Source organism: Pseudoxanthomonas sp. J35 (assembly GCF_000513995.1).
In the GTDB taxonomy this organism is placed as follows: domain Bacteria; phylum Pseudomonadota; class Gammaproteobacteria; order Xanthomonadales; family Xanthomonadaceae; genus Pseudoxanthomonas.
Window position 1 is genome coordinate 55,434 of record NZ_KI911337.1, and the last position, 55,941, is coordinate 111,374.

Annotated in this window: 48 protein-coding genes and 1 pseudogene (2 of these 49 running past the window's edge); 28 read left to right on the top strand and 21 right to left on the bottom strand. The window is 71.9% G+C overall.

What is annotated here, in order from left to right:
• The 3 genes from aceA to PSEJ35_RS0114515 form a co-directional block, all read left to right on the top strand.
• Positions 1–871, top strand: the 3' portion of a protein-coding gene (gene aceA / locus PSEJ35_RS0114505; RefSeq protein WP_028918408.1) for an isocitrate lyase. Its footprint begins 422 nt before the window's first position; 871 of the gene's 1,293 nt are visible here — the last part of the coding sequence; its start codon lies beyond the left edge, outside the window; it ends in the stop codon at positions 869–871.
• A 358-nt stretch (positions 872–1,229) separates the two neighbouring features.
• Positions 1,230–2,270: a GGDEF domain-containing protein gene (locus tag PSEJ35_RS0114510; protein WP_028918409.1), complete on the top strand. Its 1,041-nt coding sequence runs from the start codon at positions 1,230–1,232 to the stop codon at positions 2,268–2,270.
• A 12-nt stretch (positions 2,271–2,282) separates the two neighbouring features.
• The gene (locus PSEJ35_RS0114515; protein ID WP_028918410.1) at positions 2,283–4,898 is read left to right on the top strand and encodes a putative peptide modification system cyclase; all 2,616 of its coding nucleotides are present in this window, start codon (positions 2,283–2,285) and stop codon (positions 4,896–4,898) included.
• Here the strand turns inward: PSEJ35_RS0114515 and PSEJ35_RS0114520 are convergent.
• Complete coding sequence (locus PSEJ35_RS0114520; RefSeq protein ID WP_028918411.1) at positions 4,853–5,191, bottom strand: NHLP-related RiPP peptide; 339 nt, start codon at positions 5,189–5,191, stop codon at positions 4,853–4,855. The genes PSEJ35_RS0114515 and PSEJ35_RS0114520 overlap by 46 nt on opposite strands.
• A 174-nt stretch (positions 5,192–5,365) precedes the next feature.
• Between PSEJ35_RS0114520 and PSEJ35_RS0114525 the strand changes: the two genes are divergently transcribed.
• Positions 5,366–6,529, top strand: coding sequence for a putative peptide maturation dehydrogenase (locus PSEJ35_RS0114525; protein WP_028918412.1), 1,164 nt, complete (start codon positions 5,366–5,368; stop codon positions 6,527–6,529).
• Positions 6,530–6,602: 73 nt separating this feature from the next.
• On the opposite strand, the gene PSEJ35_RS0114530 is transcribed toward PSEJ35_RS0114525, so the two are convergent.
• From PSEJ35_RS0114530 to PSEJ35_RS0114540, 3 genes are all read right to left on the bottom strand, one after another.
• Positions 6,603–8,681 (bottom strand): S9 family peptidase, encoded by a 2,079-nt coding sequence (locus PSEJ35_RS0114530; RefSeq protein ID WP_028918413.1) that lies wholly within the window; start codon positions 8,679–8,681, stop codon positions 6,603–6,605.
• 139 nt (positions 8,682–8,820) lie between these two features.
• Positions 8,821–10,341, bottom strand: coding sequence for a YifB family Mg chelatase-like AAA ATPase (locus PSEJ35_RS0114535; RefSeq protein WP_028918414.1), 1,521 nt, complete (start codon positions 10,339–10,341; stop codon positions 8,821–8,823).
• 7 nt (positions 10,342–10,348) lie between these two features.
• On the bottom strand, positions 10,349–10,627 hold the full coding sequence (locus tag PSEJ35_RS0114540; protein WP_024868901.1) for an accessory factor UbiK family protein: 279 nt from the start codon (positions 10,625–10,627) through the stop codon (positions 10,349–10,351).
• Between the two features lie 191 nt (positions 10,628–10,818).
• On the opposite strand from PSEJ35_RS0114540, the gene PSEJ35_RS0114545 reads away from it, so the two are divergent.
• Positions 10,819–11,157 carry a P-II family nitrogen regulator gene (locus PSEJ35_RS0114545; RefSeq protein ID WP_037083487.1) on the top strand — a complete coding sequence of 113 codons (339 nt, stop codon included), beginning with the start codon at positions 10,819–10,821 and terminating at the stop codon, positions 11,155–11,157.
• A gap of 56 nt (positions 11,158–11,213) precedes the next feature.
• Here PSEJ35_RS0114545 and PSEJ35_RS0114550 read toward each other — a convergent pair whose 3' ends face one another.
• Positions 11,214–11,864, bottom strand: a complete 651-nt coding sequence (locus PSEJ35_RS0114550; protein WP_028918416.1) for a phosphotransferase — start codon at positions 11,862–11,864, stop codon at positions 11,214–11,216.
• A gap of 203 nt (positions 11,865–12,067) precedes the next feature.
• Entirely contained in the window at positions 12,068–12,922 is an 855-nt protein-coding gene (gene speE / locus PSEJ35_RS0114555) for a polyamine aminopropyltransferase (protein ID WP_028918417.1), read from the bottom strand.
• A 149-nt stretch (positions 12,923–13,071) separates the two neighbouring features.
• Between speE and speA the strand changes: the two genes are divergently transcribed.
• Complete coding sequence (gene speA, locus PSEJ35_RS0114560; RefSeq protein WP_028918418.1) at positions 13,072–14,964, top strand: arginine decarboxylase; 1,893 nt, start codon at positions 13,072–13,074, stop codon at positions 14,962–14,964.
• Between the two features lie 69 nt (positions 14,965–15,033).
• Positions 15,034–15,801: a MarC family NAAT transporter gene (locus PSEJ35_RS16420; RefSeq protein WP_304412589.1), complete on the top strand. Its 768-nt coding sequence runs from the start codon at positions 15,034–15,036 to the stop codon at positions 15,799–15,801.
• Here the strand turns inward: PSEJ35_RS16420 and PSEJ35_RS0114570 are convergent.
• The 4 genes from PSEJ35_RS0114570 to radC all read right to left on the bottom strand — a co-directional run bounded on the left by PSEJ35_RS0114570 (position 15,752) and on the right by radC (position 20,094).
• On the bottom strand, positions 15,752–16,501 hold the full coding sequence (locus PSEJ35_RS0114570) for an SDR family NAD(P)-dependent oxidoreductase (protein WP_028918419.1): 750 nt from the start codon (positions 16,499–16,501) through the stop codon (positions 15,752–15,754). The two genes, PSEJ35_RS16420 and PSEJ35_RS0114570, sit on opposite strands and share 50 nt — an antisense overlap.
• Before the next feature lie 217 nt (positions 16,502–16,718).
• Complete coding sequence (locus tag PSEJ35_RS0114575; RefSeq protein ID WP_028918420.1) at positions 16,719–17,477, bottom strand: SPOR domain-containing protein; 759 nt, start codon at positions 17,475–17,477, stop codon at positions 16,719–16,721.
• Positions 17,478–17,507: 30 nt separating this feature from the next.
• Complete coding sequence (argS, locus tag PSEJ35_RS0114580; RefSeq protein ID WP_028918421.1) at positions 17,508–19,196, bottom strand: arginine--tRNA ligase; 1,689 nt, start codon at positions 19,194–19,196, stop codon at positions 17,508–17,510.
• Between the two features lie 223 nt (positions 19,197–19,419).
• Entirely contained in the window at positions 19,420–20,094 is a 675-nt protein-coding gene (radC, locus tag PSEJ35_RS0114585) for a DNA repair protein RadC (protein ID WP_028918422.1), read from the bottom strand.
• Between the two features lie 96 nt (positions 20,095–20,190).
• Here radC and coaBC point away from each other — a divergent pair, with 96 nt between their 5' ends.
• From coaBC to PSEJ35_RS0114600, 3 genes are read left to right on the top strand one after another with little or no spacing between them, the layout of a single operon-like run.
• Positions 20,191–21,441 carry a bifunctional phosphopantothenoylcysteine decarboxylase/phosphopantothenate--cysteine ligase CoaBC gene (coaBC, locus tag PSEJ35_RS0114590; RefSeq protein WP_028918423.1) on the top strand — a complete coding sequence of 417 codons (1,251 nt, stop codon included), beginning with the start codon at positions 20,191–20,193 and terminating at the stop codon, positions 21,439–21,441.
• Positions 21,438–21,902 carry a dUTP diphosphatase gene (gene dut, locus PSEJ35_RS0114595; RefSeq protein WP_028918424.1) on the top strand — a complete coding sequence of 155 codons (465 nt, stop codon included), beginning with the start codon at positions 21,438–21,440 and terminating at the stop codon, positions 21,900–21,902. The genes coaBC and dut overlap by 4 nt, the downstream gene beginning before the upstream one ends.
• Positions 21,903–21,929: 27 nt before the next feature.
• Positions 21,930–24,251, top strand: a complete 2,322-nt coding sequence (locus tag PSEJ35_RS0114600) for a phosphomannomutase/phosphoglucomutase (protein ID WP_156924827.1) — start codon at positions 21,930–21,932, stop codon at positions 24,249–24,251.
• A 165-nt stretch (positions 24,252–24,416) separates the two neighbouring features.
• Here the strand turns inward: PSEJ35_RS0114600 and PSEJ35_RS16425 are convergent, their stop codons facing one another.
• Positions 24,417–25,118: a hypothetical protein gene (locus tag PSEJ35_RS16425; protein ID WP_156924828.1), complete on the bottom strand. Its 702-nt coding sequence runs from the start codon at positions 25,116–25,118 to the stop codon at positions 24,417–24,419.
• 22 nt (positions 25,119–25,140) lie between these two features.
• Entirely contained in the window at positions 25,141–25,800 is a 660-nt protein-coding gene (pyrE, locus tag PSEJ35_RS0114610) for an orotate phosphoribosyltransferase (protein WP_028918426.1), read from the bottom strand.
• A gap of 120 nt (positions 25,801–25,920) precedes the next feature.
• Between pyrE and PSEJ35_RS0114615 the strand changes: the two genes are divergently transcribed.
• The 3 genes from PSEJ35_RS0114615 (at position 25,921) to PSEJ35_RS0114625 (ending at position 28,360) form a co-directional block, all read left to right on the top strand.
• Positions 25,921–26,733 (top strand): exodeoxyribonuclease III, encoded by an 813-nt coding sequence (locus tag PSEJ35_RS0114615; RefSeq protein ID WP_028918427.1) that lies wholly within the window; start codon positions 25,921–25,923, stop codon positions 26,731–26,733.
• Entirely contained in the window at positions 26,730–28,052 is a 1,323-nt protein-coding gene (locus PSEJ35_RS0114620; protein ID WP_028918428.1) for an MFS transporter, read from the top strand. The genes PSEJ35_RS0114615 and PSEJ35_RS0114620 overlap by 4 nt, the downstream gene beginning before the upstream one ends.
• Before the next feature lie 80 nt (positions 28,053–28,132).
• Entirely contained in the window at positions 28,133–28,360 is a 228-nt protein-coding gene (locus PSEJ35_RS0114625; protein ID WP_028918429.1) for a hypothetical protein, read from the top strand.
• A 24-nt stretch (positions 28,361–28,384) separates the two neighbouring features.
• Here the strand turns inward: PSEJ35_RS0114625 and PSEJ35_RS16430 are convergent, their stop codons facing one another.
• Positions 28,385–28,966, bottom strand: coding sequence for a hypothetical protein (locus tag PSEJ35_RS16430; RefSeq protein ID WP_232207684.1), 582 nt, complete (start codon positions 28,964–28,966; stop codon positions 28,385–28,387).
• 373 nt (positions 28,967–29,339) lie between these two features.
• On the opposite strand from PSEJ35_RS16430, the gene PSEJ35_RS0114635 reads away from it, so the two are divergent.
• Positions 29,340–29,843: an O-acetyl-ADP-ribose deacetylase gene (locus PSEJ35_RS0114635; protein WP_232207689.1), complete on the top strand. Its 504-nt coding sequence runs from the start codon at positions 29,340–29,342 to the stop codon at positions 29,841–29,843.
• Positions 29,844–29,867: 24 nt separating this feature from the next.
• Here the strand turns inward: PSEJ35_RS0114635 and PSEJ35_RS17730 are convergent, their stop codons facing one another.
• Both PSEJ35_RS17730 and PSEJ35_RS17735 read right to left on the bottom strand, forming a co-directional pair.
• Positions 29,868–30,944 carry an isoaspartyl peptidase/L-asparaginase gene (locus tag PSEJ35_RS17730; protein ID WP_232207690.1) on the bottom strand — a complete coding sequence of 359 codons (1,077 nt, stop codon included), beginning with the start codon at positions 30,942–30,944 and terminating at the stop codon, positions 29,868–29,870.
• A gap of 99 nt (positions 30,945–31,043) precedes the next feature.
• Positions 31,044–31,793 (bottom strand): annotated as a pseudogene (locus tag PSEJ35_RS17735) (cyanophycinase); the annotation flags it as partial.
• Between the two features lie 103 nt (positions 31,794–31,896).
• On the opposite strand from PSEJ35_RS17735, the gene PSEJ35_RS16435 reads away from it, so the two are divergent.
• The 3 genes from PSEJ35_RS16435 to PSEJ35_RS0114655 all read left to right on the top strand — a co-directional run bounded on the left by PSEJ35_RS16435 (position 31,897) and on the right by PSEJ35_RS0114655 (position 36,677).
• Entirely contained in the window at positions 31,897–32,493 is a 597-nt protein-coding gene (locus PSEJ35_RS16435) for a sigma-70 family RNA polymerase sigma factor (RefSeq protein ID WP_051412712.1), read from the top strand.
• Positions 32,471–33,571 (top strand): FecR domain-containing protein, encoded by a 1,101-nt coding sequence (locus tag PSEJ35_RS0114650; RefSeq protein WP_028918432.1) that lies wholly within the window; start codon positions 32,471–32,473, stop codon positions 33,569–33,571. Before PSEJ35_RS16435 ends, PSEJ35_RS0114650 begins: the two co-directional genes overlap by 23 nt.
• 82 nt (positions 33,572–33,653) lie before the next feature.
• On the top strand, positions 33,654–36,677 hold the full coding sequence (locus PSEJ35_RS0114655) for a TonB-dependent receptor (protein ID WP_028918433.1): 3,024 nt from the start codon (positions 33,654–33,656) through the stop codon (positions 36,675–36,677).
• Between the two features lie 108 nt (positions 36,678–36,785).
• On the opposite strand, the gene PSEJ35_RS0114660 is transcribed toward PSEJ35_RS0114655, so the two are convergent.
• Together PSEJ35_RS0114660 and PSEJ35_RS0114665 are read right to left on the bottom strand one after the other, a co-directional pair.
• Entirely contained in the window at positions 36,786–37,898 is a 1,113-nt protein-coding gene (locus PSEJ35_RS0114660) for an anhydro-N-acetylmuramic acid kinase (RefSeq protein ID WP_028918434.1), read from the bottom strand.
• 159 nt (positions 37,899–38,057) lie between these two features.
• Positions 38,058–39,473 (bottom strand): peptidoglycan DD-metalloendopeptidase family protein, encoded by a 1,416-nt coding sequence (locus PSEJ35_RS0114665; protein ID WP_028918435.1) that lies wholly within the window; start codon positions 39,471–39,473, stop codon positions 38,058–38,060.
• Between the two features lie 169 nt (positions 39,474–39,642).
• Between PSEJ35_RS0114665 and tyrS the strand changes: the two genes are divergently transcribed.
• Complete coding sequence (gene tyrS / locus PSEJ35_RS0114670; RefSeq protein WP_028918436.1) at positions 39,643–40,860, top strand: tyrosine--tRNA ligase; 1,218 nt, start codon at positions 39,643–39,645, stop codon at positions 40,858–40,860.
• Positions 40,861–41,592: 732 nt separating this feature from the next.
• Here tyrS and PSEJ35_RS16755 read toward each other — a convergent pair.
• The 3 genes from PSEJ35_RS16755 to PSEJ35_RS0114690 form a co-directional block, all read right to left on the bottom strand.
• Positions 41,593–42,744, bottom strand: a complete 1,152-nt coding sequence (locus PSEJ35_RS16755; protein ID WP_051412713.1) for a GGDEF domain-containing protein — start codon at positions 42,742–42,744, stop codon at positions 41,593–41,595.
• A 222-nt stretch (positions 42,745–42,966) separates the two neighbouring features.
• Positions 42,967–46,191, bottom strand: coding sequence for a bifunctional proline dehydrogenase/L-glutamate gamma-semialdehyde dehydrogenase PutA (gene putA, locus PSEJ35_RS0114685; protein WP_028918437.1), 3,225 nt, complete (start codon positions 46,189–46,191; stop codon positions 42,967–42,969).
• Positions 46,192–46,363: 172 nt separating this feature from the next.
• The gene (locus PSEJ35_RS0114690; protein WP_024870340.1) at positions 46,364–47,077 is read right to left on the bottom strand and encodes an AraC family transcriptional regulator; all 714 of its coding nucleotides are present in this window, start codon (positions 47,075–47,077) and stop codon (positions 46,364–46,366) included.
• 233 nt (positions 47,078–47,310) lie between these two features.
• On the opposite strand from PSEJ35_RS0114690, the gene PSEJ35_RS16450 reads away from it, so the two are divergent.
• The 6 genes from PSEJ35_RS16450 to PSEJ35_RS0114720 all read left to right on the top strand — a co-directional run bounded on the left by PSEJ35_RS16450 (position 47,311) and on the right by PSEJ35_RS0114720 (position 52,065).
• The gene (locus PSEJ35_RS16450; RefSeq protein ID WP_051412724.1) at positions 47,311–47,808 is read left to right on the top strand and encodes a DUF2244 domain-containing protein; all 498 of its coding nucleotides are present in this window, start codon (positions 47,311–47,313) and stop codon (positions 47,806–47,808) included.
• Positions 47,805–48,722, top strand: a complete 918-nt coding sequence (gene coxB / locus PSEJ35_RS0114700; protein WP_028918438.1) for a cytochrome c oxidase subunit II — start codon at positions 47,805–47,807, stop codon at positions 48,720–48,722. Before PSEJ35_RS16450 ends, coxB begins: the two co-directional genes overlap by 4 nt.
• A gap of 62 nt (positions 48,723–48,784) precedes the next feature.
• Entirely contained in the window at positions 48,785–50,398 is a 1,614-nt protein-coding gene (gene ctaD / locus PSEJ35_RS0114705; RefSeq protein WP_028918439.1) for a cytochrome c oxidase subunit I, read from the top strand.
• Between the two features lie 53 nt (positions 50,399–50,451).
• Complete coding sequence (locus PSEJ35_RS17790; RefSeq protein WP_255326755.1) at positions 50,452–50,586, top strand: hypothetical protein; 135 nt, start codon at positions 50,452–50,454, stop codon at positions 50,584–50,586.
• Complete coding sequence (locus tag PSEJ35_RS0114715) at positions 50,583–51,176, top strand: cytochrome c oxidase assembly protein (RefSeq protein WP_028918440.1); 594 nt, start codon at positions 50,583–50,585, stop codon at positions 51,174–51,176. Before PSEJ35_RS17790 ends, PSEJ35_RS0114715 begins: the two co-directional genes overlap by 4 nt.
• 19 nt (positions 51,177–51,195) lie before the next feature.
• Entirely contained in the window at positions 51,196–52,065 is an 870-nt protein-coding gene (locus PSEJ35_RS0114720; protein ID WP_028918441.1) for a cytochrome c oxidase subunit 3, read from the top strand.
• Between the two features lie 175 nt (positions 52,066–52,240).
• Here PSEJ35_RS0114720 and PSEJ35_RS0114725 read toward each other — a convergent pair whose 3' ends face one another.
• Positions 52,241–52,459, bottom strand: a complete 219-nt coding sequence (locus PSEJ35_RS0114725; protein ID WP_028918442.1) for a twin transmembrane helix small protein — start codon at positions 52,457–52,459, stop codon at positions 52,241–52,243.
• A 63-nt stretch (positions 52,460–52,522) separates the two neighbouring features.
• Between PSEJ35_RS0114725 and PSEJ35_RS16455 the strand changes: the two genes are divergently transcribed.
• The 4 genes in view from PSEJ35_RS16455 to cyoE are tightly spaced (at most 13 nt apart) and all read left to right on the top strand, a layout consistent with a single transcriptional unit that may run on beyond the window.
• Complete coding sequence (locus PSEJ35_RS16455) at positions 52,523–53,290, top strand: SURF1 family protein (RefSeq protein ID WP_037083496.1); 768 nt, start codon at positions 52,523–52,525, stop codon at positions 53,288–53,290.
• On the top strand, positions 53,287–53,859 hold the full coding sequence (locus PSEJ35_RS0114735) for a hypothetical protein (protein WP_037083498.1): 573 nt from the start codon (positions 53,287–53,289) through the stop codon (positions 53,857–53,859). Before PSEJ35_RS16455 ends, PSEJ35_RS0114735 begins: the two co-directional genes overlap by 4 nt.
• 13 nt (positions 53,860–53,872) lie before the next feature.
• Positions 53,873–55,063, top strand: a complete 1,191-nt coding sequence (locus PSEJ35_RS0114740) for a COX15/CtaA family protein (protein ID WP_028918444.1) — start codon at positions 53,873–53,875, stop codon at positions 55,061–55,063.
• Positions 55,060–55,941 carry the 5' portion of a heme o synthase gene (gene cyoE, locus PSEJ35_RS0114745; RefSeq protein ID WP_028918445.1) on the top strand. The gene runs 24 nt beyond the window's last position, so the window shows 882 of its 906 coding nt (coding positions 1–882); its start codon is at positions 55,060–55,062; the stop codon falls past the right edge of the window. The genes PSEJ35_RS0114740 and cyoE overlap by 4 nt, the downstream gene beginning before the upstream one ends.

A 55,941-nucleotide genomic window follows, 5' to 3' on the forward strand; every position in this document is an offset into this window, starting at 1 on the left:
CTTCCTGCAGCCGATCGTGGCCGACGCCGAGGCCGGCTTCGGCGGCGTGCTCAACGCCTTCGAGCTGATGAAGGCGATGATCGAGGCCGGCGCCGCCGGCGTGCACTTCGAGGACCAGCTGGCCTCGGTGAAGAAGTGCGGCCACATGGGCGGCAAGGTACTGGTGCCGACCCGCGAGGCGGTCGAGAAGCTCAACGCCGCGCGCCTGGCCGCCGACGTGATGGGCGTGCCGACTCTGCTGGTCGCCCGCACCGACGCCGAGGCCGCCGACCTGCTGACTTCGGACATCGACGAGAACGACCGGCCGTTCTGCACCGGCGAGCGCACCGTCGAGGGCTTCTACCGCGTCAGGAACGGCCTGGAGCAGTCGATCGCCCGCGGCCTGGCCTACGCTCCGTACGCCGACCTGGTCTGGTGCGAGACCGGCAAGCCGGACCTGGAGTTCGCCCGCAAGTTCGCCGAGGCGATCCACGCCAAGTATCCGGGCAAGATGCTGGCCTACAACTGCTCGCCGAGCTTCAACTGGAAGAAGAACCTGGACGACGCGACCATCGCGAAGTTCCAGAAGGAAATCGCCAGCTACGGCTACAAGTTCCAGTTCATCACCCTGGCCGGTTTCCACGCCCTGAACTACTCCATGTTCAACCTGGCCTACGGCTACGCCCGCAACCAGATGAGCGCCTTCGTGGAGCTGCAGGAGGCCGAGTTCGCCGCCGCCGACAAGGGCTTCACCGCGGTCAAGCACCAGCGCGAGGTCGGTACCGGCTACTTCGACGCGGTGACCCAGACCATCCAGCAGGGCCAGTCCTCGACCACCGCGCTGAAGGGCTCGACCGAGGAAGAGCAGTTCCAGGACAAGGCCGCGGCCTGACCCGGTCCAAGGGGGCGGCCGGTCCTTGGGGGAGGACCGGTCGCCCCTGCGGTTGCGCCGGGAGAGGGGGGCGCAACCGCATCTGTGCACGGCTGCGGCCCTGCCGCGGCCGCTTTTCTGCCGGTTTCCGTCTTATGCAGGGTGAGGCCGGCACTGCCGGCGCCTTGGCAGGGCACCCATGCAGCGTTTCCAGAATCCCCGCACGCGCGTGCCGGAGAGGCGCCGCGGCGCGCCGCAGGCCGCGATCCTGGCCCATCCCCGGGCCGGGTGGGCCGCCGCCGCGGCCGCCCTGACCCCCGCCCGCCGCGATGCTATGCTCGCCGCTCACCTGGGGGGGGCCGGGTCAGGGAGCCGCGAGATGTCCAGCGAGGGCGTGGCGCGCAAAGTCCGCCAGACAGTGGAGCAGGAAGCGCCCGGTGGCGGCAACGCCACCCTGTCGGCGTGCGAGGCCGGACTGTTCGCGGCGGTCGGCCGCGAACGGGCCATGCGTGCCGGGGAGCGCCTGTTCCGCCGCGGCGACCCCGGCGAACTCATGTATGTCATCGCCAGCGGCCGGGTCGAACTGGACTTCGGCAACGACCTGGCGACCAAGCAGCTGGGTCCGCAGGAATTCTTCGGCGAACTGGGCCTGCTGATCGGCGAGCACACCCGCAGCGCCGACGCGGCCTGCATCCAGGACGGGCGCCTGTACGAACTGGGCCAGGGCGAGTTCCAGCAGCTGGTCGACCGCGATCCGGCGCTGGTCGCGCAGTTCCTGCGCCGTTCCATCACCCGCGTGGTGCTCAACGAGCAGGGCCTGATCCGCCAGCTGCGGCGCCGCAACCAGGACCTGGAAACGGCCCTGGACAACCTCTACGCCACTACCCACCAGCTCAACCAGACCGAGGAGCTGATCCGCACCGACGAGCTCACCGGCCTGTACAACCGCCGCGGCCTGACCCTGCACATGCAGGAATGCCGCCGGCTGGGCATGGACAAGCCGATGGGCCTGGTGCTGGTGGACTGCGACCGCTTCAAGCAGGTCAACGACGACCACGGCCACCTGGTCGGCGACCGCGTGCTGCAGAACGTGGCCGGCATCCTGCGCTCGGTCGCCGGCGCCGAGGACGTGCCGTGCCGGCTCGGCGGCGACGAGTTCTGCCTGCTGGTCTCGGCGCAGGGCCGCGACGAGGTCATGCGCTACGCCGAATTCATCGTTTCCACCACGCGCAGCCTGCTGAAACTGCAGCAGACGGTGCCGACGATCTGCCCGGTCAGCGTTGGCGCCTGCCTGGTCGAGCCGGAGCGCGACTGGAACGACTGGTACGCGCGCGCCGATGCCGCCCTCTACGAGGCCAAGCGCCTGGGCGGCAACCGCGCTTTCTGGATGGACGAAACCCCACCGCCCGCGATGGCATGAGGGCGGACGCCGATGGATGGCCAGCCGCACCATCACGACACCGATTCCCCGCAGCTGCGGACCCTGCTGCTGACCGACCTGTGCGAATCCACGCAGCTGGTCGAGCGGCTGGGTGATTCGGCGGCCGCGGCGCTGTTCCGCGACCACGACCAGCTGGTGCTGGAACTGCAGCACCGCTGGCGCGGCCGCCTGATCGACCGCTCCGACGGCATGCTGCTGCTGTTCGAGCGCCCGCTGGACGGGCTCGGCTTCGCCCTGGACTACCGCCGCGGCCTGGACGCGCTGGGCCAGGCGCACCGCGTCGGCCCGCTGCTGGCGCGTTCCGGCCTGCACGTCGGCGAGCTGCTGGTGTGGCGCAACAGCGAGGAAGCGGTCAGCGCCGGGGCCAAGCCGGTGGAAGTGGAAGGCCTGGCCAAGCCGTTCGCCGCGCGGCTGATGCAGCTGGCGCGGCCGGGGCAGATCCTGCTGTCGTCGGTGGCCGAACCGCTGGTGCGCCGCGCCGCGCGCGAACTGGGCGAACGCGGCGCCACGCTGCAGTGGCGCACGCACGGGCGCTGGCATTTCAAGGGCGTGCCCGGCGTGCAGGAAGTGCACGAGGTTGGCGAGCCGGGGCTGGCGCCGCTGCGCATGCCGCGCGGCGACTCCAAGGCGCGCCGCGACCTGCCGGCATGGCGACGGCCGATGGCGCTGGTCGCCGAGGTGGTGCTGGTGGCCGGCGTGGCGGTCGCCATCTGGGCGGTGACCCGCCCGCAGCCGGCGATCGCCTTCGCCGAACGCGACTGGGTGGTGGTCGGCGACCTGCGCAACCTCACCGGCCAGACCGTGCTGGACGATTCGCTGCAGCAGGCGTTCCGGATCAGCCTGGAGCAGTCGCGCTACGTCAACGTGCTCAGCGACCTGAAGGTCCGCGATACCCTGGCGCGGATGCAGCGCGACCCGGCGGCGACCAGGGTGGATCGCGCCATCGGCTCGGAAGTCGCCCAGCGCGACGGCGCGCGTCTGCTGATCCTGCCGACGGTGGCGGAAGTGGGCGGGCGCGTGCGCTTCAGCGCCGAGATCGTCGATCCGCGCACCCAGCGCACCCTGGCGGCCGAATCGGCCGACGGCCGCGGCCTGGAATCGGCGCTGCGCTCGATCGACCAGGTCACCGCCTCGCTGCGCAACGCGATGGGCGAGAGCCTGGCCTCGATCCAGCGCGATTCGGCGCCGCTGCCGGACGTGAGCACGTCCAACATCGACGCGCTGCGCGCCTACGCGCTTGGCCAGCAGGCCTTCGGCAACTCGGAGTACGAGAAGGCCGCCGGCTTCTACGCCCGCGCGGTCGAATTGGATCCGGATTTCGCCCTGGCCTACGTCGGCCTGCTGCGCGCGGCCAATGCCCAGGTGAAACGCGACGAAGCCCTCGCAAGCCTGCGCGAGGCGATGGCGCACAAGAACCGCCTGCCGCCGCGCGAGCAGCTGTACCTGGATGCCTGGAACGCGCAGCTGACCGCGCCGGCGGACGCGCTCGACAAGTGGCGGCAGATGAGCGAGCTGTACCCGGACTTCTTCCCGGCCTACGCCAACGTCGGCTACGGCCTGCTGTCGGCGCGGCGCTACGCCGACGCGATGGACTACGCGATGCGCGCCACCGACCCGCAGAGCGAATTCGCGGCGCTGTCGATGGCGCTGGTCGGGCAGCTGCACCTGGGCCTGGAGAACCCGGGCAAGGCCGCCGAGGCCTTCGCCGCCGCGCAGGAAGGCGGGGTCAGGAACGCGCCGGTCGGCCGCGCGATCGCGCTGGCGGCGCGGCGCGAGTTCGACCGCGCGCACGAGGCGTGGAACCGGCAGCCGACCCAGGACGTGGCCTATTTCGACCACGCCAGCATCCTGCTCGACCAGGGCGACTGGGACGGCGCGATCGAGGAGATGCGCCGGCAGCTGGCGGCCACCGAGCCCGGCAGCGTACGCAACCAGATCGGCCAGCTGATGCTGGCCAGCGTGCAGGTGCTGGGCGGCCGCCCGCATGCCCGCGACGCGCTACGCCAGGCCGTGGAACCGCTGCTGGCGCGCACCGGGGACGAGGCCGCCCCGCTACCTGACGTGCTGGACTCCGCCTACGCGGTGCTGGTCGGCGCGCTGCTGGCGCAGCGCATCGGCGACACCCGCCTGTCCGGCGAAGTGCTGCGCCGGCTCAAGGGCCAGCCCCATACCAGCGGCGACCTGCCGCCGGCGAAGCTGTACCTCGCCGTGCAGGCCGGGCAACGGCTGGCCGAAGGCGACGCCGCGCAGGCGATCGCGCTGCTGGAACCGGCGCTGGACGGCGCCGAACCGGTGCAGGCGCACCGCATCCTGCTGGAGGCGTACCGCGCCCGCGGCGACACCGCGCGCAGCCTGCGCGAATCGCGCTGGCTCGCCGCGCACCGCGGCCGCAGCTACGTGGAACCCGGCTGCGGGCGCTGCCAGCAGGCCTTGAACGTATTCGATACCGTCGTCAGCCACCTCGAAAGCGCCGAGCTGCTCGCGTCCTCCGCCAGGGCGAAGGACGCGGCCGCGGAACTGGAGCGGTTCGACAGTGCGTGGCCGGCCGAGCGCCTGCCCGATTACTTGAGGCGGCGCAGGGAAGCGGTGCTGGCCGCATTCAACTGATTCGGGGTCATGCCCACGCCCGAACCGAGCATCGCCTCCAGCGACGAGCGCGCGCTGGCGATGGCCGCCTTCGGCGCGATCCGCTCCACGCGCAGGCACACGGCCAGCTGCTCCAGCGCGGCTTCACCGGCGGCGTCGCCCTTGGCGACCTTGTAGCCGGACGCCACCAGCGCGGCCTTCGGATCCTTCTTGAACAGGCGCCGGAACTCGTTGTCCGTGCCCAGCTTGTCCAGGAACTTGCGCGCCACCTTCGGATCCAGCGGCACGCGGCTGCCAGCCTTCTTCGTTGCCATGATGGTTTCCCCAGGAACGTCCCGGAATGGGCCGCTCCCGCAATCTAGCGGCCGCGCCGGCCGCCCACAAGGGCGGCCGCGTTGCGGCGGCGGAGCCGATCGCGCAGGCTGTCGGCGGGGTGTCCGCGGCGCGAACGTGATGCCGGACGGGTAACGGAGAACGGGGAGGCGCGGATGCGCGTGCGGCGGTGCCGGGTGCTCTACATCGAGCCCCGCGAGGACGTGGAGTTCGACCTGGCGGATGTGCTGCGCGGTGGCGACGGCCTGGCCAGCCGCATGCGCTGGCTGGCGCTGGCGCCGCACCTCGCACGGGAAGTGGAACTCGACGCGCGCGAACGCGAACTGCTCGGCCGGTTGAGCGCGGAGCGCTGGGTGGACCGCGCCACGCTCGACGGGGACGCGCGCAAGGCGCTGCCACGGCTGCTGCGCGAAGGGCTGGTACTGGGCAGCGGCAAGCGGCATGCGGCGATGCGCCAACGCGAGGAAGCGCTGCGCGAGGTGCACTGGGATCCGCTGGCGGCCACCATGCACGCCTTCACCCGCTGGGAGGACGCCGACGCGGTGCGGTCGATGGAGGACACCGGCACGGTGACCATCGAGGAGGTACGCGAACTGTTCGGCGCGCCGCCGCCGGCAGTGCCGGTGCCGGAAGACGATGCGTTGCTGCAGCTGCCGCGCGCGGCGCGCGGCGACTTCGACGCGCTGCTCTCGCGCCGCGTCACCTGCCGCAACTTCGACACCGCCCGCCCGCTGCCACGGACGCTGTTCGCGCAGGTCCTCGAGCGCGTGTTCGCCGCGCACGGGAAGATGGAAGTCACCGCCGACACGGTGTTCCTGAAGAAGAACTGCCCCTCCGGCGGCGGCCTGCATCCGGTGGAGGCCTATCTGCTGGTGCAGAACGTCGAGGGCGTGGTGCCGGGCCTGTACCACTACCATCCGGTGCGGCATGCATTGCGCCCGTTGCCGTCGCCGGGCCGGCCGCTGGCCGACCTGGCGCTGGAGGCGGTGGCGCGCCAGCACTGGTTCGCCAACGCGCACGCGATGGCGATCCTCGCCCCGCGCTACGACCGCCACTTCTGGAAGTACCGCCGCCATCCCAAGGGGCTGCGCGTGGTCACGCTGGAGGCGGGGCATCTTTCGCAGCTGCTGTACCTGGCGGCGACCGACGCGGGCCTGGCGGCGTACATCACCGCGGCGATCAACGAACAGCCACTGGAACGCGCGCTGGGCCTGGATCCGCTGCGCGAAGGCGTGCTGGCGGTGTGCGGCTTCGGCTGGCGCGCCGCGACGATGGAGACGATGGAGCTGGATCCGGGCGCGGCGGTCTGGCAGCCGTGACGGGCACGCGCCGCGCGGGAAAAAGAAACGGGCGCCGTTACCGGCGCCCGCCCCCCAACCAACCGCGGTTGCCTTACTTCTGTACGTTCGGCGTGTGGCCCTGCAGCGCCTCGGCCAGCCCGTCCACGCCCTCGGCGCCCACCGGGGCGGTGGCGCTGGACCCGGCCAGGTCCTCGCCGATCGGCTGCGCGCGGCCGCCCAGGCACCTGGCCAGGAAGTTCTCCGCGATCGCGTTGAAGGCCTTGTTGTTTTCCGGACGGGCGAAGCCGTGGCCCTCGTCGGGGAACAGCACGTAGGTGACCGGGATGTTCTTCGCCTGCATCGCCGCGACGATCTGGTCGCTCTCGGCCTGCTTCACCCGAGGGTCGTTGGCGCCCTGGCCGATCAGCAGCGGCTTCCTGATCTGGTCGGCGCGGGTCAGCGGCGAGCGTTCCTCCAGCCACTTGCGGCCTTCCTCGGTGCGCGGGTCGCCCATGCGCCGCGCCAGCTGCTCGAAGAAGCTGGCCCAGTACGGCGGCACCGTCGACAGCAGGGTGGCGAGGTTGGACGGCCCGACGATGTCCACGCCGCAGGCGAAGGTGTCCGGGGTGAAGGTCAGGCCGACCAGCGTGGCGTAGCCGCCGTAGCTGCCGCCCATGATCGCGACCTTGTCCGGGGTGGTGATGCGCTGCTCCACCGCCCAGTTCACCGCGTCGACCAGGTCGTCGTGCATCTTGCCGGCCCACTCGCCGTCGCCGGCGTTGGTGAACTCCTTGCCGAAGCCGGTGGAGCCGCGGTAGTTGACCGAAAGCACCGCGTAGCCGCGGTTGGCCAGCCACTGGTTCCAGCTGCTGTAGCCGTAGCCGTCGCGCGCCCACGGTCCACCATGCACCAGCAGCACCAGCGGCACCGGCGTGTCGGCCTTGCCGTCGCCGTCGGGATCCGCCTGCGCCGGCAGGGTCAGGTAGCTGGGCAGGGTCAGGCCGTCGCGCGACTTCAGCTCCAGTGGCCACTGCGGCACCAGCGGCTTGCCGTCCAGCGCCGGGCGCGCGGAGAACAGCCTGGTCAGCCTGCCTTCGGCGCCGGGCGTGCGGTCGTAGCGGTAGTACACCACCGGCGATTCGGCGGCCGAGTAGGTGACGATCCAGGTGCGGTCGTCGAGCGTGCGCGCGTTGACGCCGACCTCGCCCGGGCCGATGCCTTCGAGCACCTTGAGGTCGGCCGCCAGCGCGTCGCCGACAGGCTTCCACTCGTTGCGCAGGTAGTCCACCGACACCGCCTGCAGCTCGCCGGTGCGCGGATCGGCCAGGCCGCCGCCGATGTCGGCGCGCGCGTCCTCGGCCAGCAGCCTGCGTTCGCCGCTGGCGCTATCGATCGCGTACACCGCGGCGGTATTGCGGTTCCGCGAATCGGCCAGGTACAGCGTCTTTCCATCGTGGGTCAGGCCCAGCACGCTGGTGGTCAGCACGTCCTCGAACGGTACGTCGTCGGCCTGCTCCCAGCCGTCGCCGGCGCGGCGCAGGATGTCGAGGCCGCCGTCGGGGCGCGAGCGCTGGGCGAAACGCAGGTTGTACTCGCCGTCGGCGATGTAGCCGGCGATCTGCCGGGTGTTCTTCTCCACCAGGGTGCGGTCGCCGCTGGCCAGGTCGACCCGGTACAGGTCGTGCCACTTGGCGTCGCGGTCGTTCATGCCGACCAGGATGCTGTCCGGCTGCGTCGGGCTGACGCCGACGACCTGCGCGGTGGTCTTCGCGAACGGAGTGAGGTCGCGCGCCTGGCCGGTGGCGAGGTCCACCGCGTAGAGGTGGAAGTCCTCGTCGCCGCCGGTGTCGCGCAGGTACAGCAGCGTGTCCGGGCGGTACGACCAGAAGTAGTTGCGGATCCCGCGGGCCTTGTCGTCGGTGACCGCGCGCGCGGCGGAGGGATCGTTCGCCGGCGCGACCCAGACGTTCATCACGCCGTCGACCGGCGCGACCCAGCTGAGGTACTTGCCGTCCGGGCTGATCTGCACCGCCGCGCGCTCGGGATTGCCGAACAGCGCATCGCGCGGGATCAGCTCGACTTCCTTCGGTGTTTCGGGCGTGGCGGCGGCGGTGCCTTCCTCCTGTTTGCCGGTACAGGCGGCCAGGGCGAGGGCGAGGCTGGAGACGGCGAACAGGGCGGTGCGGCGCATGCGGTGACTCCCCGGTGATGCCGGCGGCATCGGAGCGGACACGCTAGCGCGGAAGCGGCGTGGGCGAGGTTGCCTGCGCGTTAAACCATGACCATGACCGATGGGGGATAACCCCCGGTCGCGCCAGGCACTGCCCGGCTCAGGCCTGGCCGGGCAGCGGCGCCAGCGGCGTGCGGTAGCCCAGCGCCTCGGCCAGGTGCGCGGCGCCGATGCCGTCGCTGGCGTCCAGGTCGGCGATGGTCCGCGCCACCCGCAGCACCCGGTGCAGGCTGCGCGCGGTCAGCTGCAGGCGTTCGGCGGCCTGGTCGAGCAGTTGCTGCCCGGCGTCGTCGAGGCGACAGGCCGTGGCCACTCCGGCGGCATCGAGATGGGCGTTGGGCACACCGCCGCGGGCCTGCTGGCGGTCGCGCGCCGCTTCCACCCGTGCCCGCACCGCGGCGCTGGACTCGCCGGGCGGGGCGTCGGCGCGCAGCAGTGCCGGCGGCAGCCGCGCCATCGCCAGGTGCAGGTCGATACGGTCCAGCAGCGGTCCGGACAGCCGCCCCCGGTAGCGGCGGACCATGTCCGGGGTGCAGCGGCAGCGCGAGGACGGGTCGCCGGCCCAGCCGCAGGGGCAGGGGTTCATCGCCGCCACCAGCTGGAAGCGCGCCGGGAACTCGGCGCTGCGCGCGGCGCGGGAGATGGTGACGCGGCCGGATTCCAGCGGCTCGCGCAGCACTTCCAGCGCGGCCCGGCTCCATTCCGGCAGTTCGTCGAGGAACAGCACGCCGTTGTGCGCCAGCGAGATCTCGCCCGGCCGCGGCGGGCTGCCGCCGCCGGCCAGGGCTACCGCGCTGGCGCCGTGGTGCGGCGCGCGGAACGGCCGCTGCCGCCACCGCGCCGGGTCCAGGCCGCGGCCGCTGATCGAGTGCACCGCGGCCGTCTCCAGCGCCTCGGCCTCGCTGGCCTCGGGCAGCAGGCCGGGCAGGCGCGACGCCAGCAGGGTCTTGCCGCAGCCCGGGGGCCCGCTCATCAGCAGGTGGTGTGCGCCGGCGGCGGCGATCTCCAGCGCCCGCCGGGCCTGGGCCTGGCCGCGGACATCGGCCAGGTCGGGGACCGGCAGGGTCGCGAGCGGGCCGGCCCCGGCCTCGGCCGCGCGCGGCAGGGGGGTGCGGCCATCCAGGCCGGCGCAGGTTTCCAGCAGGGTGCGGGCGACGTAGGCCTCCGCCTCGCGGGCCAGTGCCGCCTCGGCGGCGCTGCCGGCCGGCACCACCAGGCGGCGGCCGTCGCGGGCGGCGGCCAGCACGGCCGGCAGCACGCCGTCGATCGGACGCAGTTCGCCGGTCAGGCCCAGCTCGCCGAGGAATTCGCAGCCGGCCAGGCGGTTGCGGTCGATCTGGCCGCTGGCGGCGAGGATACCCAGCGCGATCGGCAGGTCGAAGCGGCCGCCGTCCTTGGGCAGGTCGGCGGGGGCCAGGTTGATGGTGATGCGCCGCTGCGGGTATTCGAACTGGGCGCAGAGGATGGCCGCGCGCACGCGGTCGCGCGATTCGCGCACCGCCGCGGCGGGCAGGCCGACGATCTGGGTGCTGGGCAGGCCGCCGGAGAGGTGGACCTCCACCTGGACCGGCGGCGCGAGGACCCCGGCGCGGGCACGGCTGTGCACCAGCGCCAGGCCCATGGGCGGCTCAGCGGCTGCCGTCGGCCGGGTTGCCGGAGGACGGGGCCAGGCGCGCCTCCAGTTCGGCGACCTGGCGCTCCAGCGCCTCGAGCTTCTCGCGGGTGCGCAGCAGCACCGCGCGCTGCACGTCGAACTCCTCGCGGGTGACCAGGTCCAGGCGGGCCAGGCCGGACTGCAGCGCGGCGCGGAAGCTGGCCTGCAACTCCTCGCCGGACTGGCGCAGGCCCGGGGGGACCAGGTCGGTGAGGCGGCGCGCGAGGTCGTCGATGTGCTCGAGGTTGATCATGGGGTTCCTCCGGCGGGGATGCCAGTGTGCGCCGGCGGCGCGGCGGTGGGGATCGGGAAGCGGCGCCGGCCAGCGTCGGAAAACTCCGAAAACCGGGCCGCGGGGGCAGGGCATTGGAAACCGCCGCGCCCGGGCGTGGCAAGCAGGCGTCGCGCTATCCTGTCCTGCCCACCTGCAAGCGGAGTCGCCTGATGAAGATGGTCATGGCCGTGATCAAGCCGTTCAAGCTCGACGACGTGCGCGAGGCGCTGTCGGGGCTGGGCGTGGCCGGTATCACCGTCACCGAGGTGAAGGGTTTCGGCCGCCAGAAGGGCCACACCGAGCTGTACCGCGGCGCCGAGTACGTGGTCGATTTCCTGCCCAAGGTGAAGGTCGAGGTCGCGGTCACCGACGACCAGGTCGAGGCGGTGGTGGAAGCCATCGTGCGCGCGGCCGGCACCGGCAAGATCGGCGACGGCAAGGTCTTCGTCTACGACCTGGGCCAGGTGGTCCGGATCCGTACCGGCGAACTGGACGCCGACGCCCTGTAAGGCGAAGGCCGCCCTGCGGCGGCCTCCAGCATCATCGGGCGGATACCGCTGCGGGCTCAGTGCCCGCGCAGGCCGCGGTAGAAGCGCTTCCAGCCCTCGCGCACGGCGGTCACCCAGCGCGGCTTGGCCAGCACCGACGACACGAAATCGCCCGGCTGGCGCCCGGTCAGGCGCTGCTCGATGCGGAACGCGTTGGCGATGTCGCTGCGGCGCAACTCGCGCAGCACCGGGGCGTTGCGCAGCCAGCGCGGCGTGCGCAGCGCCGAGGCGAAGTCCAGCAGGACGACGCGGTCGCCATTGACCATCACGTTGGCCGGGTGCAGGTCGTTGTGGGTGTAGCCGCTGGCATGCAGCTGCGCCACCGCGCCGCGCAGCCGGCGGAACACCTCGTCGTCGACCTGGTTGGCGCTGCCCAGCGGCTCGCCGGGCACGAACTCCATGGTCAGGGCCAGGCCGCCGGCGATGCCCAGCAGCATCGGCGCATGGGCCCAGCCGCGCAGGCGGCGCAGGATCCGCGCCTCCCGGCGGACCAGCAGGCGCGCCAGCGGCGCCAGCGGGGTGCGCCGGTAGCGACTGTAGTCCTTCACCACGGCGGGCATGTCGTCGAGCCGGGTCACGTAGACGTCCGGCTCGAGCAGGCGCTCGCCGCGCTTGAGCAGTTGGGCGCGGGGAAGGAGCGTGGGCAGGGCGAGGGGGAAGGTGGTCATGGAAATGGCGGCCCGTCGCGTCCGGGGGAAGACACGGGGTCGGCTGGGGTGGTCTGGCAAGCCTGGGGTGGCGGCACGGCCGCATAAACGGCGTGCCGCTCATTACTGCGTTGCGGTGCCGCAACACTGGCTTAATTACGCGGTTTTCGGCCGTTTCCGGCCTGTGCCGGACCTCATGGTGAGGTCCGGCGGTCGGCGTCCGTTCAGGCTTCGCCGAGGGCTTCGGCCACGAACGGGGGGGCGACCAGCACGCCCTGGTGCAGGTGCGCGCTGTAGTAGCGGGTCGGGAAACCCTTGGCGGCCGCGTCGGCCTGGCGGAAATCGAAGCCCTGGCCCTTGCGCGCCAGGGTCACGCTCCACCAGCCGGTCGGGTAGCACGGCTGCGGGAACGGCAGGGTCTTGAAGGTGCTGAAACCGGCCTTGCCCATCTCGGCACGCATGGCCTTGATCAGCTCCAGCTGGGCCAGCGGCGACTCGCTCTGCTGGACCAGGATGCCGTCGTCCTTCAGGGCGCGGAAGCAGCTGGCGTAGAAGTCCTTGTTGAACAGGCCTTCGGCCGGGCCGACCGGGTCGGTGGAGTCCACGATCACCACGTCCACGCTGCCGGCCGGGCAGTTGGCCATGTAGGCCACGCCGTCGTCGAACAGCAGCTCGGCGCGCGGGTCGCCGTTGGATTCGCACAGCTCCGGGAAGTACTTCTCGGCCATGCGGGTGACCTGCTCGTCGATGTCGCACTGGGTGGCGCTTTCCACGCCCCGGTGCTTGAGCACCTCGCGCAGGGTGCCGCAGTCGCCGCCGCCGATGATCACCACGCGCTTCGGAGCGGCGTGGGTGAACAGCACCGGGTGGGCGATCATCTCGTGGTACAGGAAGTTGTCGCGGCTGGTGAGCATCACCGCGCCGTCGATCAGCATCAGGTTGCCCCAGTCGGTGGTTTTGTAGATCTCGATCTTCTGGAACGGCGACTGGACCTCGTCGAGCTTGGCCTCGATCCGGTAGCCGATGGCCGATCCGGTCGGCTCGAAATGCTCGATGTACCAGTTGTCCTGGGTGCTCATGGCGTCCTCGTGGGGGATCGTGGGCGGCGCGGCGGGCGGCCTGGCGGGCCGGCGCGGGGTTGCCCGGCGGCGGGGCCGCGCATTGTAACGGAGCATTCTGAACAGCAGGGTTAGAATGCGCGTCCTTTTCCGCCCCGAGCCGCATGCCGATGAGCGACTGGTCCGTCGACCACGCCCGCAAGACCTGGTCCATCCCGCACTGGTCGGGTGGCTATTTCGACGTGGCCGACGGGGCCATGCAGGTGCTGCCGCGCGGCGAAGGCGGCCCGGCGCTGCCGCTGCCGGCGCTGGTGGAGGCGGCCCGCGCCCGCGGCATGCAGCTGCCGCTGCTGCTGCGCTTCCCGGACATCCTCGGCGACCGCCTGGCGCGGCTGCAGGACGCCTTCGCCCAGGCCATGGCCGAGGCCGACTATGCCGGCGGCTACACCGCCGTATACCCGATCAAGGTCAACCAGCACCGCGGCGTGGCCGGCACCCTGGCCTCGCACCAGGGCGAAGGCTTCGGCCTGGAGGCCGGCAGCAAGCCGGAGCTGATGGCGGTGCTGGCGCTGTCGCGCCCGGGCGGCCTGATCGTGTGCAACGGCTACAAGGACCGCGAGTACATCCGCCTGGCCCTGATCGGACGCAAGCTCGGCCTGGAGACCTTCATCGTCATCGAGAAGCCCTCCGAGCTGGCCCTGGTGATGGAGGAGGCGCGCGCGCTGGAGGTGCGCCCGGGGCTGGGCGTGCGCATGCGCCTGGCCAGCCTGGGCGCCGGCAAGTGGCAGAACAGCGGCGGCGACAAGGCCAAGTTCGGCCTGTCGCCACGCCAGGTGCTGGACCTGTGGAAGTCGCTGCGCGACACCGGCATGGCCGACTGCCTGCAGCTGCTGCACTTCCACATGGGTTCGCAGATCTCCAACGTGCGCGACATCGCCAACGGCATGCGCGAGGCGGTGCGCTACTTCACCGAGCTGTCGCGGCTGGGCGCGACGATCCGCTACATGGACGTCGGCGGCGGCCTGGGCATCGACTACGAAGGCACCCGTTCGCGCAGCTACTGCTCGATCAACTACGGGCTGGGCCAGTACGCGGCCAACATCGTGCAGCCGCTGGCCGAGGCCTGCAGCGAGCACGGGCTGGCGCAGCCGCGCATCGTCACCGAGTGCGGCCGCGCGATGACCGCGCACCACGCGGTGCTGGTGGCCAACACCACCGAGGTGGAGAAGGCGCCGGAGGGCCGCGTGCCGGACGCCCACGATGACGAGCCGGCGGCGATCCGCCACCTGCGCGAGCTGCACGCCGACCTGGACCGGCGCCCGCCGCTGGAGCTGTTCCACGAGGCCCAGCACTTCCACGCCGAAGGCGTGGCCGCCTACGCGCTGGGCCAGATCGACCTGCCGCAGCGCGCGCGCGTGGACGACCTGTTCTACGCCGTGGCCCACGGCGTGCGCGCGCGCCTGGACGGCGCCGAGCGCAGCCACCGCGCCGCGCTGGACGAGCTCAACGACCGCCTGGTCGACAAGTACTTCGTCAACTTCAGCGTGTTCGAGTCGATCCCCGACGCCTGGGCGATCGACCAGGTGTTCCCGATCGTGCCGATCGAGCGCCTGGACGAGGAGCCGACCCGCCGCGGCGTGATCGCCGACATGACCTGCGATTCCGACGGCACGGTGAAGACCTACGTCGAGAACGGCGGCCTGGACACCTCGCTGCCGCTGCACCCGGTGCGCCACGGCGAGAGCTACCGGCTGGCGTTCTTCCTGGTCGGTGCCTACCAGGAGATCCTCGGCGACATCCACAACCTGTTCGGCGACACCGACGCGGTCGAGGTGCGGCTGACCGCCGACGGCGGCTACGAGCTGACCCAGCAGCGCCGCGGCGACACCACCGACGTGATGCTCGACTACGTCGGCTACCGCCTCGACGACCTGCGCGCGGCCTACGCGCAGCGCGTGCACGACGCGCGCCTGCCGCAGGACGAGTCGCTGGCGATCGCCGCCGCGCTGGAAGCCGGCCTGACCGGCTACACCTACCTGTCCGACGACGCGCCGCTGGCCTGACCGCGGCGCGGCGTGCAGGCGCCGCGCGATCGGGTGAAGATGCGGCCGTCCCATGAGCGGGGGTGGCCGATGCTGGACCTGCTGAAGGCCGTCGCGACCGGGCTGGCCACGATCCTGCCGCTGGCCAACCCGCTGACCACGGTGGCCCTGATGATGGGGCTGTCGCGCGGCATGGACGAGGCCGAGCGCAACCGCCAGGCGCTACGCGCCTCGCTCTACGTGTTCGTGATCATGGCCGTCGCCTACTACGGCGGCCAGCTGGTGATGAACGTGTTCGGCATCTCGATCACCGGCCTGCGCATCGCCGGCGGGCTGATCGTCTCGTTCATCGGCTTCCGCATGCTGTTCCCGGAGCAGCGGCTGGACGAGAGCCCGGAGGTGGAGCGGCGCAGCGAGGAACTGCGCCAGCACCGTACCGAGGACATCGCCTTCATCCCGCTGGCGATGCCCAGCACCGCCGGGCCGGGCACGATCGCGCTGATCATCAGCATCGCCGCTTCGGTGCGCGACGAGCGCCCCTACGCAGAGTGGGTGATGCTGGCCGCACCGCCGCTGGTGATCGCCCTGGCCAGCCTGATCCTGCTGCTGTGCCTGCGCAGCGCCACGCGGATCATGCGCGTGCTCGGCAACAGCGGCGTGGAGGCGTTCTCCCCGGCTGATGGGCTTCCTGCTGGTCTGCATCGGCGTGCAGTTCGTGGTCAACGGCATCTACGAGATCGCCGCCGAACTGCAGGCGCGGCTGGCGTGAGCCGCAACGGGGCGGCACGCGCCGCCCCGCGGTGGCGGCTCAGCCGCGGAACACCTGGAAGCCGGCGAAGCTCTGCGTCACCGGCATGATCTCCAGCCGGTTGATGTTGAGGTGCGGCGGCAGGGTGGCGACGTAGAGGATCTGCTCGGCGATGTCCTCGGCGGTCATCGGCTGGGCGCCCTTGTACAACGCATCCGAGGCGGCCTGGTTGCCGTGGGTGCGGACCAGGGTGAACTCGGTCTCGGCCATGCCCGGCTCGATCGCGGTCACGCGCACGCCGGTGCCGTGCAGGTCCGAGCGCAGGTTCAGCGAGAACTGGCTGACGAAGGCCTTGGTGCCGCCATACACGTTGCCGCCCGGATACGGATACACGCCGGCCACCGAGCTGACGTTGATGATCGCGCCCTTGCGTTCGACCAGCTGCGGCAGCAGCCGGTGGGTGAGGGTGACCAGCGCGGTGACGTTGGTGTCGATCATCGTGCGCCAGTCCTCGAGGCTGGCCTGCTGCGCCGGGGCGGTGCCCAGCGCCAGGCCGGCGTTGTTGACCAGCACGTCGATCCCGGCGAACTCCGCCGGCAGCGCCGACAGTGCCGCATCCATCGCCGCCGCGTCGCGCAGGTCGAAGCAGGCCGGATGCACGTTCGCCGCGCCCAGTCCATCCACCAGCGCCTGCAGGCGGCTTTCGCGGCGGCCGGTGGCCACCACCTTCCAGCCGGCAGCGACGAAACGGCGGGCGGCAGCCAGTCCGAAGCCGGAGGTGGCGCCGGTGATGAAGGCGGTCTTGGACATCATGGATTCCTCGTGGATGAAGCCTGCCGATTTTCGCACCATCACGGCACGAGGGCCCAACAGCTGCGTGCCAGGTCCCGCCCGCCGATGTGCTGTCACACGGGGTGGCCCCCTTGAGTCAAGGGGGGCGCGCCGGCCGGCGCAGGGGTTGTGGGTGTAACGCCACGGGGCCCAAGGTTTGCAAGGCAAACCTTGGGTAACTCCGCCGCCGGCGGAGTTACTGCGCGCGGATCGCCATCGCCGGCAGCCCGCTGTCGGCGAGCTTCTGCTTGGCCTCGGCCAGTTCGCTGGCGGTGGCGTACGGCCCCATGCGCACGCGGTAGACGGTACGGCCGTTGGCCTGGCCGGTCTCCACGCGCGCGCCCAGGCCGATCATCGCGATGCGGGCCTTCACTTCCTCCGCGTCGCCGGAGCTGCCGAAGGCGCCGGCCTGCAGGATGTAGCGTGCGCCGTCGGCCTTGGCCGGCGCCGCGGCCGCGGCGACGGTGTTGGTCGCGGGCGTGGCCCCCGCGGCAGGCGCGGTGGCCGCAGCGGCGGCCTCCGGCGCCGGGGTGGCCACCGGCGGCGCGGGCGTGCGGCCTTCCAGCGCGTCGCGCGCGCGGCGCGCCTCGGCCTGCTGGCGGCGCGCCTCTTCCTCGCGCGCGCTGGCGGCCAGCTCGGCGTCGGACATGCGCACCTCGTTGCCGGGCAGCACGGTGTAGAAGTCGTACTGCGGCGCGGTCTCGACGGGCGCCGGTTCCGGCAGCGCGGGCGTGTCGGCGATCGCGTCCGGATCGGCGATCGGCGCCGGCTGCGCGTCGGGATTGGCCTTCGGACCGAACCGGGCGAAGCCGTCGCCGTCCTTCTTCAGCAGGCCCGGCACGGCCAGCACCACCACCGCGCCGATCGCCAGGCCGACCACCAGCCAGACCCAGGCCGGACGGCCGCCATTGCCGCCGTTGCGCTTCGCCTGGCTCCTGCCACGTCTTGCCGCCATTACATCGTTCTCCGCTTGCTGCCCGACCGCTTACATCCGCTCCGGCGCGCTGACGCCGAGGAGGCCGAGGCCGTTCGCCAGGCCCTGCCGCACGGCCAGCGCCAGCGCCAGGCGCGCGTCGCGCAGGTCGGCGTCCTCCACCAGCACGGGGGTGTTCGCGTACCAGGTGTGGAAAGCATAGGCCAGTTCGCGCAGGTACTGGGCGACCAGGTGCGGTTCCAGCGACTGGCCCGCTGCCTCGACCACTTCCGGATAGCGCGACAGCTCGATCATCAGCGCCAGCGAGCCTTCGTCGTCCAGCTTCGCCAGCTGCGCCAGGGCGTTGGCCTGGTCCCAGGCGTAGCCCTTCTCGGCGGCCTGACGCAGCAGCGCGCACACGCGGGCGTGGGCGTACTGCACGTAGAACACCGGGTTGTCGTTGCTCTGCTGGCGCGCCAGGTCGATGTCGAACACCAGCTGCGAATCGGGCTTGCGCGCGATCAGGAACCAGCGGGTCGCGTCGCGCCCGGCTTCCTCGATCAGGTCGCGCAGGGTCAGGTAGGAGCCGGCGCGCTTGGACAGCTTCACTTCCTCGCCGCCACGCATCACCGTGACCATCTGGTGCAGCACGTATTCCGGCCAGCCCTTGGGGATGCCCACGTCCAGCGCCTGCAGGCCGGCGCGCACGCGCGCCAGCGAACCGTGGTGGTCGGCGCCCAGCTCGGTGATCGCGCGCTCGTAGCCGCGCTGCCACTTGCTCAGGTGGTAGGCCACGTCCGGCACGAAGTACGTGTAGGTGCCGTCGGACTTGCGCATCACCCGGTCCTTGTCGTCGCCGAACTCGGTGGTGCGCAGCCACAGCGCGCCGCCTTCCTCGTACGTATGGCCCTTCGCGGTCAGCTCGCGCACGGTCTCCTCGACCTTGCCGTCGCGATACAGCGAGCTCTCCAGGAAGTAGATGTCGAAGTCGACGCCGAACGCGGCCAGGTCCTGGTTCTGCTCGTTGCGCAGGTAGGCCACGGCGAAGCGGCGGATCGCCTCGATGTCCTCCACGTCGCCGCTGCCGGTGACCGCGTGGCCCTCGATCTCCACGGTGTCGCCGCGCAGGTAGGCGTCGGCCACGTCCTGGATGTAGTCGCCGTTGTAGGCCTCCGCCGGCCAGTCGGCGTCGCCGGGCCTGGACCCGCGCAGGCGCGCCTGCACCGAGCGGGCCAGGTTCTCGATCTGCACGCCGGCGTCGTTGTAGTAGAACTCGCGCTTGACCTTCCAGCCGTTGGCGTCGAGCACGCGGGCGATGCAGTCGCCGATCGCCGCGGCGCGGCCGTGGCCGACGTGCAGCGGGCCGGTCGGGTTGGCCGAGACGTACTCCACGCCGGCGGTGCGGCCCTGGCCGGAGGTGTTGCGGCCGTACTCGGCGCCGTGGCGCAGGGCGGCGGCGACCTCGCGCTGCCAGGCGCCGGGGCTGAGGTGGAAGTTGATGAAGCCCGGCCCGGCGATCTCGACCCGGGCGACGTCGTCGCTGGCCGGCAGCGCGGCGACCAGCGCCTGCGCCAGCGCGCGCGGACTGGTGCGCGCGGCCTTGGCCAGCAGCATCGCCGCGTTGGTGGCGAAGTCGCCGTGCTCGCGGGTCTTGGGCCGCTCGATGACGAAGTCGGGGGTGGGCGCGTCGGCGGGCAGGGTGCCGGCAGCGCGCAGCGCTTCGATGCCCTGGGAAACCAGGGCGCTGAGAAGGATCTTCACTCGGGGGACGGTTTCATGCGGTCTGGCCGGGCATTTTACCCGCTCTGCCGGACCGGGGCGGGCGGCGGGGCGGGGCGGGGCGCCGTAGAGTCGGGCTTGCCCGACTCCCCCGCCTGGTGTCCCCGGGCGGATGAGGAGCAGCGGGGCAAGCCCCGCTCTACGACGGTGCCGGCCGCCGCGGCGGGGGAGGCGGCCCGGAGACCGCCCCCGCCGCGGCGCCGGCTCAGACCAGTCCCCGCGCGGCCATCGACACCGGCTCGCCATCGCCGACCACGAAGTGGTCCAGCAGCCGGATCTCCACCAGGCCCAGCGCCTGCTTCAGCCGCGCGGTCACCGCACGGTCGGCCGCCGACGGGTCGCTGCAGCCGGAGGGGTGGTTGTGGCCGACGATCACCGCCGCGGCATTGTGCGCCAGCGCCCGCCGCACGACCTCGCGCGGATGCACCTCGGCGCCGTCGATGGTGCCGTGGAACAGCTCCTCGAAGGCCAGCGCCCGGTGCCGGGTGTCCAGGAACAGCACCGCGAACACCTCGTGCGGGCGGCTGCGCAGGCGCCGGGCGAAGTAGCGGCCGGCGGCGGCCGGGTCGGTCAGCGCCTCGCCGCGCTCCAGTGCCGCCGCCAGGTGGCGGTTGCCCAGCTCCAGCGCCGCCGCCAGCTGGCAGGCCCGGGCCGGACCCAGCCCGGGCAGCCGCGCCAGCCCGGCCGGCGGCCGGTCCAGCAGGGCGCGCAGCGGCCCGTGGCTGGCCAGCAGCTCGCGGGCGGTCTGCACCGCGTCGCGGCCGTGCAGGCCGGAGCCGAGGAAGATGGCGAGCAGTTCGGCGTCCGACAGCCCGGCCGGGCCGCGGGCCAGCAGCCTTTCCCGGGGGCGTTCGTCGCTGGGCCAGTCGCGGATGCGCATGCGGCCACTGTGCCGTCCGGCGGCGACGCGCGGGATCGGCCGCTGCCGGCGCTTGGAGTAAGCTGGACACCCTGTTCAGCGTAGGAAAACGCCCGCGTGAGTGTCACCGCCAACCGCCCGCTTGCCGGGCAGCGGATCCTGCTGTGCGTCGGGGGCGGGATTGCCGCCTACAAGGCGCTGGAGCTCGTGCGTCGCCTGCGCGATGCCGGCGCGGACGTGCAGGTGGCGATGACCGCCGGCGCGCAGCAGTTCGTCACCCCGCTCAGCTTCCAGGCCCTGTCCGGCTATCCGGCGCGCACCACGCTGTGGGACAGCGCCGCCGAGCAGGCGATGGGCCACCTGGAACTGGCGCACTGGGCCGACCGCGTGGTCGTCGCCCCGGCCACCGCCGACCTGCTCGCGCGCCTGGCCCACGGCATGGCCGACGACCTGGTCACCACCCTGTGCCTGGCCACCGAGGCGCCGCTGGCGGTCGCCCCGGCGATGAACCACCGCATGTGGAAGCACCCGGCCACCGTCGCCAACGTCGGGCTGCTGCGCTCGCGCGGCGTGCAGGTGATCGGCCCGGACGACGGCCCGCTGGCCGAAGGCGAATCCGGACCGGGCCGCCTGCGCGAGCCGGACGCCATCGTCGCCGAGCTGGCCGGCGTCGCCCCGCCCGCGGCGACCCCGGCCGCGCCGGGCGCGTTGCAGGGCCTGCGTGTGGTGGTCACCGCCGGCCCGACCTACGAGGACCTCGACCCGGTCCGCTACCTGGGTAACCGCAGCAGCGGCAAGATGGGCTTCGCCGTCGCCGCCAGCGCCGCGCGCGCCGGCGCCGAGGTGGTGCTGGTCGCCGGGCCGGTGCAGCTGGACACGCCGCCGGGCGTGCAGCGGGTCGACGTGCGCTCGGCCGCGCAGATGCGCGACGCGGTCGACGCGGCGCTGCCGGCGGACGTCTACATCGGCGCCGCCGCGGTGGCCGACTACACCCCGCGCGCGTTCTCGCCGAAAAAGATCAAGAAGACCGGCACCGGCGAAACCCTCGCCCTGGACCTGGTGCGCACGCCGGACATCCTTGCCGAGGTCGCCAGCCGGGAGGACGCCGGGCTGAAGCTGGTGGTGGGGTTCGCCGCCGAAACCCACAACGTGGCCGACTACGCGCGGCAGAAGCTGGAGGCCAAGCGCCTGGACCTGATCGTCGCCAACCGCGTCGGCGTGCCCGGCACCGGTTTCGAGAGCGACGACAACGCCATGACCGCGTACTGGCCCGGCGGCGAGCGCGATTTCCCGCCGGCGCCGAAGCTGCGCCTGGCCGATGGCCTGGTCGAGCTGGTCGCCGAGCGGCTGCGGGCGGACGCGCGATGAGCCGGGTCCACGAACTGGAAGTGCGCGTGCTCGACCCGCGTTTCGGCGCGGAGTGGCCGCTGCCCGAGTACGCGACCGCCGCCAGCGCCGGCATGGACCTGCGCGCGGCGATCGCAGGCGAGCTGGTGCTGCAGCCGGGCGACGCCGAGCTCGTCCCCAGCGGCCTGTCGATCCACGTCGCCGACCCGGGGCTGTGCGCGCTGGTGCTGCCGCGTTCGGGCCTGGGCCACCGCCACGGCATCGTGCTGGGCAACGGCACCGGCCTGATCGACGCCGATTACCAGGGGCCGCTGCTGATCAGCGTGTGGAACCGAGGCCGCGAGGCGTTCCGGATCCGCCCGGGCGACCGCATCGCCCAGCTGGTCCTGGCACCGATCGTGCGGGCAAAACTGAAGGTGGTCGAAAGCTTCGCCGGCTCCGCGCGCGGCGAAGGGGGGTTCGGCCACACCGGAGTACGTTGACAGGGGGAACTGGAGACGATGGGCCAGATGGATACAGGACGGGGAGCGCAGGTGAAGCGCAGTGGACCGCTGCTGGCGGTGCTGCTGGTGCTGATCGCCGCGTGGGTCGGCTGGAGCGGGGTGCAGCAGTGGCGCGGCGACGTCCGTGCCGGGCAGCTGGGCGCGGCGCGCGACCAGATGGTCTCGGCGGCGACAACCGCCATCGCCGCGCAGACCCGCGAACTGGCCATGCGGCTGGCCCGGGAAGACGTGCAGGCCGCGCTGGCCAGCAGCGACACCGCCGCCGCCGGCACCGCCCTGGTCGATGGCTGGAACGGCGCCGGCCCGGCACAGTTCCTGCCGGCCAGCCTGGCCCCGGCCTACGCCGACACGGCCAGTTTCGGCTACGCGCGCCTGGGCCTGCTGGAGAAGGCGCTGGCCGACAACGCCGCCACGGCGATGATCGTGCGCGAGGAAGGCAAGCCGTGGCTGGGCGTGGCCGCGCCGGCGACCGTGTCTGGCGCGCCGGCGGTGGTCTACGTGCGCCTGCCGCTGGGCGTGGTCACCGCCGCCGTCGAACAGGCGCCGGTGCCCGATGGCGCCTACCTGGCGCTGCGCCAGGGCAACTACAACGTCGCCGAGCGCGGCGACGGCTCGCTGGCCAGCAGCGCCGACGTGCTGTCGCGCGAGGTCGGCAAGACCGGCCTGCGCGCCGCCGCCGCGCTGCCGGACGTGGAGAGCGGCCCGTTCGGGCTGGGTGCGCTGCAGTGCCTGGTCCTGGCCGGCCTGCTGCTGGTGCTGGCCGTGCTGGTGCTGCTGATGGCGCAGGGCAAGCTGCCGAAGCTGAAGGTCCGCAAGGCCGCCGAGGAGCCCGGGGACGCCGAACCGACCCTGGGCGAGGCCCTGCAGCGCGAGCAGGCCTCGGCCCCGGCTGCGCCCGCCGCGCGTGCGGCCACCCCGGCGCCGGCGGCCATCGGGGTCGAGATCGACCCGGGCATCTTCCGCGCCTACGACATCCGCGGCGTGGTCGGTCGCGACCTCACCCCGCAGGTCGCCACGCTGATCGGCCAGGCCATCGGCAACCTGATGGAAGAGAAGGGCCTGACCGACATCGTGGTCGGCCGCGATGGCCGCCTGTCCGGCCCCGAGCTGGCCGCCGGCCTGGTCGAAGGCCTGCGCCGCGCCGGGCGCAACGTCATCGACGTGGGCCGCGTGCCCACGCCGGTGGTGTATTTCGCCGCCTACCACCTGCGCGCCGGCAGCGGCGTGGCGGTAACCGGCAGCCACAACCCGCCGGACTACAACGGCTTCAAGATCGTGGTCGGTGGCGAGACCCTCTCCGGCGACGCGATCCAGGACCTGTGCGAGCGCATCCGCGAAGGCCGCCTGCTGCAGGCCGCCGCGCCCGGTTCGCTGCAGCAGCAGTCGGTGGACGAGGACTACATCCGCCGCATCGCCGACGACGTGCAGGCCGAGCGCCCGCTGAAGGTCGTGGTCGACGCCGGCAACGGCGTCGCCGGCGACATCGCCCCGCGCCTGCTCGAGGCGATCGGCGCCGAGGTGATCCCGCTGTACTGCGAGGTCGACGGCAACTTCCCCAACCACCACCCGGACCCGAGCGAGCCGCGCAACCTCGAGGACCTGGTGCAGATGGTCCAGCGCTTCGACGCCGACCTGGGCGTGGCCTTCGATGGCGACGGCGACCGCCTGGGCGTGGTGACGAAGGAAGGCCGCATCGTCTTCCCGGACCGCCTGCTGATGCTGTTCGCCGCCGACGTGCTGCAGCGCAATCCCGGCGCGCTGGTGATCTACGACGTCAAGTGCACCGGCCGCCTGCAGGACTACATCCTGCGCAACGGCGGCAGCCCGATGATGTGGAAGACCGGGCATTCGCTGATCAAGGCCAAGATGCGCGAGACCGAGGCGGAGCTGGCCGGCGAGATGAGCGGCCACTTCTTCTTCAAGGAGCGCTGGTACGGCTTCGACGATGGCCTGTACTCGGCCGCGCGCCTGCTGGAAATCCTCGCCGGCCGTTTCGAGACCCCGTCGGAGGTGCTCGACGAGCTGCCCGGCGGCGTTTCCACGCCGGAGATCAAGGTGCCGGTGGAGGGCAATCCACACGCGCTGGTGGAGCGCTTCGTCCAGGCCGCGCAGGTGGAGGAGTCGCCGTTCGCCGGCGCACGCCTGACCACCATCGACGGCCTGCGTGCCGACTGGAGCGACGGCTGGGGCCTGCTGCGCGCGTCCAACACCACGCCGGTGCTGGTGCTGCGCTTCGAGGCCGACGACGATGCCGCGCTGCGGCGGATCAAGGACCTGTACCGCGAGCAGCTGCGCGCGCTGCTGCCGGACGCGGCGCTGGATTTCTGATCCGCCTCCCTCTCCGGAAGATCACCCCGTAGAGTCGGGCCTGCCCGACTCCCCCGCCTGGTGGAGCGACGCCACGGGAAGAGCAGCGGGGCAAGCCCCGCTCTACGGGGTTGGAGGACGCCGGGGCGGGTGAATCCGGCCGGGCGCGCCGGCGCGCAGGTCCGCTTACGGCGCCGGTGGAGTCGCCGCTGCCGTGGCGGCGCCGGCGTCGCCGGCGGCCGGGGCGATGCCCTTCAGCTCGCGGTAGCGCTGCAGGGTCTGCTCGATCTCGGTGTCCAGCTCGCCGCGCTGCCGTTCGTAGCTGGCCTGCAGGGCGGTGTTGTAGCGCAGCTGGGCGTGGCGGGCGCGGATGTCGTTGGCGATCTTCTCCGGCACCGGCTTGCCGGACAGCTCGCGCTCGCCGGCGGTGCGCAGCAGGGTGACCAGGCCCTCGCGCAGGCTGGTGACGTTGTAGCGCGTGGTGGCGATGCTGTTGTCGACCAGGTTGACCCGCTCGGCGAACACGCGGCGCAGTTCGTCCTCGGTCTGGAACGAGGTGAGCATGGCCTGGTCGGTGCGGCGGCGGGTCTCGGCGGCGGCGGCCTCGGTGCGGCGCACGGCCTCCTCCTCGGCCTGGGCGGCGCGCTCGACGTCGGTGAGCGCGCGCTGCACCTCTGCGGTAGTGCGCATCATGCCGCTGCCGGAGCTGATCTCCTCGCGGGCGACGCCCAGCGCCTCCGGCGGCAGCGAATCGGCGCAGATCCGCTTGCCGTCCTGGTCCCAGCAATAGAGCTTCTTCTTGCCGGCCTTTTCCTGCGCCGCGACGGGCAAGGCCACGGCGGCCAACAGCGCGACCAGCAGCGGTCGCCATGTCTTCGTCACTGGCATCACGGCAGCCCCCTGCTGTCACTCAGCCGTTGGTTTGGCAGCCGTAGCGGGCGCGGTAGGCCTGCAGCGGTGCGCGGAATGCCGAAAGTGTGTCCTTTCCGTCGGCGAATGCAAGCAGGTCGGCCAGGCCGGCCACCGCCAGCACCGGCACGCCGGCCTCGGCGGACACCGCCTGGGCGGCCGAACGGCGGTCCTGCTCGCCGGCGATCTCCTGCCGGTCCAGGGCGACCACGATCCCGGCCGCGGTGCCGCCGGCGCCGGCGATGATGCCCAGCGCCTCGCGGATGGCCGTGCCGGCGGTGATCACGTCGTCCACCACCAGCACCTTGCGCCCGGCCAGCGGCGCGCCGATCAGGCTGCCGCCCTCGCCGTGCGCCTTGGCTTCCTTGCGGTTGAACGCCAGCGGCAGGTCGCGGCCGCGGCGGGCGTACTCGCAGGCCAGCGCCGTGGCCAGCGGAATGCCCTTGTAGGCCGGGCCGAACAGCAGGTCGAACTCCACCCCGGCGGCGTCGATCGCATCGGCATAGCACGTCGCCAGCGCCGCCAGGCTGGCGCCGCTGTCGAAGCGGCCGGCGTTGAAGAAATACGGCGACAGCCGCCCGGACTTGAGGGTGAATTCGCCGAAACGCAGCGCGTCGGCGTCCAGGGCCAGCTGCAGGAAGCGGGTGCGGTGGTCGGACATCGCGGCGGAAAGTGAGGGGGGCCAATAGGATACCGCCGCGCGCCGGCCCGGGCGGGCCATGCCGGCCTACGGGCCGCCGGGATTGGTTAGGCTAGCCGCCTGTCCGACCGGTTTTCCTGCATGCGCATCATCAGCTTCAACGCCAACGGCATCCGCTCCGCCGCGACCAAGGGTTTCTTCGACTGGCTCCAGGCCCAGGACGCCGACGTGGTGTGCCTGCAGGAGACCAAGTCGCAGGAGGACCAGCTCACCGATCCGCGCTTCCGCCCGGACGGCCACCACTGCTTCTACCGCGACGCCACCACCAGGAAGGGCTACAGCGGCGTTGCGATCTATGCGAAGCGCGAGCCGGACGAGGTGCGCACCGCGCTGGGCCGCCCGGACTTCGACGAGGAAGGCCGCTACATCGAGGCACGCTTCGGCAACCTGAGCGTGGTCTCGTTCTACATCCCGTCCGGCTCGTCGGGCGAGCTGCGCCAGGGCTACAAGTTCGAGGTGATGGAGTGGCTGCGGCCGATCCTCGACCAGTGGCTGGCCAGCGGCCGCGACTACGTGCTGTGCGGCGACTGGAACATCGTGCGCAGCCGCCTGGACATCAGGAACTGGACCTCCAACCAGAAGAACTCCGGCTGCCTGCCGCCCGAGCGCGCCTGGCTCAACGGCATGCTCTGCGACGACGGCGGCAGCGACGGCACGCCGCCGCGCGCCGGCGGCTGGGTCGATGCCTACCGCAGGCTGCATCCGCAGGGCCAGGACTACACCTGGTGGAGCAACCGCGGCGCCGCGCGCGCCAACAACGTGGGGTGGCGCATCGACTACCAGTTCGTGACCCCGGCGCTGGGCCAGCGGGCGCGGGCGTGCTCGATCTACCGCGAGCAGCGCTTCTCCGACCACGCGCCGTTCACCGTCGACTACGCGGACGCCGGCAAGTGAGCGGCGCCACGCCGGCCGCCGGGGCGGCCACGAAGGGCTACAAGGGCTGGGCCGGCATCCGCCGCGCCTTCGGCACGCCGTCGGCGCTGACCCTGGCGCTGCTGGGCTTCGGCTGCGGCCTGCCGTTCCTGCCGATCGCCTCGATGACCCTGTCCACGCGCCTGCGCGACTCCGGCCTGGACCTGGGCAGCATCGGCCTGATCAGCCTGGCCAGCTTCTTCTACCTGTTCAAGTTCGTCTGGGCGCCGCTGCTGGACCGCTACGTGTTCCGGCCGCTGGGCCTGTTCGGGCGCCGCCGCTCGTGGCTGCTGGCGGCGCAGCTGGGCATCGTCGCCGGCCTGGCCGCGCTGGCCTTCGTGCGCCCGGAACTGGGCGTGGCGCCACTGGTGGGCTGGGTGCTGTTCACCTCGTTCTGCGGCGCCACCCAGGATTCGGTGGTCGACGCCTACCGCATCGAGATCGCCCCGGCCAACGCCCAGGCGGCGCTGGCGGCGACCTACACCCTCGGCTACCGCATCGGCCTGATCCTCGGCGGCGCCGGCGCGTTGTACCTGGCCGACTTCGCCGGCTGGAGGATCGCCTACCTGGGCATGGCCGCGCTGATGCTGCTGCCGCTGCTGGCCACGCTGTCCAGCCGCGAGCCGGTGGCGCCGGAAATGACGGTGCAGCGCCGGATCGATTTCCTCGGCGCGTTCTGGCAGCCGTTCTCCAGCTTCTTCCGCAACAACGGCGTGGCCTTCGGGCTGGCCCTGCTGGTGTTCGTCGGCCTGTTCAAGTTCCCCGACCAGGTGATCGGGGTAATGGCCGGGCCGTTCTACCTGGATTCGGGCTACACCAAGGCCGACATCGCCACGGTGTCCAAGCTGTACGGGATCTGGGCCGGCATCGGCGGGGCGTTCCTGGGCGGCATGTGCGTGGCGGCGTTCGGCTTCCGCCGGATGCTGCTGGTGGCGGCGCTGGGCGTGGCCCTGTCCAACCTGGCCTTCCTGCTGATGGCGAAGCATCCATCGGAGCTGTGGGCGTTCTATGCGGCGATCACCGCCGACAACGTCGCCCAGGGTTTCGCCGGCACCACCCTGGTCGCGTTCATGTCCTCGCTGACCGACCGCGACTTCACCGCGACCCAGTTCGCGCTGATGGTGTCGCTGGCCAACCTGCCGGGCAAGTTCGCCGGCGGCGTATCCGGCTACGTGGTGGAAGCCAGTTCCTACGGCACCTTCTTCCTGCTCAGCGCCCTGACCGTGGTCCCGACCCTGCTGCTGCTGGCCTGGCTGTGGCCGCGGATCCGCGAGGCGGCGCCGGTTCCGGCGGACGGTTGAGAACGCCGGTGGAAAGGCATGCCGACGCCGGCGAATCGTGGCAGTCTTGGCCGTCGTCGACCATGCCGAAGGGGACCGCCATGACCGACCTGCTGCTGCAGGACATCGACGCGATCCTGGCCGAGCGCATCCGCCGGGTGGCCGCCGCCCGCGGCTGGACCCAGCACGAGACCATCCTGCGCCTGCTGGAGCAGGGCCTGTTCGCCTGCGAGCAGGAAGTCCGCGGCGGGTTCGAGGACCAGGAAGTGGACGCCCTGGCCGCGGCGATCGCCGCGCTGAAGGAAGTGCCGGCCGGGCGCAGCTTCTGAGGCCGGCCCGCCGGGGCTGCGGCGCTACTGCGGCAGCCGGGTGCGTGCCTGCGCGTAGCCCTGCGTGGCGCGGGCGCCGCCGCCGGCCAGCGCATTGCGCCGCTCGCGCAGGCGCTGCGCGGCGTAGGTGAGCGCGGCGGCCATGACCAGGGTGTAGCCCAGCAGTTCGGTGCGCTCCCCGGCGGCGTTCTTGACCACGCGCACGTAGTTGTCGGCCAGCAGGCCTTCCCACAGCGCGGTCATGCCGAACAGGCGCGAGTAGATCAGCAGCAGCACCAGGCCGATGGTCATCACCGTGCTGGCGCGCGAACGCAGGAGGCTCGCGGTGGCCGCCAGCGTCGACTGGCGGTGGCGCAGGGCGTAGCCGAGGCTGGCGGCGGCCACGCCGGCGACCAGGATCGACCACAGGCCGCGGAAGAGCAGGTCCCAGACCGCGTCCAGCTCGCGGATCAGCATCGAGGCGAAGAAGCCGGCGGCCAGCACCGCGAAGCCGCGCTCGTCGGCGCGCGCGCGGGCGACCCGGGCGAATGCCAGGACGGTGGCGAACAGGAAACCGAGCTGGGTGAGCTCGACCAGCGACCATTCGCCCAGCTGTCGCGCAGCCACTGGATGTCGGCGTACAGGAGGGCCACGGGGGCGGCCATGATCAGCGCCAGCAGCGCGGAACGGCCCACGTGGGCCAGGAGGGTGTGCAGTTCTTTGTCCGCGGCGGGAACCCTGGGGGGAGGTTGCGCGGGGTGGTCGCCGGCCGGATGCGGGGCACCGGGGGCGGATGGGGTGGCGGAATCTTAACGTCGGCCGCGCCCGCCCTCGGCATCACCGCTGGAACGCTGTGCGCCGCTTCAGCTGGCCGCTGGCGGGTCGGGCTGCGTGGCCTCATCGGCCCCCGCACACCGTGGCACTCTTGGAAGGACACACGAGGAGGGAGCCGGACGTGGCGGACGCCGTTCCCCGGGAGTTGCAGGCAATGCCGCTGAGGATGCGGGCCGTGGCTGCGGACATCACCACCCTGCGGGTGGACGCCATCGTCAACGCCGCCAATTCCTCGCTGCTCGGCGGCGGTGGGGTGGACGGCGCGATCCATCGCGCCGCCGGCCCGGGCCTGCTGGAGGAATGCCGCGGGCTGGGCTGGTGCCCCACCGGCGAGGCCCGCATCACCGGCGGCCACCGCCTGCCGGCGCGGCACGTGATCCATACCGTGGGCCCGGTATGGCGCGGCGGCGGCGCGGGCGAAGCGGAGCTGCTGGCGGCCTGCTACCGCAACAGCCTGGTGCTGGCCGAGGCCCACGGTTGCCTGGTGGTCGCCTTCCCCTCGATCAGCACCGGCGTGTACGGCTTCCCGCCCGACCTGGCCGCGCCGATCGCGGTGGAGACGGTGCTCGCGTTCCCGGCGCAGCGGGTGCACGAGGTGGTGTTCTGCCGCTACTCGGTGGACGACCTGCTGCGTTACGAAAGCGAGCTGGCCGGCGTGCCCGGCATCTAGCCCCGGCACGCCGGCGACCGCTGCTCAGGGCAGCGGCAGGGGGTCGTCGCGGTAGATGGCCACGTGCGGCACGCCATCGGCGCCGATCCAGCCGCGGTACATGCCGCCGGTGTTGAACGGGAAGGCGGCCTTGCCCTGCGCGTCCAGGGCGATCGCGCCGCCGTCTCCGCCGGCCTTCGGGATCATGCCGTTGATCACCTGCTCGCTGGCGCGGGCGATGCTGTCGCCGGACAGGCGCACGCGCGCGCAGATCTCGTGCGCGGCGGCGGTGCGGATGTAGAACTCGCCCCAGCCGGTGCCCGACACCGCGCAGCGGTCGTCGGCCCAGGTGCCGGCGCCGATGATCGGCGAGTCGCCGACGCGGCCGTAGCGCTTGTTGGTCATGCCGCCGGTGGAGGTGCCGGCGGCCAGGCGCCCGTCGGCGTCCAGCGCCACCGCGCCGACGGTGCCGAAGTAGGCCTTGGCCGGCGCGTTCGAGTGCAGCGCATGCGGCCTGCTGTCGTCCTGCAGCGCCTTCTGCAGTTGCCGCCAGCGCTTCTCGGTGCGGAAGTACGAAGGATCCACCAGGGCGATGCCCTGTTCCTTGGCGAAGATCTCGGCGCCGTCGCCGACCATCATCACGTGGCGCGACTTCTCCATGATCGCGCGTGCCAGGGTGATCGGATTGCGCACGCGGTGCAGGCCCGCCGCCGCGCCGGCGCGGCCGCTGGCGCCGTCCATGATCGAGGTGTCCAGCTCGTTGCGGCCGTCGTGGGTGAACACCGCGCCGCGCCCGGCGTTGAACATCGGCGCGTCCTCCAGCACGGTCACCGCCGCGGTCACCGCCTCCAGCGCCGGCTGGCCCGCCTGCAGCTTCGCGTGGCCGGCGCGCAGGGCCTCGGCCAGCGCCGCGCGCGCGGCGTCCTCCTCGGCGGGGGTCAGGTCGCCCGGCTCGACGCCGGCGCCGGCATGGATCACCAGCAGCGGCTGCTCCAGCGCCGCCAGCACGCCGTCGCGCACCGCGTAGGCGCGGCGCGAGGCGGGGTTGTCGACCTTGCCGGAAGGCAGGTGCAGGGTCGAACCGGTGCCGGCGACCACCGCCTCGAAACGCCCCTGGCGCATCGGCTCGTCCTCGGCCTGCGCGTCGAAGCGGCCGCGGACCACGGTGGCGCCGGCGCCCGGCGCGGTGGCGTAGACGCGGCCGGTGCCGTCGGCTTCCACCGCCACCGCTGCGTCCTCGTCCACGCCCAGGCCGAGCAGCGGGCGGCCGGCCATCGATTCGGCCTTGGCGACGAAGGCCAGCAGCCGGCCGAGGCGGTTGCGCTCGCTGAAGTGGGTGTCGGTCACCACGCCCTCGAGCAGGTCCAGGTGGAGGAAACCGGTCTCGATGGTGACCTCGTCGCCCAGTGGGTTGGCCAGCGCGCGCGGGCTGGTGATGCTGCCGCCGTCCATCGCTCCGTAGAGGTACTCGCCGAGGATCGCCAGGCCGGCGCTGGTGCCACCCAGCGGCTTGCCGGCGCGCACGTGCGCGTCCAGCGCTGTGGCCACCGGCGTGCCGCGCCAGTAGCGCACGTAGCGCGACTGGTCGCCGCCGGCGATGAAGATGCCGTCGGCGCGCTTGAGCGCGCGCAGGATCGCCGGGTCGGAAGCGGCCTCGCGGTCTTTGAACACGAAGGTCTCCACCGAGGCGATGCCGCCGACCTCGTTGTAGAACTCCTCGCCGATCTCGCCGCCGAGCGAGGCGCGCAGCACGACGATGTGGCCGTGGCCGGCCTTGTCCATGAACCAGCGCAGCGCGTCGTGGTTGCGGTCGCCGCCGCCCATCAGCAGCAGGCCGGGAGCGACCTTGCCGGGCGTCTTCGCCTTCGGGTCGCCCAGCAGGTGGTGGCCATAGTCGGCGGCCAGCACCGGCGCCGCCAGCAGGCAGCCCAGGGCGAACGCGACCATCTTCCGCATACCGCGCATCTTCATCCGCAACTCCGTGTGTGGGCCGCGGCGAAGCGCCGCGCCGGCTACCACAGCCTAGACGAACTGGGGACCGCATTCCCCCATGCCGGTCGGCTAGAGTGCGGCGATGTCCACCGAATTCGACGACTGGTTCGCCTGCGAGGTGCTGGCGCACGAGCGCGCGCTGATGCACTACCTGCAACGCTGCTGGCCGCACCGCGACGAGCTGCACGACCTGCGCCAGGAGATCTACGTGCGGATCTACGAGGCCGCCGCGCGCAGCCGCCCGACCGCGCCGAAGGCCTTCCTGTTCGCCACCGCCCGCCACCTGATGGCCGACCGCGCCCGCCGCGGCAAGGTGGTGTCGATCGAGCCGGTGGGTGATTTCGACCCGTCGAACGTCTACCTGATCGACGAGGTCTCGCCGGAGCGCTGGACCGGCACCCGTCAGGCCCTGCGCCGGCTGGTGGAGGCGCTGGACCGCTTGCCCGGCCGCTGCCGCGAGGTGGTGTGGCTGCGCCGGGTCGAGGAGCTGTCGCAGAACGAGGTGGCCCAGCGGCTGGGCATCAGCGGGAGGACCGTGGAAAAGCACCTGGCCAAGGGCATGCGCCTGATCGCGGACCACCTGTACGGGGGCGGGCCGTTGCCGCGGCCCGCACGCCGCCGCGGGGATGGAGCCGGCATGGAGCACGAGCACGGACATGGACGACAGCAGGAAGATTGAACGCACCGCCGCGGCCTGGCTGGCGCGACGCGAGGGCGGCCAGTGGGGCGCGCAGGACCAGCAGGCGCTGGAGGCGTGGCTGGCCGGGTCGACCGCGCACCGCGTCGCCTTCCTGCGCCTGCAGGCGGCCTGGAACGAGGCCGCGCGGCTGAAGGCGCTGGCCGCCGGCCTGGCGCCGGGCAGCGTGCCCGGGCGCGGGCAGTGGGCCGGATGGGCCGCCGCCGGCGCGCCGCGGGCCGAACCGGCCGGTGCCGACGACCCGCCGGCGTTGGCCGCCCGGACCCACGCCCTGCCGGACCTGCGCGCGGTGTCCTTCGCCCCGCGCCGGCCTGCACCACGCCCCGCGCGCTGGCCGCGCGCGCTGGCCGCCGGCTTCGTCCTGGCCGTGGCCGGCGGGCTGGGCTGGGGCGCCTGGCAGCTGGGCGGCCGGCAGGAGGCCGCCTACGCCAGCGCGGTCGGGAAGGTGGTCGAGGTGGCGCTGGCCGACGGCTCGAAGGCCACGCTCAGCAGCGACAGCCGGCTGCAGGTGCGCATGGACCGCGGCGAACGCCACGTCGCCCTGCTGCGCGGCGAGGCCTTCTTCGAGGTCGCCCACGAGGCCGGGCGGCCGTTCGTGGTCGAAGCCGACGGCCACCGCGCCGTCGCCGTCGGCACCCGCTATGCGGTGCGCCGCGACGCCGACACGCTGCGGGTGGTGGTGACCGAGGGCCGGGTGCGGCTGGACGGCGCCGGCGGGGGGCGCAACCTCCCGGTCTCGCTGCTGCCGGCCGGCAGCGTCGCCACCGTCGGCCGCAACGGCGTGCTGGTGCGCTCGCTGCCGCCGGAGGAAGCGGCCCGCTACGTGGAATGGCGCAGCGGCTTCCTGGTCTTCGACGACGCGCCGCTGGCGCAGGCGGCGGCCGAGTTCAACCGCTTCAACACCCGCCGCCTGGAGCTGGCCGATCCGGCGGTGGCGCAGCTGCGGATCGGCGGCCACTTCCGCTGGTCCGGGCTGGACGCCTTCGTCGGGTTACTGGAGCAGGGCTTCCCGGTGCGCGCCGAGCGCCACCCGGACCGGATCGTCCTGCACTCGCGCTGAGCGGGCGGCAATGGGGGAAGCGGCCGCCTCGTTCGTCATGGCAACAAAAGAGTGCCGTCCCGGCACCGGGGAGAGAAAACCGATGCGTCACCCGTCGCGTGTCCTGCTGTTGACCCTGGCCTGTTCCGCCGTGCTGGCGGCGCAGGCCGCCCAGGCTGCCGGCCCGATCAACGTGCCGGCCGGCGACCTGGCCGCCGCGCTGAACGCGCTGGCGCGCCAGTCCGATACCCAGCTCGTGTACCGGGCCGACGACCTGCGCGGCCGGCAGACCGCCGGGGTGCAGGGCGCGGCCGATACCGAGCAGGCGCTGCAGCAGCTGCTGCAGGGCAGCGGCTTCAGCGCCCGCCGCGACGCCAGCGGCGCGGTGCTGGTGGCGCGGGTGGAACCGCCGGCGCGGCGCCGCGCCCCGGCGCCGCAGGCGCAGGAGGCTTCCGCCGGCAGCGCCCCGGCCGGGGAGCCGGTGGTGGAGATCGACACGGTCACGGTGACCGGTTCGCGCATCCCGCGCGCGCAGATCGAGGGCCCGGCGCCGATCAGCGTGGTCACCGCCGAGGAGATCCGCGCCAACGGCTTCACCTCGGTGCCGGACGTGCTGCGGGCGATGACCCAGAACGGCGGCGAGACCCAGAGCCAGCAGTCGGCCAGCGGCGCCGACTTCTCGCCGGGCGCGCAGCAGGTCGACCTGCGCGGCCTCGGCCCGAACCACACCCTGGTGCTGGTCAACGGCCGCCGCATCGCCGACTTCCCGATGCCGTTCAAGGGCCGCAGCAACTTCACCGACATCTCCAGCATCCCGATCGCGATGATCGAGCGGGTGGAGGTGCTGACCGGCAGCGCCTCGGCGATCTACGGCTCCGACGCGATCTCCGGCGTGGTCAATTTCATCCTCAAGAAGAAGGCCGACGGCACCATCGTCGACATGCGCCTGGGCACCACGACCGAAGGCGGCGGCGAGTCGTTCGATGCCAGCCTGGTCAGCGGCTTCGGGCGCGGCGGCTTCAGCGGCGTGTACAGCATCGACGTGCAGTCGCAGACCCCGCTGTGGGCCTACGAGCGCGACATCCAGGATTCGACCAAGGACGGCCCGACCGCCAACTCGCAGATCGCCCGCCGCGCCTGGCTGCGCACCGACTGGTGGGACGACTACATCGACCCGGGCCAGGCCACCTGCGACGCGCTGTCCGGGCAGAACGGCGGCACCACCTACTACGCCTACCGGCCGCGCTACGGCTACTACTGCGGCAGCGACGAGTCGATCGGCTACGGCACCATCCTCAGCAAGCGCCGCGGCGTGAATGGCTATGCCTCGCTGAACTACGACTTCGGCAACGGCCACCAGTGGTTCGCCGACGTGCAGGCCGGCCACCACCAGGTCGAGCTGTTCCGCGACGTGTCCTCGTGGAGCTACATGGCGCCGGACGGCAACGAGGAGGGCTACTTCTACAACCAGGCCACCGGCCAGGTGGAGTACTGGCAGCGCCAGTTCTCGCCGGAGGAAATGGGCGGGCTGGACCGCGGCATGGTCGAGACCACGCAGAAGACCTTCGGCCTGACCACCGGCTTCCAGGGCAGCTTCGCCGCCGACTGGGACTACGAAGCCTCGCTGAGCTGGTCGCAGTACAAGGCGAGGATCAGCTGGCCGCAGATCGTCGCCGCGCGCGCCAACGACCTGTTCCTCGGCCCGCAGCTGGGCGTGGACGACGACGGCTTCCCGGTGTTCGACGCCGACCCGTCGCGCCTGTACCGGCCGCTCAGCCGCGCCGAGTACGACAGCATCGCCGCGCGCACGGTCTACCACCCGCAGTCGGAGACCGCGACCCTGGCGGCGACGGTGAGCACCGCCGACCTGTTCGCGCTGCCCGGCGGCGATGCCGGCTTCGCCGCCACGGTCGAGTACGGCCACCAGAGCTACGACCTAAACCCCGACCCGCTGGCGACGCAGTACTACTATTACAGCTGGAAGGATTCCGACGGCCACGGCAGCCGCAACCGCTGGGCCGGCGCGGCCGAGCTGCGCATGCCGCTGCTGGAGTCGCTGAGCTGGAGCCTGGCCGGCCGCTACGACCAGTACCGCTATTCCGGCAACAGCGTCGGCAAGGCGACCTGGAGCACCGGCCTGGAGTGGCGTCCGCTGGACAGCCTGCTGGTGCGCGGCTCCTACGGCACCGCGTTCCGCGCGCCGGACCTGCACTACGTCTACGCCGGCGTCGGCAACGACGAGACCTCCGGCAACGACTACTACAACTGCCTGCTCGACGACGCCGACGACTGCTCCGACTACGAGGAGGGCCTGATCCGCACCCGCGCCGGCAACCGCGACCTGGAACCGGAGACCAGCACTTCCTGGACCGCCGGCTTCGTGTGGTCGCCGCTGGAAGGCCTGGACCTGTCGGCCGACTGGTTCGACATCGACATGCGCGACCAGGTGCAGGACATGAGCGTGGACGCGATCCTGCGCGACGAGGCCGCCTGCCGCCTCGGCGAGCTGCCGGCGACCTCGCCGACCTGCGTCGACGCGCTGGCCCGTGTCACCCGCAGCGCCAATGGCAGCCTGTACGGGATCTCGGTGGCGCCGATCAACGTCGCCCGCGAGCGCACCCGCGGCGTCGACGTGGCCGCGCGCTACCGCCTGGAGACCGGCATCGGCCGCTTCACCCTCACCTTCAACCACACCTGGGTGAAGGAGCACGAGTTCCAGCAGTTCCCGGGCGATCCGGTCGAGGACCAGTTCGCCACCAACAGCGGCTTCGACATCCCGCGGACCAAGAGCAACGCCAGCATCGGCTGGGATCGCGGTCCGTGGACGGTGACGCTGTATGGCTCGCGCCTGGGCCGGTTGCCGAACGGCTGGTCGTACGACCAGGTGTGGGAGGACGGCGACCCGGGTCCGTGGATCCCGGCGACCTACCGCTACAACGCCTCGGCGCAGTTCCGCTTCAACGACCACTCGCGCCTGAGCCTGGCCATCACCAACCTGGCCAACAAGATGCCGCCGAAGGATCCGACCTACACGGCGTATCCGTACTACGACATCTCCTGGTTCGACTCGGTCGGTCGCACGATCAACCTGCAGTACACCCACCAGTTCGGCGGCAGCGGGCTGTAGGCCGCGAGTCCACCCGACAGCAACCCACCGGGCCCCATGCGGGCCCGGTGGCGTTTCGGGGTTCGGGGTTCGGGATTGGGGATTGGGGATTCGGCTGGACCTGGCGGGTCAGGCTGGATGCACCACGCCCAGCACGCGCGGGCCGCGCGCGCCGGTGACCGCCGGCAGGTTGCCGGGGCGGCCGGCCAGGGTCTGCCGCGCCAGCCAGGCGAAGGCCATCGCCTCGACGAAATCCGGATCCAGCCCGTAGGCGGCGGTGTCCTCGATCGCCACGCCCGGCAGGCGCGCGGCGAGGCGTTCGAGCAGGCGCGGATTGCGCACGCCGCCGCCGCAGGCGATCACCCGCGTGGTGCCGGGCTGGTGCGCGAGCAGTGCCCCGGCGGCGGTGGCCGCGCTCAGTTCCAGCAGGGTCGCCTGCACGTCGGCCGGCGATTCGTGGCCGGCCAGCCGCGCCTGCACCCAGTCCAGGTGGAACTGCTCGCGGCCGGTGCTCTTCGGCGGCGGCAGCGCGAACCACGGATCGTCCAGCAGCCGCTGCAGCAGCGCCGGGTCCACGCTGCCGCTGGCCGCGAACGCGCCGTCGGCGTCGAAGTCCGCGCCGGTATGGCGCTGGCACCAGGCATCGAGCAGGGCATTGGCCGGGCCGGTGTCGAAACCGCGCACCGCGCCGGCCCGCGGCAACAGGGTGTAGTTGCCGATCCCGCCGAGGTTGAGCACGGCGCGGTCTTCCTGCGGCGAATGCAGCAGGGCGGCGTGGAAGGCCGGCACCAGCGGCGCGCCATGGCCGCCGGCGGCGACGTCGCGGCGGCGGAAGTCGGCGACCGTGGCGATGCCGGTGCGCTCGGCGATCACGCTGCCGTCGCCGATCTGCATGGTGAACGGCGCCTCGCCGTGCGGGCGGTGGCGGATGGTCTGGCCGTGCGAGCCGATCGCCGCGACCTCTCCCGGCGCGACGCCGGCCGCCTCCAGCAGGCCCAGCGCGGCGTCGGCAAAGGCGACCGCCACCTGCACGTCGAGCCGGCCCAGTTCGTCCAGCGATTCCGGCTCGCCGCCCTGGCCCAGCGCGACCAGGCGCGCGCGCAGCTGCGACGCCCACGGCGTGGTGCGCGCGGCGAGCAGGCGCAGGCCGGCGGTGCCGGGGGTGTCGGGGAATTCGACCAGCGCGGCATCGATGCCGTCGGCGCTGGTGCCGGAGATCAGTCCGAGGAAGAGGCGTGACATGCGCGCATCGTAGCCCGGGCCGGCACGTCGCATCCGGGGCAGGTCACGTCGAGTGCGATGCGCGGGGTGGTGCGTCGGGCGTGGTGGTCCGCAGCCCGGGCACGCGCAGCCTGCGCTGGGCGGTCACGCCGGTGGCTCTGCGCCGGCGCGTGGCGGGGCTCAGCCGCGCTTTTCCTTCCTCGCCGGCACGTCGGCCTTGGCGTACAGCAGCGCTTCCATCGATTCCATGCGCGCCAGCGCCGGCGCGGTGGCGGCCTTGAACGCGGCCAGCTCGGCGCCCTTGAGCGGTTCCGGCGGCGGCATGGTCACCGACAGCGGGTTGCGGTGCTGGCCGTTGACGCGGAATTCGTAGTGCAGGTGCGGGCCGGTGGCCAGGCCGGTGGAACCGACGTAGCCGATCACCGTGCCCTGTCCGACCTGCTGGCCCTTGCGGACCTTGCCGAAGCGCGACATGTGCGCGTACAGCGTGGTGTGGCCGCGGCCGTGGTCGAGGATGACGACGTTGCCGTAGCCGCGCTGCTGGCCGACGAACTGCACCTTGGCGTCGCCGGCGGCCATGATCGGGGTGCCGGTGCTGGCCGCATAGTCGACGCCCTTGTGCATGCGCATGCTGCCCAGTACCGGATGGCGGCGGGCGCCGAACTTCGAGGACAGGCGCGCATACGGGATCGGCATGCGGATGAAGCTCTTCTTCAGCGGCCGGCCGTCGGCGGTGAAGTACTCGGCCTTGCCGTTGCGCTCGAAGCGGAAGCCGGTATAGGTCTTGTTGCCGGTGGTGAAGCTGGCGGCGAGGATGCGGCCGGTGCCGATGCGCTCGCCGTCGCGCCAGGTCTCCTCGACCACGGCGCTGAAGCGGTCGCCCGGCTGCACGTCCTTGAAGTCGATGTCGTAGCGGAAGATCTCGTCGGTCAGCACCGCGATGGCGGCGGGGCTGAGCCCGGCCTTCACCGCCGAGGCGTACAGCGAGCGGTCGATCTCGGCGCTGGCCACGGCCACGCGGGTGGTGGTGGCGCGCTCGAGCACCTTCTCGCGGATGCTGTCGCCGCGCAGGTCCAGCTCCACGCGCTGGGTCGGGCTGCGGTCGAAGCGGAAGCCGCGCAGGCCGCCCTCGTGGTCAAGGGCGAAGCCCAGCTCGGCGCCCGGGCGCAGGCGGGTCAGCGGCTCGCGGTTGGCGGGGTTCTCGAGGATCCGGTGCATGGTCGCCACCGGCAGGCCCATGGTCTCGAACACCTGGCCCAGGGTCTGGCCGCGCTCGATCTCCACCACTTCCCAGAAGGTCTCGGTGCCGTCGCCGGCCGGCGCGCGCACGGTCAGCGGCGGCAGCTGCAGTGGCAGCACCGCGCTGGCCTGCGAGGCCGGCTGCAGCTGCGAGGAGAAACCGGGGACGATCGTGGCCAGCAGGGCGCCGAGGGTGGCGAACAGGCTGGCGTGGAGCCAGTGGCGGCGGGTCCAGCGCTGGTTGAAGGCGGCGGGAAACCGCTCTTTCAGCTTGCGGTGGAGGGTCTGGTGGTGAAGGATGCCGAGGCGGTCGTGGAACTGCTGCTTGCGGACGCGGCCGTGGTCGGTGAGGGGCATGCTTGACTTCCTTCACGGGACCCCGGGGTGCGGCCCACTGGCGGGTAAAATAGACACCTCAAACTAGTGCGTCAAACCATTGATGGTGCTGGACTTTCATCTGGCCTTCCGGTTAACCCGCACGTAACATTCCATTCAAGTTTGTCATCGCCCCACGCCTGGAGTCCCCGTGTTTTCCGAGAAGTCCGTCGAAGAATCCCTCGCCCTCATCGGTCGCGGCGCCGATGAGATCCTCAAGCGCGAGGATCTGGAGGCGCGGCTGAAGCTCGGCCGCCCGCTGCGGGTCAAGGCGGGCTTCGACCCGACGGCGCCGGACCTGCACCTGGGCCATACGGTGCTGCTGAACAAGATGCGGCAGTTCCAGGACCTGGGCCACCAGGTGATCTTCCTGATCGGCGACTTCACCGGGATGATCGGCGACCCGACCGGCAAGAACGCCACCCGCAAGCCGCTGTCGCGCGAGGACGTGCTGGCCAATGCCGAGACCTACGCCGAGCAGGTGTTCAAGGTGCTGGACCGCGAGCGCACCGAGGTCCGCTTCAACAGCGAGTGGTTCGGCAAGATGTCGGCCGCGGACATGATCCGCCTGGCCGGCCAGCACACGGTGGCGCGCATGCTCGAGCGCGACGACTTCTCCAAGCGCTTCGCGGCGCAGCAGTCGATCGCCATCCACGAGTTCCTCTACCCGCTGGTGCAGGGCTACGACTCGGTGGCGCTGCAGGCCGACGTGGAGCTGGGCGGCACCGACCAGAAGTTCAACCTGCTGATGGGCCGCGGCCTGCAGGAGCACTACGGGCAGGCGCCGCAGGTGGTGCTGACCATGCCGCTGCTGGAAGGCCTGGACGGCGTCAACAAGATGAGCAAGTCGCTGGGCAACTACGTCGGCATCGCCGAGCCGGCGATCGACATCGTCAACAAGACGATGAAGATCGGCGACGAGCTGATGTGGAAGTGGATCGAGCTGCTGAGCTTCGAGATCTCCGCCGAGGAGGCGCGCAAGCTGCGCGAGGACGTGGCCGCGGGCATGAACCCGCGCGACATCAAGCTGCGCCTGGCGCGCGAGCTGGCCACGCGCTTCCACGACGCGGCCGCGGCGGAAACGGCAATCGCCGGCTGGCACGCTGCGGTCACCGGCCAGGGCGACACTTCGCTGCTGCCGCTGCAGGACGTCGCGGTGCCGGCCGAGGGCCTGCGCATCGCCGCGCTGCTGACCGCCGCCGGCATCACGCCGTCCAACTCGGAGGCCAACCGCAAGCTCAAGGAACGGGCGGTGAAGGTCGACGGCGAGGTGGTCGAGGACGCTTCCAGGGTGTTCGCGCCGGGCTTCGAGGGCGTGCTCCAGGTCGGCAAGCGCAACTTCGCGCGCGTCCGCCTGGTCGTGGGTTGATCTCTTCAACAACAGCAACAGCGACAGCGACGGGGTTGGGCTGAGCTGGCTTCGGACGGAGCCGCGGCAGCACGGGGGTATGCCGCATCGCGCGGTTCCGCGTCCTGCTCCAACGCGCGAACGCAGCACATCCATGTGCTGCTTGCGGCATACCCCCGCGCTACCGCGTTTTCGGGCGCGTTTGGGTCGTGGCTTCGATCTTCGTCTCACTCTCCCGCCGCGGTGAGACCGCATGTCCGCGCAGCACTGGCGCGCATGCCGTCGAACGTTGGCGCCGTGGACGCGGGCCGCGGCGCGGAGCAGGGCAGGGCAGGGAGAGGGTCTGGTCCCGACTGATGGTTTCGGCACGCGGGTGGCGTGACATCCGACTGCTCAGGTGGCGACGTCGGGTATCGACAGCAACGGCAACGGGGTTGGGTTGAGCTGGCTTCGGGCGGAGCCGCGGCAGCACGGGGGTATGCCGCATCGCCCGGTTCCGCGTCCTGCTCCAACGCGTGAACGCAGCACATCCACGTGCTGCTTGCAGCATACCCCGCGCTACCGCGTCTTCGGGTTGCTCTTGGGACGTGGCTTCGTTCTTTTCTCCCCTCTCCCGATCCCCGCATCGCGCCCCGCCCGCGTCCATCGGCCGCGGGCGTTTGGCGGCATGCGCGCCAGTGGCGCGCAACATGCCGCCTCACTCCAGGGAAAAGAGGGGCTGGAACCCGGATGCGGCCTTTGGCCTTATCCGGGCTACAGCGTGTGGGTGACCACGCAGTCGCGGCCGGCGCGCTTGGCGGTGTAGAGGGCCTCGTCGGCAGCGCGCATCAGCATCGACAGCGACATCGGCCGGTTGCACAGCGATACGCCGAGGCTGGCGGTGACGCGGACCGGCGGGGCGGGCGGGTCCATGCGCATGGTCGCCAGGGCGATGCGGATGCGTTCGGCCAGCTGCTGCGCGTTGCGGGCGTCCGGGCCGGTCACCACGATCACGAACTCCTCGCCGCCGGTGCGGGCGAACACGTCGTACTCGCGGGTCTGGCCGCGGATCGTGTCGCTGGTCTTCTGCAGCACCAGGTCGCCGATCTCGTGGCCGTAGCGGTCGTTGACCCGCTTGAAGCGGTCCAGGTCCAGTGCGATCACCGCCAGGTGCGCTTCACGGGTGAGCCGTTCCAGGTCCGGGTCGAGGCGGGCGAACAGGCCGCGGCGGTTGAGGGTGCCGGTGAGCGGGTCGAGCATCGCGGTCTGGCGCAGCGATTCGGCGGCGCGGAAGCTGGCCAGCATCAGCATGCAGAAGTTGATCAGGTACCACAGCGACAGGTCGACGTTGACCCAGGCGTCGTTGGGCCCGTACTGGCCGGTCAGCGCCTGCAGCAGGTCGCGCGCGTACAGCCAGGCCAGCACCGCCGCGCCGATCACCATCAGCCGCGCCGGCACCCGCAGCGGCGGCACGTCGAGGTGGCGCAGCTGCCACAGCATCACCCCCAGCAGGACCAGCTCGGCCAGGCTCATCGCCGCGCCCTGGCCGTCGATCGCGTCGCCGGCCAGCCAGGCCAGCAGCGACAGCGCGGCCAGCGCCGGGACCAGCAGCCATTCGCTGCGGGTCTGCTCGCGCTGCTGCACGAACTTGATCACCGAGCCGGCCAGCACCGCCAGTCCGCCGCAGGCGAACATCCCGCCCGCCGCGGCCACCGGGGCGGTCGCGGCGGTGGCGCCGGCGCGCTCCAGCTGCTGGGCGGTGCCGTCGAGCATCGCCGCGCCGAGCGAGTAGAAGAAGTGTCCCACGCCCCAGGAAGCGATGCCGCGCACGCCGCGCGAGACCCGCGACACGTACCAGAACAGGCCCAGCAGGATGAACGCCAGGGCGCAGTCGGCCAGCAGCAGGTTGTAGAAGTCGGTGGTCATCCGCCTCCCCGGGCAGCGCGATCGCGGTGCCAGAACGACTATAGCGGCCAACCGCGGCCGCAAGCGGCCAAGGACGTCACGGAACCGCGGTGACGGGCGCACGGGGCCGCCCCGGCCGGCGGCCGGGACGGGGACAGGCGGGAGGGGCGCCCGCGGCCGCCGCTGGGCGGGCCCCGGCCGGGCGGGCGAAGGGCGGCGCGGGGAGCGGCCGCCCTGCCGGGCTCAGTCGCCCAGGGTCAGCAGCGAGGCGTTGCCGCCGGCGGCGGTGGTGTTCACCGTCACCGTCTTCTCGGTGGCGAAGCGCAGCAGGTAGTGCGGGCCGCCGGCCTTGGGGCCGGTGCCGGACAGGCCCTGGCCGCCGAACGGCTGCACGCCGACCACCGCGCCGATCTGGTTGCGGTTGACGTAGATGTTGCCGACCCTGGCCCGCGAGGCGATCCGCTCGACGGTTTCGTCGATGCGCGAGTGGATGCCCAGGGTCAGCCCGTAGCCGGTGGCGTTGACCTGGTCGATCACCGCGTCGAGCTGGTCGGCCTTCCAGCGCACCACGTGCAGGACCGGGCCGAACACCTCGCGCTGCAGCTGCGCCAGCGACTGCAGCTCGTAGGCGCGCGGCAGGAAGAAGGTGCCGTGCTCGAGCGACGCATCCGACGGGGCGATGGCGATCAGCTTCGCCTCGGCGTCCATCCGCCGCGCGTGCGCTTCCAGCACCGAACGGGCGTCCTCGTCGATCACCGGGCCGACGTCGGTGGACAGCAGGCCCGGGTCGCCGACCTTCAGCTCGGCCATCGCGCCGGCGAGCATGGTCACCACCTTGTCGGCGATGTCCTCCTGCACGAACAGCACGCGCGCGGCCGAGCAGCGCTGGCCGGCGGAAGTGAACGCGGAGGCGATGGCGTCCTTGACCAGCTGCTCGGGCAGCGCCGAGGAGTCGGCGATCAGCGCGTTCTGGCCGCCGGTCTCGGCGATCAGCACCGCGATCGGCGCTTCCTCGCGCGCGGCCAGGGCGCGGTTGATCGCGCGCGCGGTCTCGGTCGAGCCGGTGAAGGCCACGCCGGCCACGCGCGGGTCGGAGGTCAGCGCCGCGCCGACGGTGGCGCCGTCGCCCGGCACGAACTGCAGCACTTCGGTGGGCACGCCGGCTTCGTGCAGCAGCTTCACCGCGGCGTGGCCGACCAGGTTGGTCTGCTCGGCCGGCTTGGCGATGACGCTGTTGCCGGCAGCCAGCGCCGCGGCCACCTGGCCCAGGAAGATCGCCAGCGGGAAGTTCCACGGGCTGATGCAGACGAACACGCCGCGACCCTGCAGGCGCAGCTCGTTGGATTCGCCGGTCGGGCCGGGCAGGTGCTCCGGCGCGCCGAACTGGCGCCGCGCCTGGCCGGCGTAGTAGCGCAGGAAGTCGACCGCCTCGCGCACCTCGGCCACCGAGTCGGGCAGGGTCTTGCCGGCCTCGCGCACGCACAGGGCCATGAACTGCGCCATGCGCTGCTCGAGCAGGTCGGCGGCGTGCTCGAGGATCGCGGCGCGGCTGGCGGCCGGGGTGCGATCCCAGGCCGGCTGCGCGGCGGCGGCGTTGGCCAGCGCGCGCTGCACGGTGGCCGCGTCGGCCGGCTGCCAGTGGCCGACGACCTGGCGGCGGTCGGCCGGGCTGGTCACCGGCAGCGAGGCCTCCGCCGGGGTCGCGCCGGGCACCAGCGGACCGGCGCTGTACGGGCCGGCGTGCTCGCCCAGGCGCGCGGCCAGGGCCTTCAGTTCGAGGTCGTCGGCGAGGTTGGCGCCCATGGAGTTGTTCCTGTCGAAGCCTTGCTGGATGTAGAGGTCGCGCGGCAGCGGAATGCGCGGATGGGGGATCGATTCGAAGCCGGAGACGGTGGCCACCGGGTCCTGGACCAGGTCGGACACCGGCACGTTCTCGTCGGTGATGCGGTTGACGAAGCTGGAGTTGGCGCCGTTCTCGAGCAGGCGGCGCACCAGGTACGGCAGCAGGTCCTCGTGGCTGCCCACCGGTGCGTACACGCGGCACGGCACGCCCAGGCGGTCGGCCGGCACCACTTCGGCGTAGAGGTCGTCGCCCATGCCGTGCAGCTTCTGGTGCTCGTACGGGCGGCCGTCGGCGATGGCGCGGATCGCGGCGATGGTCTGAGCGTTGTGCGTGGCGAACATCGGGTAGATCGCGTCGCTGTTGGCGAACATGCGCCTGGCCGTGGCCAGGTAGGACACGTCGGTGTTCTGCTTGCGGGTGAACACCGGGTAGCCCGGCAGGCCCTCGACCTGGGCGCGCTTGATCTCCGCGTCCCAGTACGCGCCCTTGACCAGGCGCACCGGGATGCGCCGGCCGACGCGGCGCGCCAGCCCGGCGAGGAAGTCGATCACGAACGGCGCGCGCTTCTGGTAGGCCTGCACCGCCAGGCCGTAGCCTTCCCAGCCGCCCAGGGTCGGGTGCGAGTAGGTGGCCTCGATGACGTCCAGCGACAGCTCCAGGCGGTCGCTTTCCTCGGCGTCGACGGTGTAGCCGATGCCGTAGGAGCGGGCCAGCTGCGCCAGTTCCAGCACCGCCGGCGCCAGCTCGACCATCACCCGCTCGCGCTTGGCGTGCTCGTAGCGCGGGAACAGCGCCGACAGCTTGATCGAGATGCTCGGCGCGGCGAACACGTCCGAGCCGACGTAGTTGCCGCTGCGGCCGATGGCGTGGATCGCGTCGCGGTACGCCTGCAGGTAGCGCTGTGCGTCCTTCATGGTCAGCGCGCCTTCGCCGAGCATGTCGAACGAGTAGCGGTAGCTGGCGTTGTCGCCCTTCTTCGAGCGCGCCAGCGCCTCGCCGATGGTGCGGCCCATGACGAACTGGTGGCCCATGATCCGCATCGCCTGGCGCACGGCCAGGCGCACCACCGGCTCGCCGATGCGGCCGACCAGGCGCTTGAAGGCGCCGGGCACGTCGTGGCGGGTCATGTCGTTGAGGTTGACCAGCTTGCCGGTGAGCATCAGGCCCCAGGTCGAGGCGTTCACCAGCACCGATTCGCTCTGGCCCAGGTGCTTCTCCCAGTCGGCATCGCCGAGCTTGTCGCGGATCAGGCGGTCGGCGGTGTCCTGGTCGGGGATGCGCAGCAGCGCCTCGGCCACGCACATCAGCAGCACGCCTTCCTCGCTGCCGAGGTCGTACTGGCGCATGAAGGCCTCGATCGCGCCCTGGTCGTGGACCCGGGCGCGGACCCGGCGGACCAGGTCGGCGGCCAGTGCGTCGACCTCGCCCTGGCGCTGCGGATCCAGGCGCGCCTGCTCGAGCAGCTCGCGCACGTGGGTGGTCTCGTCACGCAGCCAGGCGGCGGTGATCGCCGCGCGCAGTGGCGAGGGCGGGGCGGGCGGGGCGTCGAAGACCGGCGGCGCGCCGACGACGCGGAGCGGGCCGTGCCCGTGCGCGCTGGAGAAGGAGGAGGGAGTGGCGTTCATCGTGTCGCTCGGCAGGGGCGGACGCCGGCCACGGCCAGTTTCGCGCTGCCGCGAGGGGCGGGCGTGAACGGGCGTGGGCCGGGGGCGCGACATGATCGCGTGCGCCCCCGGCGGCTGGCTTGACCGATTCCGGCGCGGACCGTGCCTGCCGCGGCACAAGCCCGCCGCGCGTTCAGCCCTGGCGCAGGGCGCGGTACTCGCTGGGGGTCATCCCGACCAGGGCGACGAAGCGGCGGGTGAAGGCGCTCTGGTCGCCGAAGCCGCAGGCCTGGGCGATGCTGGCGATGCTGCCGGGGCCGTGCAGGCGGTGCATCGCCGCCTGGATCCGGATCCGGGTCAGTAGCTGCAGCGGCGACAGCTGGAACACCTTGTGGAAGGTGCGTTCGAGCTTGGACGCGGAGAAGCCGGTGATCGCCTGCAGGTCCTGCACGCGGACGTTGCCGGCGTAGTTCCGGTTCATGTGCACCAGCGCCTCGCGAAGCGAGCGGTAGTCGTCCTCCAGGCCCTCGCGACTGGCCAGGTCGCGGGAGATGCCGATCAGGCCGGCGACCTCGCCGCCGATCCGCAGCGGGCGCTTGCAGGTCAGGCACCAGCCCGGCTCGCGGTCGGAGAACAGGTGCAGTTCCAGCAGGTTGTCGATCACCGCCCCGCCCAGCACCTGCTGGTCCTGCAGGCCGTAGGTGGCGCCCATGCCGCTGGGGTAAACCTCGCTGGCGCGGCGGCCGATGATCTCCCGGCGCGAGCGCAGCCCCAGCCGCCGCAGCATGGTGGCGTTGACGTGGGTGTAGCGCCCCTCGCGGTCCTTGATGAAGAACAGGACGTCGGGGATCGAATCGAACAGCGCCTCGACCTCGGCGGCGTCCACGTTGAGGGGGGCGGGGCTCACGGCAGGCAGGGGCGGCGGGGCAGGGTCGGGGCGACCGGGGCGGACACATCTTAAAGGTGTGCCGCAGGCGCGGCCGGCCCCGCTGCCGCTTGGCGCGGAAGCGGGCCCGGCGACCGCCCCGCGCCGCGCCCGCCCGGCCGGGCATTGAGCGGAATCAATGCAAGTTGCCGCCGAATGTGCTCAACGCTTACCATCCGGATGTTTTCCGCAGCCGGCATGCGGCGGTGGGCGACATGATCGAGGTGGTCCCGACGGGGGCCGGCGGTCCCGGTGCGCAGCTGCGGTTGCGCCCGCCGCGGGCCCTGACGGCCGCGCAGTTCAGGGTGCTGTTCGCCGCCCTGGCGGGCGCGATGTGGCTGGTGGCCGGCCTGGGCTGGCTTGCCGGCAACGTGTTCGCCCCGGTCTTCGCCCTGCTGCACAGCGCAGGGGTCGCGCTGGCGTTGCGCTGGCTGTGGCGCAGCGGGGAACGTGGCGAGGACATCGCCATCGGTCCGGGGGCGGTGGAAGTCCGCCGCGGGACCGAGTCCGTCTTCCGCGCCCATCCCCACTGGGTGCGGATGCGGGTGGAGGGGGACGAGGGCAGGGTGCTGCTGTCGTCCAGCGGCAGGCGGGTGGAGGTGGGCGCTTTCCTGGGCCCGGCCGAACGCTCCCAGCTGGTGGGGTGCTTGAAGGAATTCCTGGCGGCCGCCGACCGGCCGCAACCGATGACGCAACCAGGGTCTAGGCAATGATGCAAGCGAAGGGATGGTGGAAGCGGTTGATGGCGGCGGGCGCGCTCCTGGCGGCGCCGGTGCTGGCCTGGGCCCAGTCGGCGGATCCGCAGCGCTGGCAGCTGAACATGGGGCGCGGCGTCACCGCCTCCTCGCAGAACGCCTACGAGGCGCACATGATCGCGCTGTGGGTCTGCGTGATCATCGGCCTGGTCGTGTTCGGCGCCATGGCCGTGGCCATGATCCGGTTCCGCAAGTCCAAGGGCGCGGTGGCCGCGCAGTTCAGCCACAACACCACCGCCGAGGTCATCTGGACGGTGATCCCGGTGCTGATCCTGATCGCGATGGCGTGGCCGGCCACGGCCAAGCTGATCGCCATGTACGACACCCGCGATGCCGAGATGACCGTCAAGGTCACCGGCTACCAGTGGATGTGGAAGTACGAGTACATGGGCGAGGGCGTGGAGTTCACCAGCCGCCTGGACCGCGAGTCCGACCGCATCCGCCAGAGCGGCGAGCAGCCGGACTTCGAGAAGAACCCGCACTACCTGCTGGACGTGGACAACCGCCTGGTCCTGCCGGTGGACACCAAGGTCCGCTTCGTCATCACCTCCGACGACGTCATCCACGCCTGGTGGGTGCCGGCGCTGGGCTGGAAGCAGGACGCGATCCCGGGCCTGATCAACGATGCCTGGACCGAGATCAAGACGCCGGGCGTGTACCGCGGCCAGTGCGCCGAGCTGTGCGGCAAGGACCACGGCTTCATGCCGATCGTGGTGGAAGCCGTCTCCAAGGAAGACTTCGCCCGCTGGCTGGCCTCGAAGAAGCCGGCCGCCGAACCGGCCCCGGCGCCCGCCGGGGAAGCCGAAGGCGCCGAAGCCCCGGCCGCCGATGCCGCGCCCGAAGCGGCGCCGCAGGGCGCCGGCCAGGCCTGATCCGTACACGCAACGGCCGCGCCGCGGCCGCCACGCAAACGCATTCCAGAGGTAGCAACGCCATGGCCCATACCGCCGCCGAGCACCACGACGACCACCACGGCCACAAGCAGGGGTTCGTCGAGCGCTGGTTCTTCTCGACCAACCACAAGGACATCGGCACGCTGTACCTGCTGTTCTCCTTCGTGATGTTCATCATCGGCGCGGCGATGAGCGTGGTCATCCGCCTGGAGCTGATGCAGCCGGGCCTGCAGCACGTCAGCCCCGAGTTCTTCAACCAGATGACCACCGTGCACGCGCTGGTCATGATCTTCGGCGGCGTGATGCCGGCCTTCGTCGGCCTGGCCAACTGGATGATCCCGCTGCAGGTCGGCGCGCCGGACATGGCGCTGCCGCGCATGAACAACTGGTCCTTCTGGATCATGCCGTTCGCCTTCGCCCTGCTGCTGGTCACGCTGTTCCTGCCGGGCGGCGCCCCCGCCGGCGGCTGGACCCTGTACCCGCCGCTGTCGCTGCAGGGCGGTTACAACGTGGCGTTCACGATCTTCGCCATCCACATGATGGGCATCAGCTCGATCATGGGCTCGATCAACATCATCGCCACCGTGCTGAACATGCGCGCGCCGGGCATCGACCTGCTGAAGATGCCGATCTTCTGCTGGACCTGGCTGATCACCGCCTTCCTGCTGATCGCGGTGATGCCGGTGCTGGCCGGCGCGGTGACCATGCTGCTGACCGACAAGTTCTTCGCCACCTCGTTCTTCAACGCGGCCGGCGGCGGCGACCCGGTGATGTACCAGCACATCTTCTGGTTCTTCGGCCATCCCGAGGTCTACATCATGATCCTGCCCGCCTTCGGCGTGGTCAGCGAGATCATCCCGACCTTCAGCCGCAAGCCGCTGTTCGGCTACCAGGCGATGGTCTACGCGACCGCCTCGATCGCGTTCCTGTCGTTCATCGTGTGGGCCCACCACATGTTCACGGTGGGCATGCCGCTGGGCGGCGAGATCTACTTCATGTTCGCCACCATGCTGATCGCGGTGCCGACCGGCGTGAAGGTGTTCAACTGGGTCTCCACGATGTGGAAGGGCTCGCTGACCTTCGAGGCGCCGATGCTGTGGTCGGTGGCCTTCGTGATCCTGTTCACCATCGGCGGCTTCTCCGGCCTGATGCTGGCCATTGTGCCGGCGGACTTCCAGTACCACGACACCTACTTCGTGGTGGCGCACTTCCACTACGTGCTGGTGACCGGCGCGGTGTTCGCGCTGATCGCCGCGGTCTACTACTGGTGGCCGAAGTGGACCGGCCGCATGTACAGCCAGGCCGCCGCCAAGTTCCATTTCTGGTGGTCGGTGGTGTTCGTGAACCTGCTGTTCTTCCCGCAGCACTTCCTGGGCCTGGCCGGCATGCCGCGCCGCATCCCGGACTACAACGTGGTGTTCGCGGACTGGAACCTGGTCAGCTCGATCGGCGCGTTCGGCATGTTCGTCACCCCGTTCATGATGGCGGCGATCCTGTTCCACTCGCTGCGCAACGGCGCCAAGGCCGACGCGCGTTCGTGGGAAAGCGCCCGCGGCCTGGAGTGGACCGTGCCGTCGCCGGCGCCGCACCACACCTTCTCGACCCCGCCGGTCATCAAGGACGGCGACCTGGCCCACGGCGACGTGAGCCACTGAGGCAGGAGCGCCGGGGCGCCGCGGCTCGGGCGCCCCGCAACCGGAAGTACCGCATGAACGCAGGCAACGGCCACAACCAGGACACGGAGCGCCGCCGCAAGGGCGCGGTGCGGACCGCGCTGGTGCTGGGCGCGATCGCGCTGGCGATCTACGTGGCCTTCATCCTCTCGGGCGTGCTGGGCGCATGAGCGGCCAGCAGGCCCCGGCGAAGCGCAGCGCGGGCTGGCTGAAGCTGGCCGGCGTGGCGCTGGCCGCGTTCGCCTTCACCTTCTCGCTGGTGCCGCTGTACCGCATCGCCTGCGAGAAGGTGTTCGGCATCCGCCTGGAGCAGGGCCCCGGCCAGGTGCGCGCGCAGGCCGCCGGCGACGCGCGCAAGGCGCGCACGGTGACCGTGCAGTTCGACGGCGGCGTGAACTCGAAGCTGCCGTGGGCGTTCGAGCCCGAGCAGCTGACCATGCAGGTGGTGCCCGGCGAGCTCAACGAGGCGATGTACGTGGCGCGCAACGACGGCGACCGCGCCATCGTCGGCAGCGCCACGCCGTCGGTGGCGCCGGCGCGCGCCTCCGGCTACTTCACCAAGACCGAGTGTTTCTGCTTCACCGCGCAGACCCTGCAGGCCGGCGAGACGCGCGAGATGCCGGTGCGCTTCATCGTCGACCCGGACCTGCCGGCCGACGTCAGCACCATCACCCTGTCGTATACCTTCTTCAAGAACGAGGAACTGACCGCGCGACTCGGCGCGGCGCAGGCCACCCACCCGCCGCACGCGGCGCCCTGACGAGCACGGAAACACCACCATGGCCCAACCGCAGACGGACCACTACTTCGTACCGGCGCAGAGCAAGGCGCCGATCCTGGCCTCGATCTCGCTGTTCACCCTGATGGTGGGCGTGGCCAACTGGCTCAACGACGTGTCCTGGGGCCGCTGGGTGTTCTTCCTCGGCCTGGCGATGATGGTCGCGGTGCTGTTCTACTGGTTCAGCGCGGTGGTGCGCGAATCGCTGGCCGGCCACTACAACCGCCAGGTCGACGTCTCGTTCCGGATGGGGATGATCTGGTTCATCTTCTCCGAGGTGATGTTCTTCGGCGCGTTCTTCGGCGCGCTGTTCTACGCCCGCCAGTTTGCGCTGCCGTGGCTGGGCGGCGAGGGCGACGGCGTGATGACCAACGCGCTGCTGTGGGACGGCTACGCGGCGGCGTGGCCGACCGCCGGCCCGGGCCAGGTCGGTGGCCAGTTCCAGACCATCCCGGCCTGGGGCCTGCCGCTGGTCAACACCCTGATCCTGCTGACCTCGGGCGTGACCCTGACCATCGCCCACCACGCACTGAAGGCGGCACGCCGTGGCCAGGTGCTGCTGTGGCTGGGCATCACCGTGTTGCTGGGCCTGCTGTTCCTCACCTTCCAGGCCGAGGAATACATCCACGCCTACAAGGAGCTGAACCTGACCCTGGGTTCGGGCATCTACGGTTCGACCTTCTTCATGCTGACCGGCTTCCACGGCGCGCACGTGCTGCTCGGCACCATCATGCTGGCGGTGATGTGGTTCCGTGCGCTGAAGGGCCACTTCACCCCGGACAGCCACTTCGGCTTCGAAGCGGCGGCCTGGTACTGGCACTTCGTCGACGTGGTGTGGCTGGGGCTGTTCCTGTTCGTGTATGTGCTGTGAGAGCGGGGATTGGTGATTCGGGATTCGTGATTCGATAAGCGGACACGGTCACGCAGCGAGGGCGCCGCCAGGGCGCCCTCGCTCTTTCGAATCCCCAATCCCGAATCCCCAATCCCGAATCCCGAATCCCGAATCCCGAATCCCGAATCCCGCCCGCGCGCCGCAGGCGCGCGGATCACCGCCCGATGCCGTGCGGGGTGATCACCCCGGTCCAGATGCCGAGGATGACCAGCAGGATCAGCGCCACCGAGAAGCCGATGCGGCGGGTGAGCGCGTTGACCGTGCGCTTGCTCTGGCCGCGGTCGACCAGCAGGTAGTACAGGGCGCTGCCGAGGTTCCAGAGGATGACCAGCAGGAACGCGACGATCAGCAGGGTCTTGAGCGAATCGTTCACGGCACGGGCCTCGGCGTGGCAGGAAGGATGCCGCGCATTATCGCAGGCGCGGGGCCTGGCGTCGTGAGCGCGCGCCACCTGCCGCTGTGGGTCGGCTGGCTGCTGGCGCTGGCCGTGGCCGCGGGCTGCGCCTCGCTGGGGCTGTGGCAGCTGCAGCGCATGCACGCCAAGCAGGCGCTGCTGGACGCGTCGGCGCAGGTGCTGGAACAGCGCCGCGAGCAGCCCCTGGCGCTCGCCGCCGACGCCACGCGCGCGCGCGCCTACGACTGGGCCGCGGGCAATGGCCGCTTCGCGGCGCTGCCGGCGGTGCTGCTGGACAACCAGAACCGCGATGGACGCGCCGGCGTGCGCGCCTACCGCGTGTTCCAGCCCGGAACCGACGGCGCGATGCCGCTGCTGGTCGAACTGGGCTGGCTGCCGCTGCCGGGCGACCGGCGCCTGCCTGGCGTGCCCGCACCGCCGCTGGACCGCGTGTCCGGCCTGCTGCTGCCGCCGCCTTCGCCAGGGCTGGCCGCGCCGGCGGTCGAGACGCAGGCCGACGGCACCCTGCTGCTGGTCGCGCTCGATCCGGAAGCCGTGGCCGCCGCGCTGGGCCTGCCGGCGCTGGCGCCGCGCGTGCTGCGCCTGGATCCGGACCTGCCGGCGGGCTATGCGCGCGACCTCGACCTGCTGCCGAACACGCTAACGCCGGAGCGGCATCTCGGCTATGCGGTGCAGTGGTTCGCCCTGGCGCTGGCGGTGCTGGCGATCGCGGTGCTGCTGAGCCTGCGCCAACGCCGTGCCGCGGCCCGGGCGGCGGCATCGCACAACGTGCGAAAATCCGGCCCATGATCGTACCTGCCACCGACGCAGCCCGACTCCGCCGCGGGCGACTGATGCTGATCGCCCTGTTCGTGCTGTTCTTCGGTTCGGCCTTCGGCGCCGGCCTGCTGCGCCTGAGCGGCTGGATGCCGGCGGGGCTGAAGAACCACGGCGAGCTGCTGCAGCCGCCGGCCGACCTGCGCGAGGTCCCGCTGTTGCACGCCGACGGCCGTCGCTACGACTGGGATCCGGCCGCTCGCACCTGGCGCATCCTCGCCGCGCCGCCGGCCGGCTGCGCCGCCGACTGCGTGCAGCTGCTGGCCGAGCTGGACAAGGTGTGGAAGCTGTTCGGGCACAACGCCGACCGGGTCGAGGTGCTGTGGCTGGGGGCGACGCCGGACGGCATCGCGCTGCCGCCGGAGCTGCGTCCGCTGCTCGACGATCCGGCCGTGCGCGCCGCGCTGCCGCGCGCCGACGACCCGGCCGGCATCCCGCTGTACGTGATCGATCCCAACGGCTTCGTCGTGCTGCGCTATGCGCCGCACGCCGATCCGTCCGGGCTGCGCACCGACGTGGCCCGCCTGTTGAAGCTGAAGTGAGGCCCGTGCGCCGATGAAACCCCTGTCCCGTCCCGCGCTGGCCCGCCATTTCCACCGCTTCGCCTGGCTGGCGGTGGCGCTGACCGCCTGCGTGGTGGTGTTCGGCGCGTTCGTGCGCCTGTCCGACGCCGGCCTCAGCTGCCCCGACTGGCCGACCTGCTACGGCCGCGCCACCTGGCCGTCGGCGCCGCAGGACGCGGCCGCGCACGCGGCCAGCGAGATCCGCCAGTTCGACACCACCAAGGCCTGGCGCGAACAGGTGCACCGCCACCTGGCCGCGTCGCTGGGCGTGCTGGTGCTGCTGCTGGCGCTGCTGGCCGCGCGCCGGCGCCGCTTCGGCATGGGCGTGATCGTCGGCGCCTCGCTGCTGGTGGCTGCGGCGATCCCGGCCTACATGTACGGGCAGATCGGCCTGGCCTTCGCCCTGGCCGGCGCCGGCGAGGCCGTGCTGCTGCTGGCGGCGATGCGCTGGTCGAACATCGACCTGGCGCGCGCCGCGGTGCTGACCCTGGCGGTGATCGTGTTCCAGGCGCTGCTGGGCAAGTGGACCGTGACCCTGCTGCTCAAGCCGATCGTGGTGATGGGCCACCTGCTCGGCGGCCTGACCACGTTCTCGCTGCTGCTGTGGATGGCCTGGCGCGCCACCCACCTGCCGATCGTGCTGGCCGATGCACGCGTCCTGCGTCGCTGGCTGGTCGCCGGGCTGGTCGTGCTGGGCGTGCAGATCGCGCTCGGCGGCTGGACCAGCGCCAACTACGCCGCGCTGGCCTGCGGTGGCGGTGGCTGGACCACGGCCGAGCACCACTACCTCGACTTCCCGAAGTGCGTCGGCCAGTGGTGGCCGCCGACCGATTTCCGCGAGGGCTTCGTGCTGTGGCGCGGGATCGGCGTGGACTACGAAGGCGGCGTGCTCGACGGCGCCTCGCGGATCGCGATCCAGATGGCGCACCGGATGATGGCGGCGGTGGTGCTGCTGTACATGCTGGTCCTGGCCGTGCGCCTGTCGCGCCTGCCGGGCATGCGCGGCTGGGGTTCGCTGCTGGCGGTGCTGGTCCTGGCCCAGGTCGCGCTGGGCGTGCTCAACGTCAAGCTGGCCCTGCCGCTGCCGGTGGCGGTGCTGCACAACGCCGGCGCGCTGGCGCTGCTGGCGGTGCTGGTGACCCTGCTGGCGCGGCTGAAGGAACCCGAGCCGGTCCGCGCATGAGCCCCGCCCCGATCCCCATCTGGCGCGAATACCTGGAGCTGACCAAGCCGCGCGTGGTCGCGCTGCTGGTGTTCACCGCGCTGGTCGGCATGTTCCTGGCCGTGCCCGGGCTGCCGCCGCTGCGCGAGAGCGTGTTCGGCCTGCTCGGCATCTGGCTGGCCGCGTCCTCGGCCGCGGCGATCAACCACCTGATCGACCAGCGCATCGACCGGGTGATGGCGCGCACCTCGCACCGGCCGCTGGCAACCGGGGCGCTGAACCCCCTGCAGGTGCTGGTGTTCGCGGTGGTGCTGGGCGTGGCCTCGATGGCGATCCTGGTGCTGCTGGTGAACGCGATCACCGCGCTGCTCACCTTCGCCTCGCTGATCGGCTACGCGGTCGTCTACACCGGCTTTCTCAAGCGCGCCACGCCGCAGAACATCGTGATCGGCGGCGTCGCCGGCGCGGCGCCGCCGCTGCTGGGCTGGGCCGCGGTGACCAACCTCGAGGGCCCGTGGGACTGGCAGTACGCGCTGCTGCTGGTGCTGATCATCTTCGTGTGGACGCCGCCGCACTTCTGGGCGCTGGCGATCTTCCGGCGCGAGGACTACGCGCGCGCGCTGATCCCGATGCTGCCGGTGACCCACGGCGTCACCTACACGCGCTGGCAGATCCTGTTCTACACGGTGCTGCTGTTGCAGGTGAGCCTGCTGCCGGTGATCTTCGGCATGAGCGGGTTCTTCTACCTGGGGGGTGCGCTGGTGCTGGGCAGCGTGTTCCTGTGGTACGCGTGGCGCCTGCTCGATCCGCCGGACGAGCTGTTCGCCATGCGCGTGTTCAAGTATTCGGTGGTCTACCTGATGGCGCTGTTCGCCTTCCTGCTGGTCGACCACTGGCTG

Bases quoted from the DNA above. Each gene is read 5' to 3' on its own strand.
- putA (WP_028918437.1), bottom strand. From the start codon at position 46,191: ATGAACGCCACTCCCTCCTCCTTCTCCAGCGCGCACGGGCACGGCCCG.
- PSEJ35_RS16425 (WP_156924828.1), bottom strand. From the start codon at position 25,118: ATGCCAGTGACGAAGACATGGCGACCGCTGCTGGTCGCGCTGTTGGCC.
- PSEJ35_RS0114545 (WP_037083487.1), top strand. From the start codon at position 10,819: ATGAAGATGGTCATGGCCGTGATCAAGCCGTTCAAGCTCGACGACGTG.
- PSEJ35_RS16435 (WP_051412712.1), top strand. From the start codon at position 31,897: ATGTCCACCGAATTCGACGACTGGTTCGCCTGCGAGGTGCTGGCGCAC.
- PSEJ35_RS0114515 (WP_028918410.1), top strand. From the start codon at position 2,283: ATGGATGGCCAGCCGCACCATCACGACACCGATTCCCCGCAGCTGCGG.
- pyrE (WP_028918426.1), bottom strand. From the start codon at position 25,800: ATGTCCGACCACCGCACCCGCTTCCTGCAGCTGGCCCTGGACGCCGAC.
- PSEJ35_RS0114660 (WP_028918434.1), bottom strand. From the start codon at position 37,898: ATGTCACGCCTCTTCCTCGGACTGATCTCCGGCACCAGCGCCGACGGC.
- PSEJ35_RS0114600 (WP_156924827.1), top strand. From the start codon at position 21,930: ATGGATACAGGACGGGGAGCGCAGGTGAAGCGCAGTGGACCGCTGCTG.
- PSEJ35_RS16450 (WP_051412724.1), top strand. From the start codon at position 47,311: ATGATCGAGGTGGTCCCGACGGGGGCCGGCGGTCCCGGTGCGCAGCTG.
- PSEJ35_RS0114625 (WP_028918429.1), top strand. From the start codon at position 28,133: ATGACCGACCTGCTGCTGCAGGACATCGACGCGATCCTGGCCGAGCGC.
- PSEJ35_RS0114575 (WP_028918420.1), bottom strand. From the start codon at position 17,477: ATGGCGGCAAGACGTGGCAGGAGCCAGGCGAAGCGCAACGGCGGCAAT.
- ctaD (WP_028918439.1), top strand. From the start codon at position 48,785: ATGGCCCATACCGCCGCCGAGCACCACGACGACCACCACGGCCACAAG.
- PSEJ35_RS0114615 (WP_028918427.1), top strand. From the start codon at position 25,921: ATGCGCATCATCAGCTTCAACGCCAACGGCATCCGCTCCGCCGCGACC.
- PSEJ35_RS0114530 (WP_028918413.1), bottom strand. From the start codon at position 8,681: ATGCGCCGCACCGCCCTGTTCGCCGTCTCCAGCCTCGCCCTCGCCCTG.
- dut (WP_028918424.1), top strand. From the start codon at position 21,438: ATGAGCCGGGTCCACGAACTGGAAGTGCGCGTGCTCGACCCGCGTTTC.
- PSEJ35_RS17790 (WP_255326755.1), top strand. From the start codon at position 50,452: ATGAACGCAGGCAACGGCCACAACCAGGACACGGAGCGCCGCCGCAAG.
- PSEJ35_RS0114715 (WP_028918440.1), top strand. From the start codon at position 50,583: ATGAGCGGCCAGCAGGCCCCGGCGAAGCGCAGCGCGGGCTGGCTGAAG.
- PSEJ35_RS0114525 (WP_028918412.1), top strand. From the start codon at position 5,366: ATGCGCGTGCGGCGGTGCCGGGTGCTCTACATCGAGCCCCGCGAGGAC.
- PSEJ35_RS16755 (WP_051412713.1), bottom strand. From the start codon at position 42,744: ATGACCACCGACTTCTACAACCTGCTGCTGGCCGACTGCGCCCTGGCG.
- PSEJ35_RS0114650 (WP_028918432.1), top strand. From the start codon at position 32,471: ATGGACGACAGCAGGAAGATTGAACGCACCGCCGCGGCCTGGCTGGCG.
- speA (WP_028918418.1), top strand. From the start codon at position 13,072: ATGAGCGACTGGTCCGTCGACCACGCCCGCAAGACCTGGTCCATCCCG.
- PSEJ35_RS0114655 (WP_028918433.1), top strand. From the start codon at position 33,654: ATGCGTCACCCGTCGCGTGTCCTGCTGTTGACCCTGGCCTGTTCCGCC.
- PSEJ35_RS0114550 (WP_028918416.1), bottom strand. From the start codon at position 11,864: ATGACCACCTTCCCCCTCGCCCTGCCCACGCTCCTTCCCCGCGCCCAA.
- PSEJ35_RS0114740 (WP_028918444.1), top strand. From the start codon at position 53,873: ATGAAACCCCTGTCCCGTCCCGCGCTGGCCCGCCATTTCCACCGCTTC.
- PSEJ35_RS0114535 (WP_028918414.1), bottom strand. From the start codon at position 10,341: ATGGGCCTGGCGCTGGTGCACAGCCGTGCCCGCGCCGGGGTCCTCGCG.
- coxB (WP_028918438.1), top strand. From the start codon at position 47,805: ATGATGCAAGCGAAGGGATGGTGGAAGCGGTTGATGGCGGCGGGCGCG.
- PSEJ35_RS0114635 (WP_232207689.1), top strand. From the start codon at position 29,340: ATGCGGGCCGTGGCTGCGGACATCACCACCCTGCGGGTGGACGCCATC.
- PSEJ35_RS0114520 (WP_028918411.1), bottom strand. From the start codon at position 5,191: ATGGCAACGAAGAAGGCTGGCAGCCGCGTGCCGCTGGATCCGAAGGTG.
- PSEJ35_RS16420 (WP_304412589.1), top strand. From the start codon at position 15,034: ATGCTGGACCTGCTGAAGGCCGTCGCGACCGGGCTGGCCACGATCCTG.
- PSEJ35_RS0114570 (WP_028918419.1), bottom strand. From the start codon at position 16,501: ATGTCCAAGACCGCCTTCATCACCGGCGCCACCTCCGGCTTCGGACTG.
- PSEJ35_RS0114665 (WP_028918435.1), bottom strand. From the start codon at position 39,473: ATGCCCCTCACCGACCACGGCCGCGTCCGCAAGCAGCAGTTCCACGAC.
- PSEJ35_RS0114510 (WP_028918409.1), top strand. From the start codon at position 1,230: ATGTCCAGCGAGGGCGTGGCGCGCAAAGTCCGCCAGACAGTGGAGCAG.
- PSEJ35_RS0114540 (WP_024868901.1), bottom strand. From the start codon at position 10,627: ATGATCAACCTCGAGCACATCGACGACCTCGCGCGCCGCCTCACCGAC.
- PSEJ35_RS0114735 (WP_037083498.1), top strand. From the start codon at position 53,287: ATGATCGTACCTGCCACCGACGCAGCCCGACTCCGCCGCGGGCGACTG.
- radC (WP_028918422.1), bottom strand. From the start codon at position 20,094: ATGCGCATCCGCGACTGGCCCAGCGACGAACGCCCCCGGGAAAGGCTG.
- PSEJ35_RS0114720 (WP_028918441.1), top strand. From the start codon at position 51,196: ATGGCCCAACCGCAGACGGACCACTACTTCGTACCGGCGCAGAGCAAG.
- speE (WP_028918417.1), bottom strand. From the start codon at position 12,922: ATGAGCACCCAGGACAACTGGTACATCGAGCATTTCGAGCCGACCGGA.
- PSEJ35_RS17730 (WP_232207690.1), bottom strand. From the start codon at position 30,944: ATGCGCCAGGGGCGTTTCGAGGCGGTGGTCGCCGGCACCGGTTCGACC.